Annotated in this window: 22 protein-coding genes and 1 pseudogene; 6 read left to right on the top strand and 17 right to left on the bottom strand. The window is 43.3% G+C overall.

Going from position 1 to position 46,258, the window contains the following annotated elements:
* Positions 1 to 121 precede the first annotated feature (121 nt).
* The 15 genes from QZ135_RS15560 to QZ135_RS15490 all read right to left on the bottom strand — a co-directional run bounded on the left by QZ135_RS15560 (position 122) and on the right by QZ135_RS15490 (position 29,370).
* Positions 122 to 4,147: a two-component regulator propeller domain-containing protein gene (locus QZ135_RS15560; RefSeq protein ID WP_294611170.1), complete on the bottom strand. Its 4,026-nt coding sequence runs from the start codon at positions 4,145 to 4,147 to the stop codon at positions 122 to 124.
* A 519-nt stretch (positions 4,148 to 4,666) separates the two neighbouring features.
* Positions 4,667 to 5,632 carry a glycoside hydrolase family 43 protein gene (locus QZ135_RS15555; protein WP_294611168.1) on the bottom strand — a complete coding sequence of 322 codons (966 nt, stop codon included), beginning with the start codon at positions 5,630 to 5,632 and terminating at the stop codon, positions 4,667 to 4,669.
* Positions 5,633 to 5,880: 248 nt separating this feature from the next.
* Positions 5,881 to 6,993 (bottom strand): glycoside hydrolase family 88 protein, encoded by a 1,113-nt coding sequence (locus QZ135_RS15550; RefSeq protein ID WP_294611166.1) that lies wholly within the window; start codon positions 6,991 to 6,993, stop codon positions 5,881 to 5,883.
* Between the two features lie 47 nt (positions 6,994 to 7,040).
* Positions 7,041 to 8,177, bottom strand: a complete 1,137-nt coding sequence (locus QZ135_RS15545; protein WP_294611163.1) for an aldose epimerase family protein — start codon at positions 8,175 to 8,177, stop codon at positions 7,041 to 7,043.
* A gap of 67 nt (positions 8,178 to 8,244) precedes the next feature.
* Positions 8,245 to 9,249, bottom strand: a complete 1,005-nt coding sequence (locus QZ135_RS15540) for a family 43 glycosylhydrolase (RefSeq protein WP_294611159.1) — start codon at positions 9,247 to 9,249, stop codon at positions 8,245 to 8,247.
* Between the two features lie 109 nt (positions 9,250 to 9,358).
* A complete protein-coding gene (locus tag QZ135_RS15535) occupies positions 9,359 to 11,413 on the bottom strand; it encodes a RagB/SusD family nutrient uptake outer membrane protein (RefSeq protein ID WP_294611156.1) in 2,055 nt (684 codons plus the stop codon).
* 22 nt (positions 11,414 to 11,435) lie between these two features.
* Complete coding sequence (locus QZ135_RS15530) at positions 11,436 to 14,684, bottom strand: SusC/RagA family TonB-linked outer membrane protein (protein WP_294611153.1); 3,249 nt, start codon at positions 14,682 to 14,684, stop codon at positions 11,436 to 11,438.
* A 192-nt stretch (positions 14,685 to 14,876) separates the two neighbouring features.
* Positions 14,877 to 17,354, bottom strand: coding sequence for a DUF4965 domain-containing protein (locus QZ135_RS15525; protein ID WP_294611151.1), 2,478 nt, complete (start codon positions 17,352 to 17,354; stop codon positions 14,877 to 14,879).
* Between the two features lie 764 nt (positions 17,355 to 18,118).
* Positions 18,119 to 18,964: an FAD:protein FMN transferase gene (locus QZ135_RS15520; protein ID WP_294611149.1), complete on the bottom strand. Its 846-nt coding sequence runs from the start codon at positions 18,962 to 18,964 to the stop codon at positions 18,119 to 18,121.
* A gap of 84 nt (positions 18,965 to 19,048) precedes the next feature.
* A complete protein-coding gene (locus QZ135_RS15515; RefSeq protein WP_294611147.1) occupies positions 19,049 to 20,389 on the bottom strand; it encodes a DUF1080 domain-containing protein in 1,341 nt (446 codons plus the stop codon).
* Between the two features lie 39 nt (positions 20,390 to 20,428).
* On the bottom strand, positions 20,429 to 21,847 hold the full coding sequence (locus QZ135_RS15510; protein WP_294611145.1) for a Gfo/Idh/MocA family oxidoreductase: 1,419 nt from the start codon (positions 21,845 to 21,847) through the stop codon (positions 20,429 to 20,431).
* A gap of 41 nt (positions 21,848 to 21,888) precedes the next feature.
* Complete coding sequence (locus tag QZ135_RS15505) at positions 21,889 to 22,137, bottom strand: hypothetical protein (protein ID WP_294611143.1); 249 nt, start codon at positions 22,135 to 22,137, stop codon at positions 21,889 to 21,891.
* On the bottom strand, positions 22,134 to 23,426 hold the full coding sequence (locus QZ135_RS15500) for a Gfo/Idh/MocA family oxidoreductase (RefSeq protein ID WP_294611142.1): 1,293 nt from the start codon (positions 23,424 to 23,426) through the stop codon (positions 22,134 to 22,136). Before QZ135_RS15500 ends, QZ135_RS15505 begins: the two co-directional genes overlap by 4 nt.
* A gap of 154 nt (positions 23,427 to 23,580) precedes the next feature.
* Positions 23,581 to 27,528 carry a hybrid sensor histidine kinase/response regulator transcription factor gene (locus tag QZ135_RS15495; RefSeq protein WP_294611141.1) on the bottom strand — a complete coding sequence of 1,316 codons (3,948 nt, stop codon included), beginning with the start codon at positions 27,526 to 27,528 and terminating at the stop codon, positions 23,581 to 23,583.
* A 24-nt stretch (positions 27,529 to 27,552) separates the two neighbouring features.
* Positions 27,553 to 29,370: a sugar-binding domain-containing protein gene (locus tag QZ135_RS15490; protein WP_294611140.1), complete on the bottom strand. Its 1,818-nt coding sequence runs from the start codon at positions 29,368 to 29,370 to the stop codon at positions 27,553 to 27,555.
* A 611-nt stretch (positions 29,371 to 29,981) separates the two neighbouring features.
* On the opposite strand from QZ135_RS15490, the pseudogene QZ135_RS15485 reads away from it, so the two are divergent.
* The 5 genes and pseudogenes from QZ135_RS15485 (at position 29,982) to QZ135_RS15460 (ending at position 43,604) form a co-directional block, all read left to right on the top strand.
* A pseudogene (locus QZ135_RS15485) lies at positions 29,982 to 32,863 on the top strand (two-component regulator propeller domain-containing protein).
* A gap of 155 nt (positions 32,864 to 33,018) precedes the next feature.
* On the top strand, positions 33,019 to 36,345 hold the full coding sequence (locus QZ135_RS15475; RefSeq protein ID WP_294611137.1) for a TonB-dependent receptor: 3,327 nt from the start codon (positions 33,019 to 33,021) through the stop codon (positions 36,343 to 36,345).
* A 23-nt stretch (positions 36,346 to 36,368) separates the two neighbouring features.
* Entirely contained in the window at positions 36,369 to 38,066 is a 1,698-nt protein-coding gene (locus QZ135_RS15470) for a RagB/SusD family nutrient uptake outer membrane protein (protein ID WP_294611136.1), read from the top strand.
* Between the two features lie 84 nt (positions 38,067 to 38,150).
* Positions 38,151 to 40,745 carry a glycosyl hydrolase 115 family protein gene (locus tag QZ135_RS15465; protein WP_294611135.1) on the top strand — a complete coding sequence of 865 codons (2,595 nt, stop codon included), beginning with the start codon at positions 38,151 to 38,153 and terminating at the stop codon, positions 40,743 to 40,745.
* Between the two features lie 15 nt (positions 40,746 to 40,760).
* Entirely contained in the window at positions 40,761 to 43,604 is a 2,844-nt protein-coding gene (locus QZ135_RS15460; RefSeq protein ID WP_294611134.1) for a glycoside hydrolase family 2 TIM barrel-domain containing protein, read from the top strand.
* A gap of 175 nt (positions 43,605 to 43,779) precedes the next feature.
* Here the strand turns inward: QZ135_RS15460 and QZ135_RS15455 are convergent, their stop codons facing one another.
* On the bottom strand, positions 43,780 to 44,148 hold the full coding sequence (locus QZ135_RS15455; protein ID WP_294611133.1) for a DUF3244 domain-containing protein: 369 nt from the start codon (positions 44,146 to 44,148) through the stop codon (positions 43,780 to 43,782).
* 149 nt (positions 44,149 to 44,297) lie between these two features.
* A complete protein-coding gene (locus QZ135_RS15450; protein ID WP_294611131.1) occupies positions 44,298 to 45,938 on the bottom strand; it encodes a hypothetical protein in 1,641 nt (546 codons plus the stop codon).
* Between the two features lie 217 nt (positions 45,939 to 46,155).
* On the opposite strand from QZ135_RS15450, the gene QZ135_RS15445 reads away from it, so the two are divergent.
* Positions 46,156 to 46,258, top strand: a 103-nt coding sequence (locus tag QZ135_RS15445) for an FAD-dependent oxidoreductase (protein WP_294611171.1), incomplete at its 3' end; no start/stop codon positions are given.

Below are 46,258 nucleotides of genomic sequence, written 5' to 3'. Positions count from 1 at the left end.
CTTATGCCAAGAGAGTAGATCCTTCGACTACGCTCAGGATGACAGATAGTACTGCTAATCACTAAACGCTAATCACTTTCACTCCTTTTTATACAGTTTTAAATTCCCCCAGCAGAATACCTTACCCTACAAAGTCTTTTGGAAGTACCCCGAATTGCTTCTGAAAACATTTTGAGAAATAAGAAGAAGAGTTGAATCCCACCATGTAGCAAATCTCATTGATGCGACTCTCACCTTCCTTCAACAACTGAGCGGCACGCTTCAGACGCTCCAAACGCAAATACTCGTTCGGAGTAAGGTCCAGCACCCCCTTCATCTTACGATAGAAGCTGGAACGGCTCATATTCAGACTATCCGCTATATCATCCATGCTGAACTCCTGGTTGGAAAGATTAGAGAGAATAATCTCATTCAGTTTCTTAATAAATTCCTCATCAGCCTTGGTCAGTGCCATTGTGTTGACCGCCACAAACGGAGATTTAGCGAAGTTCTGGCGGAGCTTTTCCCTGTTATTTATCAGATTGGAAACCACAGCCAGAAGATATTCCGGTGAGAATGGCTTCTCAATATACGAATCCGCCCCCAATTCCATACCTTCAATCTTAGATTGAATATTAGTCTTGGCAGTCAAAAGGATAATGGGAATATGGCTATAGCCTACCTCCGACTTTATGATTTTGCACAATTCAAAACCATCCATCAAAGGCATAACAACATCACTCACCACCAGATTCACAAAATTACTATCCAGAGCCTGCAAAGCCTCCCTACCATTGGTAGCAGTCAGCACTGTATATTCGGACGATAACTGGCGTTCGATGAAAGCAAGCATATCCGGATTATCTTCCACAACCAAAACCACATGCTTGCTTGTCCGTTGCTGCTTCCCTTCCTGCTTATCATCAGAAAAATGCTCACCGGATGTTCCTGTCTGCAACTCTACTTCCTTGCCCACCACATCCGAATCCAGTGAAATGGCCATATCCTGAATAATAGGAAGCGTCAGGCGGAAAACATTTGCATCTTCTCCCGGAAGCATAACCAGACTACCACGATGGAGTTCCGCCAACGAACGGGAAAGAGCCAGCCCTATGCCTGCACCTGTAGTTACTTTCCCCTCCTCTTTCTCGCTGAAACGGACAAAAGGCTGGAAAATCTCTTCCTTCATTTCATCGGGAATAATCACTCCGTCATTCTTAGTGGTGACATAGAACGCCTGGTTCTCCGCATCCACTTCCAACTTAATATGCACATAGGTATCGGCATACTTCATTCCATTATTCAGAAGGTTACTTATAATCTTGGTAAAAGCTTCGCGATTGACATGAGCACAGAAGTTCTCTTCCGGCATCTCTAACGTCAGGTCAAAACCTTTCTGACGGGAAAGGGAAGTGAACCGCATATAAGTCTCCCTAAGCACATTCGTAATATCACATTTGGCAAAGTTCAACCGATAGCCTTGGCTCTCCACTTTCCTGAAGTCCAGAAGCTGGTTGGTGAGGTTCAGCAACCGCTCCGTATTATGCTGCATAATATTCAGGTCTTCATGAGTTTCGGGGTCCAGATGTTTCTTCAGGATGATGTTCTCCAGAGGTCCCTTTATCAATGTCAGCGGAGTTCTGATTTCATGCGCCACATTCGTGAAGAAATCTATCTTGGCGTTATAAATCTCACGTTCCTTTTCCTGTTCAAACTTCTCCAGTTGGCGGCGGTGCTGCCTACTGCTGCGTTGCTTGAAATACCAGAAAGCATATACGGAGCAACCTATTATAAGTAATGCATAAATGCAGTAAGCCCAGATGGAGAAATAGAAAGGAGGAAGGATATGGATATACAGCAGATGTTCATCAGGATTCCATATCCCATCACTGTTAGAGGCTTTCACGCGGAACAGGTAATCGCCATATCCCAAGTTGGAATAGGTGACGATAGGGCTCTCTCCCACCGTTATCCAGTCTTTATCAAAGCCATCAAGCCTGTACATCAGTTTATTCATCTTCGGGAGCTGATAGCCGAGAGCGGCAATACGGAAGGAGAATGAATTTTGGTCGGACTTAAGCGTAATCCTGTCGGAGAAAGTAATGCTCTTTTCAAGAGGAGCATTGTTTTCTCCGGCACGAACTTCGCGATTGAACAACATAAAGTCCGTAATCACCACTGGCGGCAGGTTCTTATTTTCAGTAAATGTCTTGGGATTGAACACAACAAAACCATCGATGCTTCCCAAATAAATAGCACCAGCCTCATCCCTATAACCGGAACGGTAGTTGAATTGATCGCCAAGCAGCCCATTGGCTGTCGTGTACACCTTCACCTGCTTTGTGTTAGGGTTGAAACAGGCCAGTCCGCTGTTTGTCGTCAGCCAGAACAATCCGTCCACATCCTCTACAATCTGATAGACAACATCATTAGGCAGGCCATTGGACGAATCGTAACTGGTGAATGTTTCCGTATCAGGATGAAACAGGCAGAATCCTCCTCCTTGTGTGGTCAGCCAGATTTGCCGGTGAGAATCTTCAAAGATACTCAGCACCTTATCATAAGGAAGACTCTCCTTGTTATCCTCATTATGCACATAGTTCTTCCACCGTTTTTCATTGACGTTGTAGCAGTATGCACCATTGGCATAAGTTGCCAGCCACAGATTGCCTCCCGAGTCTTCTTTTATATCGTATACAAATTTGCCGGCCAGTTCCGTGATTCTGTCAAAATCATCAGTTTGTTCATTATACTTCAACAGCCCGAACATGGTTCCCAGATAAATATCACCTGTGACTGTCCTGTAAATGGCAAAGATGCTATTGTCTATCAACGAACGTGGAGAATCTGTTTTCTGATAAGTCTTCAGAATACTGCCTGTATTGGTATCTACTATCTTTAAGCCTTTGGAAAAAGTTCCCACCCATAGCTTGTCACCCACCATGCACAGCCCGTGGATGTTGGTAAATCCGGAACTGGGTGCAAAGAAAGAAAAGGTCTTTGTCTTCGGGTCGAAACGGTTCAGACCGCCGTCTTCGGTGCCAATCCACAGTATGCCTTTGTTGTCCTGGCAGAACTCGCGGACACGTTTGCCCTGCAAAGTGTTTTCTCCGTCCTTCGGGTAATACTTCTCAAAATAAGTATAGGGCTTCGGATAATAATCCACTCCACCGAAGTACGAACCCACCCAAATGCCACTTTCCTTGTCCTCACACAACGAATAGATTGCATTATCCGACAAAGAATAAGGATCATCTTTGGAGCTATGCAGATGCACATATTTATCCGTACGGAGATTGTAGATATAAACTCCCGACTCAGCTCCAATCCATAGTTCGCTGTCTGAGTTGACCAGTAAATCGCGGCAAAAGACCATCTCACCGGTTTCGTCCACCATCAGTAGATTACGCAGGTTGCCGGAAGTGAGGTTCAGCTCCTGCACACCCTGTCGTATAGAGCTAATATAAAGGCAATTGTAAGCTCCCGGCACAACATTCATCACCACATCGTCCTTGAAAACTTCATTGCTGTCCTTTGGCGAAAGATAAGGGTGAAGCGTCTTTAAATTGTCCTTTGAATAGAACAGGCCATTACCGTAGAAGCCTATCCAGATAGTTCCGCTATTATCGAAAGAGAAGCTATTTACGTTGGCTGAGAATTCATTCAGTATATAATTATGGAGTTTTTCCTTTTGGGCATCATAACAGAATAGTCCCTGTGTTTCAACAGCTACCCACACCCGCCCTTGCTTATCACCAGAAATGGCGGAAACAGTGCGCTCTATTTTCGTGTTTTCCTCGCTCAATCGGTCGAAGGGGACAAAAGTCTCTTTATCCGAGCAGTAGATGTACAGTCCTGCATCCGTGCCTACCCAAATATCCCCATCATTATCCTCGTAGAGGCAAGTCACAAAGTTATTCCCCAGACTGTGGCTGTCAGTCATGTCACGCTTGAAGTTCCGGAACGACAATCCGTCATACCGGCTCAGTCCCCCTTTAGTGCCAAACCACATAAATCCTTTCTTATCCTGCATGATTGCATTGACCGTGGTCTGTGACAGTCCGTCCTTGATACTAAGATTTCTGAAATAGTAATGTTCATTTGCCGCTTGTGCCCAGCAAACCATACAGCAAAGAAAACTAATGAGGGCTATGATTCTCTTGTCCATCCTTGTGTTTTTATAGATTCGTTGCCAAATATAGCTCTATTTGACGATAAACGATAAGAGAAGCATTTCAATAAATAAAAATATCGTCTCTTTCACAGTTATAAGCACAGCGAAAGTATGCCCGGAGAAAGCTCTACCCCTGTTTTTTACCCGGATTGCCTATACTTTGCCTATCCCATCGCAGGACTGAGCACACAACACTGCAGGACTGTGCACAGAACACTCCCGGACTGAGCATCGAAAACACCCGGATGTTTTACCCTAAAACATGGGGATGTTTTGACCCAAAACATGGGGGTGTTTTACCCTAAAACATCCGGATGTTTCAGGAGATAACATAGGGATGTTCTAATAGTTCAGTCCCGGACTCAAAGGTGCTAAGTCCGGGACGTAAAGGTGCTAAGTCCTACTTCGAAAGGTACAGCGGATACTTATGTAATGCAGACAAGTAGGTTGCCACCCGTCAGCGACTTCGAAAAAAGCGCCGTTTCATCGAAGTTTTTTCACTTTACACAGGCTTTATTTTACTAATTCAGGGGTTATATAGCCTTCACTGATTCTCATGCGGTCCACTCCATTGACATTCTCGAAGGAGACTTCTCCGATATACATGGCGCGCGGATGAATCTTTTCCTTGTCTTTATGGGCATGATAGACAATGCGGAGCTTGCCTGCCTTATCGGTAAACATGGCGCTATGCCCCACTCCCACCAGTTCGCCGGGCTTTTGCAACAAAGGATTTTCTTCATATTTGGTCCAGGTGCCCATCGGATTGGTAGCCGTGGCACAGCCCACTCCATAGAACGGACTCTCATAACTATTGGCGGAATAGGACATATAGTACAGCCCGTTGTGCTTAATGATAAATGAACCTTCGTTCACACGAGGCCAAACTTCTTCCCACTTCTGAGATACATGGAGGCAGGGACGCATCGTCTCTTTCTTGATAGTGACAAGGTCTTTTTCCAACTCTGCAATCCAAATATTGTTGCCGTCATTGAACCGCACGAAGGTAAGGTAAGGCGTGCCGTCATCATCGATGAACAGAGAGTTGTCAATGCACTTTTCATCCGTAATCATCGGCTCTTTCTTCTCTTGCACAAACGGTCCTGCGGGAGAATCGGCAATCGCCACACAGATGTGTTCGTCGGCCGAATAGTACATATAGAATTTCCCGTTCACAGCATAGATTTCGGGAGCCCAGAACCAACGGTCCGCCCAGGAGTCTTTCTTATTCAGGGCTATCCCTTCATACTTCCAGGTCAACAAGTCATTGGAAGTGTACACTTCAATTCCTTCGCCGGAATGGGTGCCATAAGCATAATATACTCCACCGTGCAGCATGATGAACGGGTCACCCAAAGGAACAAGTGTTTTCACTTCATTGGTGGAAGTGTTGTCGATATCCTTTTTGGAGGAGGCCGACTGACAGGAGCCAAGTGTTCCCAAGATTAACAAACAGATAAGAAACAGATTATTCTTCATATGATTCTATAAATTAATGCAAATCAGGAATTGGGTTATATTCATTTCGGTTCAGACATGAAGCAAATGACTAAGCAGTACTATCTGTCATCCTGAGCTTGTCGAAGGATCTCTTCTCTTGGGATAAGGCTGCGCTATACAGCAGGGGAATAGATTCTTCGACAAGCTCAGAATGACAGATAGTCTGCAAATCACTTCATTCAAAACTGAATGAGTAAATTCCAGCAACGAAGCTAATATATCACATTTTATTCGCTCAGCAATGCATAAGCACACCAAATAATGGGAGCTTGTCCGTGATAATCACCTGTAATGCGGGGACGATCCAGATAATACTGGTGGCTGTTCTTCTTGCCTGTACCGATGCAAACTTCCATTAAGTCGTTATTATCATCAAGATAGTTGCAAAGGCCCAACCATGCACGGCGGGCAATCGGTCCATATTCATCCTTGTCCAGCCATCCGTTCTTCACGCCCAAAATCATGGCATACGTAAACATTGCCGAACCGGAAGTTTCCGTCCAGCAATCCTTTTCGTCAATCAACTGGTTCCAGAGTCCGTCTTCATTCACATACTTCTTCAGGTTCTCCATCATCAACCGATATCCTTTGAGGATGCGCTGACGGTTAGGATCGTTTTCCGGAAGGTTGAAAAGCAATTCTGTCATGCCCACAGCCATCCAGCCATCGCCACGCCCCCAATAGAAGGGCACATCGGGCGCATGATAAAAGAGACCGTTCTCACGCTGAATCTCATCCAGATAAAGCACCATTTCCTTGGCAGCGCGGTTGATGTATTTTTTATCTCCCGTCACGTGATAGGCTTCGGCCTGTACGATGGTAATCATATACATATCATCAATCCAAAGGCGAGTCTGCCAGGAGTATCCCTTCTTGTGCCATTTGCGTTCTTCATCATTCGCTTTTTCAGGAAGAATCCATTGCGTATCGGCATACGGCAATCCGAGTTCTTTATAACGCTCGTCCTTCGTCATGCGATATAGTTTCAGAGGCAGACAACCGAACATATTCTGGTCTACATGAATCGGAGGAGGAAGCAAGTCTTTCTCCAGATGGAATAGCAACTCGAAACGTTCTCTCAACTTCTTGGTAAGCTCCTTGTCATTCGTCATTTCGGCGAACCGGAGTGCTCCATACCAGGTGCAGACTTCAGCATAATGTATGCCTCTGTCTCCATAAAGTTGGTGTTTGGTCTCCATCAAGCGACTACTTACTTTTTTCCCTACAATCTTGGGATTCGCCCTTACGGGGAAATTACTGAAATAGTCTTGTGCAGTGATGGTGCTTGCCATCAGGAACACAGCCACAAACAATAGATAAAAACGATAATCTCTCTTCATAATTCTTATAGTCTTTAAATGAATAATCAGGTTGTTCAGTTGTCTTGTCATTTTCTCACGGAGAATTTATAAATGCAATGGCTATCATATTTCTCACCCGGTTTCAAGAGTGCCGACGGCCACTCCGGTTTGTTAGGAGTATCGGGATACTTCTGAGTTTCCAGGCAAACGGAAGCGCGATGACCATATACGATACCTTTCTTTCCCTTCACCGTACCATCCAGGAAGTTACCGGCATAAATCTGAATACCCGGTTCGTTGGTATAGACATCAAGTACAATACCTGTCTCAGGAGATTCAAGAGTGGCACACTTTCGTGAAATATCCCCTTTCGTGTTGAGTACCCAGTTATGGTCGTAACCTTTGCCATACTTCAACTGTATGAAATCATTATTAATACGCGCTCCGATGGCTGTGGGTTTACGGAAATCCATATCCGTATTTTCCACAGGGGCAATCTCACCGGTTGTCATAAAGGTGCTGTCCACAGGAGTATATGCATCGGCATCGATAGTCAGCAAATAATCCGAATTATCCTTGGAGGGATCGCCGTCCAGGTTAAAGTAAGAGTGATTAGTCAGGTTGACAACCGTAGTACGGTCTGTTTCGGCACTATAACGGATATCAAGGGCGTCATCATCCGTTAATGAGAAAGTGACCTTGCAAGTCAGATTGCCCGGGAATCCTTCTTCCCCATCTTTCGACAGATAAGTCAGTTCCAGAACTTGCCCACTCAACTGCTGTGCATCGAACATCCGGAAATCAAATCCCTTGGAACCGCCATGCAAGCAATGACCGTAATTATTCTGTGGCAACTGATATTCCACACCGTCTAGGGTAATCTTACCCTGGTTAATACGATTGCCATAACGGCCGATGGTAGCACCAAAATTAGTAGGGAGGTTAACGTAATCCTGAATAGAATCGAATCCTAATACAACATCACGCATAACGCCATCTTTATCCGGTACCATCACCGATATAATACGTCCACCGAAGTTTGTAATGCAAACTTCCATACCATTTTTATTCTTTAGTACAAACAGGTCTGTCTGTTTGCCGTCCACTTCCATACGGAAATCAGCCGGATTCAAACCTGAAGCAGTATTTTCACTCACCTGCTTGCTTGTGCAGGCTGATGCCAATAGCATCACTCCTGCTAACAAAATCATAACTTTATTCATATCACTTATAATATTTATGCTTTACTTCTGCAATAAACTATAATCTCATAGTTACATTTCATAGTTGTTAGAATACTGGTTTACCTGACTCTATCGAGGGAGAAGCCCCCTTTACAGACGGCCAGCCATCTTTCCATTCAATCTTGTCCATCATCAAGACTCTTCCTTCGGGATTCTTGACGCTCACCGAATGATAGAAGACCCAATCGTCGCCGGCATTATCCGTCACAATCTCAGAATTATGGCCGGTGCCTACAAAAGCACTATTCTTATGAATCAGAACTTCATGTTTATTGTCGAGCATACTTCCGCCCTTTTTATCAACATAAGGTCCGAAAAGGTTTTTAGAACGTCCTACTACCGTTGTATATGTGCTGTTCAATCCTTCACAGCAAGTACCTATTGAAGCAAAAAAGTAGTAATAATCATCCTTCTTATGAATATAAGTGCCTTCGTAGGCTGTCCCTGCCACTTTTTGGGGGTTAGCACCTTCCTTGATGGAAAGTCCGTCATCTGACAGTCCGATAGCATATATACCCCGAAAACTTCCCCAAAAGAGATATTTTTGCCCCCCTTCCTCTATGTAGAAAGGATCGATAGAATTCTGTACATTGATTTCATTGCTACGGAACATTTTTCCATGATCCGTGAAAGGTCCTTCGGGCTTATCGGCAGTAGCGCATCCGATGCCGCAGGTCCACTCTCCTCCCCAAACGGACATGGAGTAATAAAGCACGTATTTATCGCCTATTTTATTAATGTCCGGAGCCCACAGACCTCCCTTTGCTTCAAAGTCGGGACGGGTCTGGTCAGTAAAAGCCGTACCCACATATTCCCAATCTACCAGATTTTTGGAACGGTGAATCGGCAGGTTACGGATATTCTCAGTAGCATATAAATAGAAATATCCATCATCCCCCTTAATAACGGAAGGATCCGGCAAACTATAGTTTATAACCGGATTATGATATACATTCTTCGATTGATCTTCCGGATTATCCTCCGTTTTGGATGATGACGAAGAACATGCTGCCAGACAGCATAATACTGATATTACAAATAACTCTTTCATATGATAAAAAAATGGAGGTATATTTCTCATAGCGACTCACTACGTTGGCTCTGTCACTTCAATATACCTCCAATATTCTTTTTTCGCTAACTAAAGCGAAAGTGATTGATTAAATCTGATCTTCATCAGCTACAGCTTCTTCCCAAGTATTCCATATAGGAGTAGCAGGGTCATATTCCGTATAGCCTACATTCTGCCACAGCTTGGCGTTTTTATTTGCCTCGATAGCATTATAAGGAATCGGCCAATAGATATTATGCTTACCCATAATGAAATTAATGTCCGTCTTAGTGGCATCCACACGAATCGTTTCTCCCTTGTTATACATACCTTTGCGTACACAACGTTGATACCAATAGCTACCGCCCTCCAAGTCTGTACCCGTTTGTTTGTCGAAGGTTTCCACATTATAGGTATTGCCCCATTCATCCGGTCTTCCGCTACGGGCCAGACAGAGAGATACACGGGTTAACTCTACATTACGCCACTCTTCATAGAAAAGCTCACGGCCACGTTCATCCATAATATCGCCGATAGTCACATTGCCGGTATAGAGTTCAGAACATTGTGCACGTTTTCTGATGATATTCAGGTCATCCTTGATAGTCGGATCACTCGGATTAATGTAGAACTTAGCTTCAGCACGAAGCAAGTAAGCTTCTGCCAAACGATAGAGATACCAGTCGGCAACACTACCATCGGTTGCACCTTCAAGACCATTGTTTTTAATCAAGCCTTGGTTGACTACATCATCCAGACAGAAGATGTAATGAGGCACATCAAACCAGCGTCGAATTGTATCGGAACACAACAATTGTCCCTTTTCGGTAACCAACACGGGATTTCCATCTTTATCTTTACCCCAAAAATCTCTATCGGAATGAAGCATAATGTTCTGTCCATAGAATTCAGAATCCACATTATTGCAACGCAAATCTTCCATATGCATCCAGTTTCCAGTCTCTGCACTATGCCGCAAATCTGTTTCATCCATCTTGCCATTCACAGCCCACAACCCATCTTGATAGAAAGTACTGGTACGGAAAGTTGCAATGCCACGACCCAAGCCACGCATATAATCATATTCCACACGGTATTTGCTATTAGTACGGTCAAGGTTATACAACGCTTGTTTACCGTCGGGCATCTTGATTCTATTATCAAAGAAGAAAGGATACATGATACGCATGCTCAACATCGGGATAAACGATTCGGCAGCCACACCACGATTAGGCATACCCATAATAACTTCCTTGTTAGCGGTAATCAGTTTATTCTCCGGACGATGTAAATCCCAAATCACATTACGTGTAATAGGCCATGAAGTAGGCTCACCACCTTCAAAGAAGGTACCGAAATTATTAGTCATCAATGAATAACCGGACTGGTCAATCAGAATATCCAACTGTTTCTTTGCATCCTCATATCTGCCAAGAGCCAGATATAGCTTGGAAAGCAACATACGGCAAGCTCCCTTATTCACCATACCTATGTATTGCATATCCTTCTGTTCGGGTACCCACTGAACTGCAAATTCCATATCAAGTGCCATCTTTTCCAAAATCGCATCTCTATGAGTAGAATGGTAACTCAATTTAGGAGATGATGCCAATTTGGTAAGTAAAGGCACATGCCCATACTGGAATACCAATGCATAATATCGATAGGCACGGTGGAAATAGGCACGACCAATATACTCTTTCTTCAACGTCTCATCCATAGGGACATCATCTATAAACGAAAGCAGTGTATTGGCATTTCGAATGCCTTCATACCCTTGTCTCCAAAAGAAATATATGCTATTTGTACGACCTAAGTTTTTTTCATCTGACTGATCGCTATTCGAACGCAACATATTATCTACATTATCAAGGAATCCTGATTTATCAGTCGCAGCAGGTACCATCAAATCAGAGAAAGTGTACTCTGTAGCCAACGCCATCATCTCACGAGAATCTTCACTCACATAGTTTCTCTTCAATTGACGATCGCAGATAGCCAATACAGACCTAAGACCATCTTCTGTAGTAAACACTTCACTAGGCTTGAACATGGCTTGCGGATCAGGTTCCAAAAAGCTCTCTTTACAACCGGTCAGCACCATTGAAGCTCCGGCCATCAGGATAAATCCCTTGCAAATATATTTTTGAATATAGTTTTTCATATTTATTCTTGAGTTAAAAGATTTAGAATGTTAAGTTAAGTCCCAGTGTCCAAATACGAGAGGCATAATTACCTGTTTCCGGGTCACCATAATATTCCCAGTCCTTAGAGCCCCACACGGCAGCATTTCGAACTGTAGCATACACCTTAACACGTTCAATATCCACTCTCTTAGTCCACTGTCTGGGCAATGTATAACCGATTGAAATGTTTTCCAAACGGACAAAAGAACGGTTATAAAGTCTGCGGGCTCCTCTGGCACCTTCAGGGCCTTGTGCTTCAATACGCGCATATTTATTGCTTGGATTATCTACTGTCCAATACTCTTTAGCTTCTTTATTCACTAAACGGTAAGTCATACCACCACCATCATCATCATTGTTCAGATACATACCTTCCAAACTCTTATGACCCATACGAGAGTAAATATTGATGGATAACGTCAAATCTTTCCACAAAGTAAAGTCATTACGTAATGCCCAGGTTACGGGAGCTGCAGTCTGTCCTTGGAATACTTTGTCATCATTATTATAAATAATCTTCGTCACATTTCCATCGGCATCATACTCATCGTTAGCCGGATTGTTCCATACCTTTGGATCACCCGGAACCTGACCATATTTCTTTGCTTCATCCACTTCATCTTTCTGCCAAATACCGGTTACTTTATAATCCCAAATGGCACTGATAGGTCTGTCAATAAACCAACCGTTACCCACGTAATCAGCTTCTTTTTTCCCAATCACATTGCCTGAAGCATCCAATATATCTTCATAATCACCATATAGATGTTTAATACGATTCTTATTATATGAAAGGCTGAATGTTGTGCTCCATTGGAAATTCTTATTATCAATGTTCAATGTATTTAAAGCGATTTCAAAACCATTGTTATCAACTTGTCCTAAGTTGGTCGTGATACTCTCAAAACCTGTAAAGTTAGGCAAGCGCTGTCCCATAATCATATCTTTAGTACTCATGCGGTAATATTCCAGCGTACCAGTTATGCGGTCATTCAAGAAACCGAAATCCAAAGCAAAGTTCCAAGACTGTGTCTTTTCCCATTGCAAATTCGGATTCTCCATACGTTGAGCCATCAAGTAGCGCATTAAGTATAAATCACCAGAAGATGTAATATACCCCTGCATCTTTCCACCACCCGGATAGAGGTTAGCAAGAGCTTCATAAGGATTAGCAAGTGAACGGTTACCATTCTTACCGAACGATACACGTAACTTACCAGTACTCATGATATGATTATATGGCTGGAAGAACTTTTCATTAGAGAAAGTCCAAGCCAAACCACCAGAAGGGAAGTAAGCGTAAGGATTAGAAGAACCGAAAGCAGAATAACCATCACGGCGCATAGTGAAAGTAGCCATATAGCGGTCATCATAAGAGTAGAATATACGTCCCATCAAACCGTCGGCAGTCTGATGTGTGTCGTTACTTTCAAACTTACTAACCGACTTGTCACCGTTTTGCGTATTGTGGAATCCAAGTACATCGGACGGTAAGATGTTACGAGCTTCGATACGGTCTTTCCAATATTGAAGTTCTTCCGCTTCCTGGGCCAAAGTCACGATAACATGATGCTTGTCGGCAAAAGTTTTATCCCAAGTGATAGTATTATTCAAAGACCAATCGAAACGTTTAGCTTGCTCACGGTTTGCTCCACGGTCATTCGGATTAGAGTTGGGCCGTTGGGCAGACATGAAATAACGATCGTGGAAATACTGCAAGCGCGGAGCTGCATTGAACGTATAAGTAATGCCGAACGGCAATTTCAATTTCGCATTGAAAATTGTATTGAATGTAGTATATCCTTTCTGCAATTCCAGGAACTGTTTCTCGTAATACCAGTTTGTCAGGTTATTGCGGTCATACTGGAACATCAAGGGGTCTTGTACATAATTACCCTCATCATCCTTAAACACTGCATAAGGGCTGTTCTCCATGAAACCGCCTTTATTCATACCGATTTCACCATCCGTACGGTCTTGGAAATTGATATTAGCACCGATTTCAAACCAATCTGTTACCTTTGCATTCAATTTAAAATTTGCACGAATAGCACGATAAGTATCGTCTACAAAAGCGCCCTCATTACGCAAGAAACCCAATGACATATAGTAATCAATCTTCTCACCAGCACCACTGATACTGGCATTATAATCCTGATTGAAGCCCAAACGGAATGCCTTATCCTGCCAGTCCATTACTTTACCAGATAAAAGATTATCCATCAAAGCTGTATTAGGTCTAAAACCCAAACGTCTTGCCCAAATGCTCAAATCAGATTCTCCTTCATCATTAGTAGTATAACCTCTCCATGCTTCCAAAGACACATCGTCAAGGTTGTTAGGATTGCGGAAGTAACCCGGCTTTGAAGTATATTCATTACCCGGTCTTGAATAAGCGGCATATTCACCGGTCTCTGCATTTACACCATATGTATTCTTTTCTTTCCAGTCTACAAAATGTTGCATATACTCGCCCGGAGTCTGCCATCTGTCGCGATAAGCAGCCTTTTGAGTCAATCCTACACTGGCTGTAAAGTTAATTGTCGGCTTGCCTTGCTTACCCTTTTTCGTTGAGATGATGACAACACCATTCGCAGCACGTGCACCATAAACAGCAGCAGCAGAAGCATCCTTCAACACGTCAATCTGCGCGATGTCATCCGGATTGATTTCAGAAAGCTCACCATAAAAGAACATTCCATCAAGAATGAGCAACGGATCATTGTGTCCGCCATCGGTATAAACCGAGCGCTGACCACGAATTTTCATTGAACCACCACCTTTAGCACCGGCATCACCTTCACCATAGCCTACAGTCAAACCCGGTGTACCACGCAAGATGTCTTGTACTGTTTTGGGGTTATCATTAGCAATCTTGTCGGGGCGCACTTGTACTACAGAACCCGTAAGGTCTTTCTTACGCATCGAACCGTAACCTACAACCACCACTTCTTCCAGCGCCTGAGCATCATCCTTCAACACAACCTTCAACGGTTCTCCTTTGTACGTCACTTCCTGAGTCACCATACCTATATAGGAAATTACCAAAGTAGCTCCCTTCGGCCCACTTATCGAGAAATTACCGTCAATATCGGTAATAGTTCCCGTAGAGGTTCCCTTTACCATTACATTCACACCTAACAAAGGTTCCTGGTTCACATCTGTTACGGAGCCCTTTATCGCGACATTCTGGGAATGTGCAGTAAGTGCGAACACACATAAAATTAAAAATAAGATTTTCCTAGACATGTTTTTATAGTTATATTAGATTAGAAATTTACGGAAACGCTGTTCCGCATTTATTTTTCACAATATGCTTTGCAGACATCCCCTGCAAGCAGATAAGATTAAATTAGAGTTGACTTTTATTTATACCATAGGCTTATTAATAGATTTAAAATTAACGAATTATCTTTTTCCGCGAGAGGTGATACTGCATACCTATTTGGCATGCAGTTTTTCTTCGAGCATCTTGATGAAATATCCACCCACCACCGAACGGGCTTGGAAGCCCCGTTGCTTCGGACTGTCGGTAAATACCCAATCGGACATCGGAATACGATCGGTTGTCTCATTCATAAAGCTATAAACCGGGTCGATAAAACTCTCGAAAGTAGTCCTATCATTAGCCATGGTGGCTGTCCACATAATCCAGTCGGTTTTAGTATATGTTTCACGGTTGTCGAGCGGCAGACCGTAACGGTTTTGCTTAGTCTGATAGTACGCTAATTCTGTTTCAGCCACCTTTTCAGGAAAAATCTGCCAGTTCATCAGCTTATCCCATACCAGATTGTACTTCTGGCTCCACGTGCCAGACTTGTCAAATGTCAGGCGATAGTGGTCACCATCATCCGCCATTTCCATCCATTGTGCAGCCATCTCTTTTGCTTTATTTGTATAGGTTTCGACAACCTCAGCCTTTCCCAGCATATCAGCCAGATAACCATAAGCAGCAACACCCAATATAGCCTTGATGGAAAGGTTGGCATTGTGGGCAAAATGTCCTGCAAAGTCATCGGTGCAGAGCTGGTTTTCCGGGTCCAGTCCATATTCTACCAAATAATCGGTCCAGGTAGTCAATGTATTCCAGTGACGGTTGGCATAATCCGCATTACCTTCCACGGCAGCAATGGCAGCAGTCACTATCAGCATATTACCGCTTTCTTCCACAGGCATATCGCCACCATAAGTCTGTCCGTTACCCTGCGGATAAGTACCGATATCATGGGCAGCAAAAGGTTTGGTCCATTTTCCACTTTCACTATAATAGAAGATGTGGTTGAGCAAGCCTTTGGCCAGTTCCGGATTATAAAGCAGGAATAAGGGAGACGAAGGATATGTGATATCTACCGTTCCGATAGAACCGTTACTGAAGTTTTCCTTAGAAAGGAACAGCAATTCACCGTTGGGAGCCTCCACAAGTTTATGGGCAGCTATAGACTGGCGATAAGCCAATGCACAGAGTTCAGCGTATTTACGGCCACCTGCTGCGGTAGCGTCTTCCATCAGTTTCTTATCAAAAGCGGCGCAATCCTTCATCAGTTTCCGATATTCGCCGTCAGCTTTCCGGAACTGGGATGCAATCGTCTCCTTCCCTGAACGATTCCAATAAGGACGCAGGTTTTCACCGAAATATTGGATGGAATAAATGTCATCGTATCCCAACATCAGGTATCCGTCAGCCTTCTTTGTTTCACCCAATGAACATACCAGAGCCAGCTTGTCATAACCATCGGTGGCCGGAGCTTCCAGTTTACCATTCAGGAAACTTCTGCGCAATGCTTTACCATCACCGATACCGGAAGTTGCGTTATCCTTCTTACCTGCCAGATAGAAATATCCCCAGTCAATCCGGACATCATCGCCCTTCTTTTTCAGGATTTCCTGATTCTGGCTTCCGGTACGCACCAAAAGCAGATCACCTTCTTCAAAACTATCGGCCGTAGATTTTTGATGAACAATATCAAGCGCCCACTGCGGAGAGGCTTCAAAATACAATTCCACATGGTGCTTCTTACCATCTCTGGAAGATACTTCATAAGAAAGATAATTGACCGGACGTGTCATCAAATCCAGGTTATCCATAAATAAAGGAGCCGTAAAGGTTAAGTTCAAATTAACCGGTCCGCAAACAAACTCATAATAAGTCTGCATGGCCTGTACATCTACCGAAATCTGTTCAGCAGTCTGTTCAAAGCAGTGATAATTCTCCTGCTCAACCAACAGACCAAAATCCAACAATGCATTTCCTACGCGATTGTAGCAATAGGCAGCTATCAGATTCTTTCCCTTTTTCAATGAAGCAGTTACTTCACCGGAAAGCTTCACTTGTGCATGCTTCTTGCAGGCATTTCCCGTATCCACCACTTTGATACCATTAATATAAATAATCACATCATCATCGTGTGAGTAGTCCAGATATACATTTTTACCAGTCATATCTTCAGGAAGGTCCATAGTCCGGCGCACCCATATATACTTCTCGCTCCACTGCGTCTTGGCAGTATGCTCATTTTCCATGGTTCCGAAAGCAGCTTTACCTTCTTTCCAACGGCTATCATCAAAGTTCAGATTCTGCCAGCCGTCAACCGGTTGTGTCACCGTATATTTTCCCACCCAGTCTTCCTGTTCGGAGTTGGGAACGATGGTGTTCAGTTCAAGCTCTTCCGTCCCCATGAAACGATAAGTTTGCCCATCCACCTTGGCCACGCCAATCAGAGGGAAATTCTTACCGGTCCAGTGTTTCACCGAGCCATCATATAAGTTATCCTGGAAAGCCCATGCGCTCGTATAAGGGTCAATGGTGACCAGCGGATAGGCAGGTGCACGCAGTTCGTTTTTCACATGCTGTTCGGGTTGCGGAGAAGTGCACGCAGTGAGAGCAACAAATCCTAACAATAGCGTCATCAGTCGTTTCATAATTCAAATGTTTTTCTTAGTTATTCATTATATTTCAGTACCTACTGTTGATATGGAAGCAATAAGGTTTTTATATAAGACATCTGCATAAAAACCAATAAGAAAAGTATGAAATGTGTTTTCATATAAATTACATGTTTTTATGGTGGAACAAAAGTAGAAAATTGGTAATATAACAGGTAAAAGAATACATCCAATGCATGGAATAATCGCGCCAAATACACCCTATTCACCGATCGTGACACAATAATTCCCTTTTCTGACACAATACTAAATTTTCGTAGAGGTATATCCCTTTTACTAGACCTTATCTTTCATTTACAACAAGAAGTCAACAAGTACAATTCCAAATAAAATGATAAATTAAGGTATACAAGAAGAAAGATTTCCCTATTTATATTGGGGATATTCCGAAAGCTTTCGGAACGTATTCGTAAAGCTTCAAGAACAAACAGTTCATATATAAACAATTACGAAGAATACAGTTCATCGCCTCCACCGTCTCTGTTAAGTGCTTAATCCGTAGGAAACTATCTGTGAATCCTGGCTGCAAAACCAACTGAATTCAGGGCTCACCCCTTCACAGAAACGCCATTATTTGTTTCAGGTAACTACGATGTGCCAAAAATAAAATCACTATACCTGTTATCAAGTGAAGATGGTGAAGCCAAGAGAAGAGTGTTTTTCTATATTCTTTCACCTGCTATCCCCATGGACAGGGAGGTATAGAGAATCAGGGAAGGATAATATTCGTAGAAGGAACATCAAAGGTCAAGAATCAAACGCGGATGGAACTCCGCTTCCAAAATGCTTCGCTGACGGGCGTCAGCTACAAATAAACTGGTAGACAACACCTCGCCCACAGCTCCATCTGCTGTGACGACTGCTACCTCTCTTTTCCCCTCTACCAGCTTTCCACTCCGAGGGTTGATGATATGTTTCCGTTCATGTGAATCGTTGCCTGAAGTTGTGAGGCATTCATCGTGAAGAAGCAGTTCCGGGTGCTCTTTCTGTGACGAGGCAGCTACTTGTCCGAAATCGACCTTCCACCCATCAGCCATAGGGTGATGCCCTAAAGCCAATACAGAGCTATTCCCCATATTAACCAATGCATCTTCCACTTCATAATGTTGCAACAAATGCCGCGTTTTTTCCAAAGCATAGCCTTTCAGGAAACCGGAAAGGTTGATAGTTACTCCGGACTGCAGGAAAAGAAGGGTACGTTCCTGAGGCAACAATTGAATAGTACGAATGGTATCGGGGGTGTGATGAGCCGAATGGATAGTAACATCGAAGCATCCGCCGGTCCGGGTATGGCAATCTACACAGAAAGTAAGCATATCATAAAGTTCACGGCTAACCGGTTGCGGGCATGTAGCGGCAGTACGGTTCAGTCTGGCCAGTTCACTGTCCGCATCGTAATAGTTGGCCATCTTTTCCAGACGACATAACATTTCATAAACAGCATTGACTACAAACATCAACGCATCTTCGCCCTGCCTGCCGCACAGCACAATATCAATGCGTGTATGCATGGACGGGAACCAGGCATAAAGCAGCCCACCATGAGCAGATGAGAACTTGTAAAGATGTTGAATTACATTCGGCATTTCTTAAGTTTGCGTTTCTTTGAGAAAACGAAAAGGCAAGCTACAAATACCTGCAACTTGCCCTTTTCGAAGACATAATAATAATTACAATTCTTTGATCTTTATATTCTTAAACCAAACTTCATCTCCATGATCCTGCAAAAGGATATTTCCGGACTCATGATTTCCGAAATTGGGCCAATCTCTGTACTTACTATAAGCAACCAGTGCATCCCACATTTCGTTCTGGCGTGTGTATTCAATGAGCTTCACACCGTTCAGCCAATGCTCTACATGATTGCCCTTCACAACAATCATAGCCGTATTGAAATCTTTCTTATTGAAAGGTTTGTCTGCCGGAGCAGGGATCAGATCGTAAAGCGAACCCAGTTTACGGTTGCCTTTCACGCCCAACTTAGCATCCGGGTGCTTGTCATCATCAAGAATCTGGAACTCGCAACCGATAGCAGAACCGGCTCCCTTGTTCATATCCGGGCTAACGAAGTATTTCACACCGCTATTGGCACCTTCGGTAATCTTAAAATCTACTTTCAGAATGAAGTTCTTATACTTTTTGGTTGTTACGATATCACCACCATTGGCAGACTCTGCACCGCCGCTCTTCATTACTTTCAGGATACCGTCTTCCATCTTCCAGCCCTTTTTAGGGAAAGAGTTCAACCGGGCTCCTCTCCAGCCCTCGGAAGTCTTGCCATCCCAAAGAAGAGCCCAACCTTCTTTAGCTTCGTTCGGAGAGATAGTGTTAGTGATTACATTTATTTCCGGTGCTTTTCGGGCAGTCTGGTAACGTTCTACGTCAGTAGTACAGATACGGATGTTTTTCCAGCTAACAGTCTTGCCTTCATCGGATGCATTACCGATGGCATGCACTTGCAGGGCAATAAAGCCGACAGGAGTCATATCGTCCCAAATGTTAGCACAGGGTACTCCGTTAATCCAGGTAGCGATAGAATTACCTACAGCCTCAATACGGGCCTTGTTCCACTCGTTGTTTTTGAAAGCTGTTTTAGCAGACGGATTCTGTGTCAAAGGATACAGCCAGTTACGGCGGGCCTCATCATAGATACCACCAGACCATGCACGCTTTGAAGGGTCTATTTCAAACTGATAGCCATGTACACGGCCATTCCGATAGTCTTTCTTGCTTTCACTACGTACTTGTACGCCAGAGTTCAATCCATCGTCTATCTTAAAATCAAATTCCAGGATAAAGTCACCATACGTTTTCCTGGTAGCCAGGAAGGTATTAGGGGTATTCATCTTTGAAACACCCACAATAGCGCCATCCACTACTTTGTATTCGGCCTTACCATTCAGTTTCTTCCAGCCGCTCAGATTCTTTCCATTGAAAAGAGGCTCCCAGTTCTGCGCCGAAACCACAGACGCACAAAACAGAAGCAAAAGCAATAAATAATTCTTCTTCATACTGATATTTCTTCTATTAATTATTTTAATATGATGTTATTACATTTTATAGAACTCATCCCATCCCTTACGTGGAGGCACCGAGGTCAACATCGCGTTGGCAAATGCATTATTCGTTATCTGCTTCGTGCGGGGATCAAAGAATAGTTGTGTATTGAGGCGTTGGGCCATTACTCCCAATGAGAACACCTGTCCCAAAACGCCGTTGATTTCAAACGGAGAACGGGTCTTTTCCTGTCCCATACAAGCCAGCAGGAAGTTTTCGAAGTGGTTGGACGGGCTCTTGGGGACTTCCGGCAACTTGCCCGCCATTTCTTTCGCTCTCTCCTCCGGGATGATGGAAAGTGTGCTGCCATGGGTTCCACCCTTGAAGGTCAGGTCCTTTGTATAAATAATCTTTCCGGGATTCAACTTGGCAGCAGGTGCGTCTCCCTGGTTGGTTGCAGGGATGTTAGGATCCAGCCCGGATACGCCATAACCGGCAGGGATAGGGGGAAGATTGTCCAGACCGTCATACCAGGTAATGTCAACCGGCGGCATACCCTTGCGCTGAGGGAAGCGGAACAGGATGGTGGAAGAGTAAGGGAAGAAATAATCATTGTGCCCGTTGGCATACTGCATCGTTATTTCATAAGGCAATCCCAGTTCCAGGAACTCATGAACCGTATCCAGGATATGTGCGCCCCAGTCGCCCAGGCAGCCCATGCCGAAGTCGTACCAGCAACGCCACTGGCCTAAATGGTAGTCTTTGTTATATTCATGGTAAGGAGTGACTCCCAGCCAGGAATCCCAATCCATATCCTTCGGCAATTGTTGTCCCGAAGGGAATTTATAGATATTCGTATCCCACTTGTGCCAGCGCCGGGGATTGTTCATATGTGCCGTCACAGCCGTCACATCCTTGATGATACCGGCATCCATCCATGCTTTGAACTGGAAGTAGTTAGCTTCAGAGTGCCCCTGATTACCCACCTGGGTAGCCAGGTCAGGACGTTTCAGCGCAGCCTGCATCAGCAGCTCCCCTTCATAGAAGGTACGCGCCAAAGGTTTTTCCACATACACATGCTTGCCTGATGCCAGAGCCAGCATACTGATGGGGAAATGGGAATGGTCGGGTGTTGCTATAGCTACAGCATCAAACTCATTCCCTGCTTTATCGAACATTTGTCGGAAATCGCGGAAGCGCTTTGCCTTGGGATACAGGTTCATCACTTTCTGAGTATGGGGAGCTCCCATATCAACGTCGCACAGGGCCACTACTTCGACCATACCGGTACGGGCAAAATCACCGATAATCTGTTCGCCACGGTTGCCAATGCCGATATAGGCAATCTTTACTTTATCTGTCACTTTTCTTTGCGAGGCAAAAGATGGAGCCCCCAGTATGTCACCGGCACCGAATGCCAGTCCGGCAGAAGCCATGGTCATGGTCTTCAAGAAATCTCTTCGTGTTGTCATATTCCAAATGGTATTAATTAAGTTACTGAATTCATTGATATTTATTCTCCGTTCTTTTTCTTCAAAAACAGGCTTCTTATCCCGTAAAACAAAATACGCAGAATAGTCCAAAAGACATAAAGCACGCACGAAAACGCGAGGACATAGAAGATAGAGGTCAGCATTTCCGAGAGAGGGGTCTTATAGGAGATTATCGCATACAGGTTTGCCAGATTACCGATAATGAAGCATGCCAGCAAGGTAAGCAATTCTATTTTCTTACGGCGGGCGGTAATGATTGTGTTTTTCATACGGATTCAGGTGTTTTAGCTTGATGGTTCAGATAGTTTATTTTATATTCATCAGGGAAATAAAGTACCCGCTCTTCCTGCAAAGCCCGGTCGCCCAACAAGCAAAGCATGCTTGCATAATAGCCCTCTTCGGCTATGCGCTCCGGCTGCTTGCGCGTTATGACGGCCTCAACAAAAGCTTCCAGCAATAAAGAAGTGCCGTCCGACTTGGGCCGTTCTCCCAAGATAAATTCTCCCTTGTTTTCATTGGCAGTTTCCGGTGCCCAGCTTGTACCGGCAAAGGGCAGGGAATCAAAGACCTTATTCTCCCAATCGTTAATCATCTGCAGGAAGCCGGGTGCAGGAGGCACACTCTCAAAATAATATTTACCCTTTTCAGGCTCCACCGTTCCCAGGCTGCCCATGATTTGTTCTTCCAAGCCATAGAACTTATTGGATATGACAGAATCGAATGTCATCTTCACTCCGTCATCAAATACATAGATACAGCTTACGTTGTCATATACTTCACGCCCGTCTTTCCAGTAAGTGATGGCTCCATGTCCCATCACCTTCTCGGGAAGCTTTTGCAAAGCCCAGCTTCCAATCTGGAGCTGGTGGCAAGCCAGTTCGGTCATCAATCCTTTGGAGTATTCGCGATACAGACGCCAGTTAATCTGACGTTCCAAATCGGCAGAAGGCACTTCACGCCTCCAGTCTCCGTTCCGGTTCCAGAAAGTGCGGATGGCACCTATTTCGCCAAATGTACCGGCATGAACCATCTCCATGGTCTTGATATATCGCGGGTCGAAAAGGCGCTGCTGACCGGTGAAGAATATCTTGCCCGTGCTGATATGCTTACTATAAATGCGGTAGCACTCTTCCATCGTAAAGCCTATCGTTTTCTCACAGAACACATGTTTGCCCGCATCAAAAGCATCCAGCACAATCCGGCAATGGGAATTAAGGGGAGTGGCTACCAATACTGCATCAATCATTTTATCCTCCAGTATCTTCCGGTAGTCTTTATAGACCTTTGCTTTGGGAGCCAGTTTCAACCCTTCGTCAATGGAAGGCTGGTAGATATCGCACAATGCCACGATATCCACTTTAGGATTCTGAATCAGGAAACTCATCAGGAAACGCCCCCGAGACCCGGGACCGATAATTGCCAGACGACATGTCTCGTTGGACGTTTCCACTACTTCCGAAAAAGCAGAAAGCCAAGGACTGGCTGACAATAGCACCCCGGTCCCAAGCACTCCCAGATTTTTCAGAAATTCTCTTCTGCTGATTAATGTATTTTTCATAATATGAACTTTAAAATAAAAACCGACTATATCCCTTCTCTTTTTCAAGACAGAATAGCCACATAAAATAACAGCCCAAAATTAGCAAAATTTTGAAGCACAGAGTATAAATATCCACTCAAACAATATAAAAATCGTTCCAAACTCCCCTATTTTACTTTATAAAGTCCTTAGGAAGAACGCCAAACTGCTTCTGGAAGCATTTGGAAAAGTAAGAAGGAGTATTGAAACCGATCATATAACAAACTTCATTTATCCGGCATTCTCCCTCTTTGAGCAATTGCACCGCTTTCTTTAAACGTTCCAGACGAATGTAATCGTTCGGAGTCATGTCTAATATACCTTTTATTTTCCGGTTAAGGCTCGAACGACTCATATTCAACTGTCCAGCCATATCATCCAGATTAAAATCAGGATTCTGCATATTTGCATCCACCACTTCTTTCAATGCCTTGAGGAAAGTCTCATCTGCTTTAGTCATTGCCATACTATTAGCCTGCACAAAAGGAGAATGAGCAAAAGCAACCCGCAATTTCTCCCGATTGCTCAGCAAATTAGAGATACACACCTTTAGGTACTCCACGGAGAATGGCTTCTCTATATAAACATCCGCCCCAAGCTTCATCCCTTCTATCTTTGCTTGAAGAGTGGTCTTGGCAGTCAGCAATATAATGGGTATATGGCTATGATCCAATTCAGATTTCAGGTGTTCACATAACTCCAATCCATCCATTTCGGGCATCATAATGTCCGAAATAACCAGATTGACCGTATGTTCTTCCAGTACTTTCAAGGCTTCCACTCCATTCAAGGCTGTCAGCATCTGATACTTAGCAGATAGTTGTTTCACAATGAACGACTGCATCTCCAAGCTATCTTCCACCACAAGCAGGGTATACCGGTTTTGCGGATTAGAATCTACTTCGGCTTCATTCTTTTCTACAGGTTCTTCGTATGTAACCTGCTCCTCCTGCCCCCTGGCGTGGGTATGCCTTATCGGAAGCGATAACAGGAATTGATTGCTTTCCATAGAATCCTTCATAGACAAGGTGCCTCCATGAAGTTCGGCAAGCGAACGTGCCAGAGGCAATCCGATGCCTGTGCCGGAAACAGAATGCAGCACACCGTCTTTACACTGAACAAATGGCTTGAATATCTCTTCGCGCATCTCTGCCGGAACAACATACCCGTCATTACATACCAAGAGATGCATCTGCTCACCTTCAACATATAGCTTGATACGGATATACGTTTCCGAATATTTCATGCCGTTCGTCATCAAATTACTGATAATCTTAGTGAGCCCCTCTTTATCGACTGAGGCATACAACTCCTCGGGAGAATCTATTGTAAACTCCAATCCACTTTGGCGGGCCAAAGGTTTAAAACGTTTATATGTTTTCTGTAAAATATCCGATGCATTACATTCCAAAAAATCCAGTTGGAATCCTTGTGTTTCTGTTTTCCGGAAATCGAGCAACTGGTTCACCAAGTCGAGCAGGCGGTTCGTGTTCAAGTTCATTATCTCCAGGTCATCTCTGATTTCATCAGAAACTGAGCCGGATGCCAAAACATTCTCTAACGGACTCTTTATCAACGTCAATGGCGTACGTATCTCATGAGCTACATTCGTAAAAAAATCTATTTTTGCCGTATAGAGTTCACGCTCTTTTTTCCGTTCAAACTTCTCCATCGCCAACCGGTGTTTCTGCTGGGTTCTTTTCTTTAAATACAACGCAGCAATGCCCAAAGAACATAAGATTAGCATGGTATAAACAACATATGCCCATACCGATAAATAAAAAGGAGGCCGGATACGCACATTAAGCACACGCTCCGTATCATTCCACTTCCCGTCACCGTTAGAACCCTTTATGCGCAATGTATAACTTCCGTAGGGTAAGTTAGAATAAGTTATCATAGAATTCCGCCCCAGCACATACCACTCATTATCAAAACCTTCCAATTTATACATCAGAAGATTCATTTCCGGCGCTTGATAGCTTAATGCAGCTACTTGAAAAGCAAAGGAATTCTGGTCTGCAGCAAGTTCTATCTTGTCGGAATAGGTGATGCTTTGTTGCAAAGGAGAACCCGGAGTATCAACAGAGAACCGCTTATTAAACAAATAAAAATCGGTAATCACCACCGGAGGAAGGAAAGTATTCTCGACAAAAGTCTCCGGATCGAATATGATAAACCCATTAATACTCCCCAGATAAATACGCCCTTTCTTATCACAGTATCCGGACTGGAAATTAAACTGGTCGCTCAGCAAACCATTGGCGCGGGTATATATATGCATGGCTTCGGTCCACGGATTAAAGCAGACCAGACCATAATTACTCGTAATCCACAGGTTTCCCCGTTTGTCTTCTACCATCTTATAGATGGTATTGTTCGGAAGGCCGTTCGAAGTGTCGTAACGCGTGAAATTATCCGTTTCAGGATTATAACGGCAAAAGCCTTTTCCCATCGTCATAAACCACAAGCGCTTTTTACTATCTTCATAAATAGAAATCACCTTGTTATAAGAGAGAGAAGTTGGATCTTTTTCATCCGAAAGGTAACTCTTCCATTGTTTGGTGTGCGTATTGTAACAAAATACGCCGTTTGAGAAAGTGGCAAACCACAGATTCCCATTAAAATCTTCCAGAATATTATAAATAAACAGAATGCCCAGTTGCGGGATATGGGTAAAATCATCGGAAGCACGGTTATATTTCAGCAAACCGGATGTCGTCCCTATCCATATGTCCCCCGTAGTTGTTTTGTAAACCGTAAAGACATCATTGGCAACCATAGAGTTCTCCTCTTTGCCTTTGGAATAATGCTTCACCTGTCCGGTGTGCAGATTCACCTTGTTCAGTCCTCCGGAGAAAGTACCTACCCACAAATCATCTCCATCCAGGCAGAGGGCATGAATATTCTTATAGATGGAAGGATGTTCAAATGGCACTATCTTTTCGGTCTCGGGATCAAAATTAAATAATCCCTTGTCTTCGGTGCCTATCCATAAAGTGCCGTCGTTACTCTCACAGATTTCACGCACCCGGCGGCCGAAATACTTAATATCATCTCTCGGATAGAATTTCTCAAAATAAGTCCACTGATATGGATAGTAATTCACACCACCAAAATAGGAACCCACCCACATGCCATTCTCCCTATCCCGATAAATCGAATAAATGGCATTGTCCGACAGGGCATAGGAATCATCCTGGTCGGGCACTGTCAGATGAGTGACATGGTCGTTGGTCAGATTGTATATGTACAACCCCGTTTCCGTACCTGCCCACAGTTCATCATCGGACTTAAACTGCAATGTACGTACATAGGCATTCAGAAGCTTACGGGATTTGCCATTCGTAAAGTTTATTTCGGTCAATCCGTTGAATGATGCTACATAGATGCAGTTATGCGGACCATTGACCTGGCAATTGATAATATCGTCTTTGAATATTTCATTTCCATCTGCATCCTTAAAAGGTTGCAGGGTTTCAAAACCAGCCTTTGCGGAATAAAGATTATCGCCATGCAATGCCAGCCAAAAAGTATCTCCATTCAGCCAAAAGCGAGTAACATTAGGCATTTCCGGTTCATGAAGGTAGTTCTGCAATTGTTGTTTACTGCTATTGTAACAGAATAATCCCTGATATTCGACTGATATCCAGATATTATTCTGTTCGTCACTCCTTATCATAGTCACGAAATCCCGAATTACCGTTCCCTTATCGCTTGCTTGATTGAACGAAGTAAAAGAATCCAATACCGGATTATAAATAAAGACGCCTCCGTCAGTACCGACCCAGATGTTCCCGTCAGTATCTTCATAGAGTGCCGTGATGAAGTTCCTCCCTAAATTGGAGTTCTCATTGTTATAGACACGGAAAGACAAACCATCATAACGGTTCAAACCGTCTTTAGTACCAAACCACATAAAGCCTTTCTTGTCCTGGAATATCTGATTCACCGAATTCTGCGAGAGGCCATTTTTAATGTCTACCGTCCTGAAATAATAGTGAACAGCATTATAAGCATAGGACGGCAATGCCGTCACTATGCATAGACAAAAGAAAAGCTTTATGAATGTTCGGTTCATAACTTCCTCCTTCTTTTCAAGAGTTTATTTCTTCAGTGAATTACAGATACGTGTATTTATCTCCTTAACGCGCTTTTCATCCAACTTTATCACCTTACGGTCATACGTAATCAGACCGTTCACCTCCACTTCCACATCAGTGGTTTGCGTATAAACTGCGGCTGAGAATCCTCTATCTATCATATTATATAGCATATCAGCATACTTCACATATTCGTCCGTAGCCTCTTTGGAAGAATTAAACTGAACATAACCCCAGTTGCGATTCGGTTCCCAAAGATGATCTTTCAGGACAAGGCCGATACCGCCATATTCACCCAGAACCGTTGCACGCTGAGCGTCATACAAGAACATCTCCGGTGCGGGATAATGATGAAGGTCGAGCATATCTCCACAAGTATAGTGGTTACCGCCACTTGCCGGATTCACCAGACGGGTCGGGTCATATTGTTTCGTCCATTCGGCTATTTCAACCGTCTTGAATTGTCCCCACGCCTCATTAAATGGTACCCAGGTACCGATGCAAGGATAAGAATAAAGACAATCCATTATCTCTTTCCATTCTTTGCGATAGTGAGCCTCAGATTCTGCGGTACGTTTCATCTCAGTGCCATCAAAATACTTGCGCATCTGCCATTGCGGATTGCGGTCTCCACTCGGCATATCCTGCCATACAATAATTCCAAGTTGGTCGCAATAGGTATACCAACGGGCAGGTTCCACCTTGATGTGCTTACGAATCATGTTGTAACCGAAGTCTTTCGTTTTCTGGATGTCATAGAGCAAGGCCTCGTCCGTAGGAGCTGTATATAATCCATCGGGCCACCATCCCTGGTCGAGCGGGCCAAACTGGAATACGGCTTCATTGTTCAGTTCCAAACGCATCACACCATTGGCATCCCGGCCGGTAGAATACTTACGCATAGCTGCATAGCTATCCACTTTATCTACAATCTTTCCATCACTCTTCAAAGTCACTTTCAATGTATATAGGAAAGGAGAATCAGGACTCCACAACTTAGCAGCTTTGGGCATGGTCACCTCTACAGCCTCTCCGTTAATACTTTTGCCTGTAGCTACCAACTGGCTACCGTCATACACGTTCACCTCTACAAAATCGGATGCAGAATTAGCATTCAGTTCAGCCTTTACCGTCAGCAAGTTGCGATCAATATCGGGAGTGATGCGAAGATTCTCAATATGTTTTCCGGCAACAGGTTCCAGCCATACAGTTTGCCAAATGCCGGTTACAGGAGTATACCAAATACCTTCCGGTCTGTTCACCTGTTTGCCACGGGGCTGAGGTCCTCTGTCCGTAGGGTCCCAAACCTTTACCACCAGGGTATTATTACCTTTGGCAGCCAAAGCAGGAGTTATATCGAAAGAGAATGGGGTAAACCCTCCGGTATGGCTTCCAACTTTAACGCCATTCACCCATACATCAGTTTTCCAATCGACAGCACCGAAATGCAACAGAACTTGTTTGCCTTTCCAAGCCGATGGGATATCGAAACTCCGTTGATAAATCACTTCCTGTTTCTCGTTCACCCTCTTTCCTACTCCGGACAGGGAAGATTCTATCGCAAAGGGAACAAGAATCTGACCTTCAAATTCGGTTGGTATAGCTTCACCTTTATTAATAATTGCATAATCCCACAAGCCATTCAGGTTCTTCCAGTCATTACGCTGCATAATTGGCCGCGGATACTCCGGTAAAACTTGAGACGGATTGATTTGTTCTGCCCAATTTGTCTTTATCTTGTCACCGACAGGTTTCCATTGAGCCGTACTTTCTAAAATAAAAAATGTTACTAAGAATAACGAGATGAATAATCTTTTCATGGTATCTAACTATTTTAATTGTTCGAAAGCAAAGTTAGCCACAAATCCATTTTCAAAGTAACGCAATTGACTCAATAAATGCAATAATCTTTCCATTTTTAGCGTGCTTATCAGAAAGATACCCCAAAAGTACAGAATAATGGAGCAATCAGGAATATTGCAGGGGAACCGCATCAAAAGTCTCCTTCATTTCTTTCTAATGAACAAAATGTGATAAGGTGATAGGGCGATAAAGTAAGTGTTTGAATTAAGTTCTCAGATCGCCACTTTTATATTTTTTCCCTGCGATAGCTAAGAAAAATCGCAGTGGACATTTATTCTTTCCACCGTGGGGAAAGTTTCTTTCCATCACGTAGAAAGTTTCTTTCCACCATGGTGGAAAGAAAAAACCTCCATGGTAGAAAGAATAAGCATTCGTAGGCAAAGGATTAAACCTTGGCAGGGAAAAACAATAAAAGTGCCTAAGAAAAGAGCTATGTGTTGTTAAGGGAGGAAAAAGAGTAAACCAAACGCATATTTATCTACCACAGGACGATGCATTTATCAGAGGAATCCTATTTAATTCCAAGATTTTCGTAATTTCGCCCAATGAAATCTAATAGCATGCAGTAATGAAAACACTTAAAGCAGCATTGACACTTCTGATAATAACCTTATCACTTCTTTCCGGACAGGCACAGCCCTGCTTCGATAATCTGGAATTCAAGCAATTCTCCACGCCGGAAGGATTACCTAACAGCATGGTTCACCAAGTCTATCAGGACAGAGATGGATATATCTGGATTGCTACATTCTATGGATTATTCCGTTACGACGGTTATGAAGTTCGCACTTATAAATCCAACCTTTACAACCCCGGACTTTTAGTTAATAATAATGTGCTTTGTGCAGAAGAAGATTATTCCCACCGTCTTTGGATTGGGACGCATGAAGGACTTTGCGTACTCGATAAGCAAACAGGCAAAATGAGGAAAATGAAGCTAGAGGGAATAAGCAAGCATCGTTTGAACGAAATTCACGTAACCAAAGATAATAAAGTTTATTTGGGATATATCCGTGGAATGGCTTATTATAATGCGGAACAAGATACATTAGAGCTGATGACAAGCAAGAATTGTAAAGGCGAAGTACCCGAACAAATCAATGTTCAGGCCATACTCGAAGATGAAAATGGCGATTTATTGATTGGTACATGGCAGGACGGGCTTTTCCACTACAATATAAAGGAAAACAAGTTTATACATTATCCTCCGTTGGATGAGAGCAACTCCATATTGGCTTTATTTCAAGACTCCAAAGGTGCATTATGGATAGGCACAAGTGGTTCCGGGCTGTATAAAGTAACCTTCTCATCTGATAAGAAGACATTATCTGTTGAAAAAGCCTATAAACACGATGCACTAAACACTCTATCCCTTTCTTCCGATTTTATTTATTCCATTCACGAAGACCTGCAAACTCATTCGCTATGGCTGGGTACACGGAATGGGGTCAGCATCATGGACTTGACTGATGAAGGGAAATTTATAAACTACAGAGAGTCAGGTTCAGAACACTATCTGCCTGTTCGTGAAGTGAACACCGTCTTTCGTGATAAAAACGGTCTGATGTGGATTGGGACAAAAGGCGCCGGAGTCTTTCATGTAAATACCCGCACACGTCCTTTCGAAGTATTTTATCCGCGTGGCAACGGGAAATCTTTTACGGATATTATCTCTACCCTGTATGTGGAAGAAAGCGGAGCTTCCTGGGTAGGCTTCGGATATGGAATTGATTATCAGTCGGAAGACGAGAAAGTAACCTTAATTCCCTCCAAACGCCCCTATCATATTTCTTACAGTCCATCTACCCAAGAGGTACTACTTGCTATCCATGATGGAGGGGTGATAGCTTGTCGGGATGGGAAGATTGTCCACCAATACAGGGCCTCGAATTGTGGTTTTATGCCTCACGATTTAGTCTATTGGGTACATGAAGACCGGAAAGGTAATTGGTGGTTAGGCACCTATAAGGGGCTTAGCGTGCGTTATCAGGATGGTCGCGAATACTGTTTCAATCAATTGCCCGATGCTGATAAATTACTTTCTAAAGAAATAACCAGCATAATGGAAGATAATGACGGCTCCCTGTGGCTGGCAACCAATAATAATGGTATCGTCCACGTCACCGGCAATATGGAACAGCCCGAATCTTTGCAATGCAAAAATTACTGTATTGAAAATGGTTTGTTACCGGTCAACACCCCACTTTGTTTTCTTTTGGACAAGAATGGAAAGGTCTGGGTGGGAACAGAAGGAAGCGGGCTTTGCCTGTATGACGCACAAAATGATTGCTTCCGTACTGTTCATCAGGAATATAATTTGCCGGGAGACATGGTTGGCAGTATGGAAGAGGACAATAGCGGAAACCTCTGGCTGGGCACTAATCAGGGATTGGTGAAGTTGACAATTAGCGGAGAAGAGAAAGGGCGGGTACGGATATTCACAGTGGCCGACGGATTAGCCGATAACTTCTTCAATCAGAATGCGTCTTTCTATCGTAACGGCACTTTCTATTTCGGTTGCAGCCGTGGCATCGTTACGTTCAACTCTAAAATAGCCGGAGAAAATCATTCCGACATTTCTTTATGCATTACGGATATATGGATAGACGGGAAATCATTGGAGCAGATGCCAGAAAGTGAAAGAAAAGAAATCAGCCCTTTCACCGCCGATTTTACAGAACAGCTCGTTATCCCTGCTGCATATTCTAATTTTACCATATGTTTTGCCTCCCTCACTTACAACCATCCCCAACAGAATAATTACGCCTACAGGCTGCAAGAGCTCGACACCGACTGGCATTATGTAGATGCTTCCAACCGCAATGCCTATTACTCCAAACTATCTCCGGGAGAGTACGTCTTTGAGCTACGCGCCACAAACGAGAATGGAGATTGGGGAGAAATACGGAAAATGGAAATAATCATCAAACCTCCTTTTTGGGCCACTTGGTGGGCATATCTTATCTATGCATTAATGTCCGCATCAGTCTTGGCATTGATATGGTGGGAAATACGCAGAAGACTGATGCTGCGCAACCGGAAATATCTGCAAAAAGGCGAAACAGACAAAGTGCATCACACAAATTCCAGTTCTTTACGAACATCGCTTCGGACGATGAGAAGTTCTTGCAGGATGCCATTGCTTGTGTGAACAGGCACTTGAGTGACACTGACTTTGACGTTCCCCAGTTTATCGATGAAATGGCGACAAGCCGCACCACCCTGCACAAGAAACTTAAATCACTGACAGGGCTGAATACAACAGGCTTTGTACGCAGCATCCGCCTGAAAGCCGCCTGCAACATCATGGATGGGAATAAGAATATACGTATCTCCGACCTGGCCTATCAGGTAGGTTTCAATGACCCCAAGTACTTTTCGATCTGTTTCAAGAAAGAATTTGGTATGCAACCAACAGAATACGCGATGAAAGCGGCAAAAAACGCATAACACTCCCCACTATGGATGAAGTTGAAACATGTTCTTAAAAGGTAGAAGGAACATGTTTCAACCTTACCGGACAATGCTTCACCTTCCAGAAACAGCCAACCGGTTACCTTTGTGACGTTAAAAACTTTAATGTCTAATTTTAAAAAGGTTGGCCTATGAAACTTATTTTCTATGGAAACAGAAAATCGCTGATAGCGATTATGATTTGCGCAGTGCTTCTTTCCGGCAGTCACGTGACGCATGCAGCTAATGAACCGGAATCGACTTACTCTTCTCAGCAAACCGGTAAAATTAAGGGAACTGTAACTGACACGAATGGAGAAACCGTCATCGGAGCCAGTATTGTATTGAAAGGTACTACCAATGGTACGATAACCGATATGGACGGTAATTTCACCCTCTCTGATGTTCCGGCCAATGGAACTATCCAGGTTAGTTTTATCGGATATAAAACACTGGAAGTACAAGTTAACGGACAGACTTCTTTTAACTTGACTTTATCGGAAGATGCCGAAACACTGGACGAAGTCGTAGTGGTGGGTTACGGCACAATGAAGAAATCGGATTTAACAGGTGCAGTAGGCTCCATTTCTTCCGAGAAACTTGCCGCCAGAGGTTCTACCCGCCTGGAAGACGCATTGCAGGGAGCAGTTCCGGGAGTCAATATTACTCAGTCCAATAGTCGTGCCGGCGGTGGATTTAATATACAGATACGCGGTCAAGCTTCCATCAACAAGCAGGCTTCCCCTCTTTATGTTATTGATGGCATTGTATGCTCATCTATGGATTTCCTGAACCCGGAAGATATAGAACGTGTGGATGTATTGAAAGATGCTTCATCTACCGCCATCTATGGCTCGCGTGCCTCCGCCGGTGTGATAATGATTACTACAAAAGGTGCCAAAGGAGCAGGAAAGCCTCAACGCGTATCTATATCGTACGACGGCTACTACGGTATTCGGAAAGTAGCGCGCATGCCTGATTTCATGAATGCCCAGGAGTTTATCGACTATCGTTTCGCACGCCACACTGTCCTGACTTCCGAGGTTTTTGACGGTTCCAGCCGTAAAGGAGTGGATGCAAATGGAGTTCCTCACTATGAAATCAAGCAGTCTGACTTAGAAACCACCTTCTTAAAACGCGATGGCGGAGCCAATTATAGGGATTCTAAGATTTATGAAATGATGATGTCCGGAACAGATGGCTACGATTGGACAGATCTTGTTACCAGAACCGGTTCACAACAGAATCATTATATCAGTGCAAACGGTGCTACTGAGAATCTTAATTACCGTTTAGGATTGGGGTACCAGGGAGAAGAAAATGTGTTCAAGCATAATAACTATTCCCGATTTAATATTAAAGGCGCTCTGGATGGAAAAATCTCAAAAGTGTTTGATGCCGGCTTCACGGTAAATATGGCTTATACGGTACAGGATGATTTCAGCACAAACAGTACATATTGCCCCTATGAGAATGCCTTTTATTTTAATCCTTTTGTAGCACCTTATGATGCAAATGGGAATATCATCAACAATCCCGGATCAAAAGATGCTTTTGAGTCTACGGGACAGTTTACTTCCACTATCAGTCCTTTAAATGACCTGGCAGATGAGAACTATACGAATCAGACACGCAAATTCCATGTTTTCGGTAATGTCTATTTGCGGGCTAATATTATGAACGGTTTGAAGTTCACAACTACTTTCTCACCTAATTTTTATCATGGACGGCAAGGTATGTTCAATGCAACCGGAGTGAACGACCGCAATCCGTCAGGATCAAATTATTATCAGATAAATGGTACGAACTCTGCAGAAGTAGAGACAACAGACCGCTTGGATTGGACCTGGGACAACCAGATTGACTTTAACAAAACAATAGGTAATCATACATTTGGCGTTATGGGGTTGTTCTCCATGTATCGTTCTGATAAAGAAATTTATACTCTGAAAGGATTCGGGATATCTGATGATATGCTCTCATTCCATGCAATGAATAAAGCCTCCGGTGATAAAGAGATTGGATCTTCTTATACGGAGTCTACATTGGTGTCCGGGGCTCTTCGTCTGAATTATTCTTATAAAGGTAAATATATGGCTACAGCTACGGCACGTACCGACGGCTCTTCGCGTTTTGCCAAAGATAAACGTTGGGGATGGTTCCCGTCTGTTGCTCTGGCCTGGCGCATGTCCGAAGAGAATTTTTTGAAAGATACGAATTGGCTAAATAATTTGAAACTACGTCTGTCTTATGGTGTTACGGGAAACAATAACGTAGGAGATTACGTAACAATTGCCACAGCTTCAGGTCCCAGTTATGTAGTATTGGATGGCTCGGAAGTGCAAGGCTATTATCCCAATGGGTTGGTCAATACAAAGCTCATCTGGGAGAAAGTGAAGGAATTTGATTTCGGTGTAGATTTCAGCGTATTTGACAGTCGCATCAACCTGACCACCGACTTCTATCACAGGTTATCCGACGGACAGATAATGGACCGCATTGTTCCCATTGAAACGGGGGAAACGAAAGCCACTTTTAATGTAGGCTCGGTTCGCAATACCGGTGTGGAACTGGGAGTCCAGTTCGGAGTTATCAGAAACCAGAATTTCACTTGGGATTTAAGCCTTAATTACTCCAGAAACTGGAACAAAATACTGGAACTCAGCAATGGAAAGGTAGATGAGGTAGCTTCCAACCGCTTTATCGGTGAGCCTTTGAATGTACTTCGTGATTATACTCACACCGATGTCATTACCGATAAGGGGGTAACCATGCATACAAAAGATGGAGATATCCACTACACTTTGCAGGAATTTTATGCCAAATATGGCAAGAATTATAAATGGTATGAAGGACAGGTAGCTGTGAACGACTGGAATAATGATGGTAAAATCACTGACGAAGATAAACAGATATATGGTTGCACAGATCCCAAATGGATGGGAAGCCTGAGTTCAAGCATGTATTACAAAGGTTTTGATTTTTCAGTAATGGTTTACACAAAGCAAGGCCAATGGTCACGCAGTTATTTCCATGATAAATACATGAAATGGTCTGACCGTGGCAACCAACATATGGCAATGGACTTCTATATTCCCAAAGGTACACCCACCATCGACCACACTACCGGTGATATAGTATATACTACTGAAACTCATTACGGCAAATATCCTTATCCTAACAATTCGGACACATCGGCCGGTGGTTACTTCTCAGATAAAGGCAGTGCAAAAGGAGAAGGATTCCAATATCAGAAGACTTCTTTTGTAAAAGTAAAAAACATTTGTGTGGGATATACATTCCCCAAAAAATGGATTACTAAAGCCGGCTTACAACATTTGCGCCTTTACGTCAATGTACTGAACCCGTTCTGTTTCACGGACTATGAAGGCTTTGACCCGGAATGGGCAGGTGCAAAACTGACCGATGGTGGACCTGCTTCAGTGACTTATCAAATAGGTGCGAACATCAAATTCTAATTTTTAAAGCAAAGATAAGTGATATGAAAAAGTTTATATATATAGCTATCCTGCTGGTTTGCTCCGCCTGGATAGTAAGTTGTGACAGTTTTTTAACTACGGATAATAAATCGAACGTGACGGACAAGGAATACTTCTCTACAAAATCGGGATTTGAATCCTTGGTATCCAATGCCTATGAAACTTTACGGGATATTTATGCCTCTTCCAGTTATACAACCTATTTCAACGCAGGTACGGACATGTATGCCGACGGACGCAACTATATTAATGACGAATTGCATGAATATGAAACTTTGAATCCGGAAAATAGCGTAATGAAGGAGCTTTATACAGCATGTTATAAAGGAATTCGTGCAGCTTACGCCGTGAAGCATTATGCCCAAGATGCAGAAATTGATGAAATATTACGTAATAAGCGCGTGGATGAAGCGCGCGTACTGGCTGCAAATTATTATTATATATTGGTTAATACCTTCGGCGGTGTACCTTTGATGAAAGAATACGTAGCCAATGCCCAGACAGGTTATCCAAAATCTGCTGCCAGTGACATATATGCCTATATCATTGAGGAACTGGAGAATGTAGTAGCTAACGGAGTACTCGAAAAGTCCACAGCACAGAATGGAGGAGGACGTGCAAGTATTGAATCAGCACGTGCATTACTGGCTAAAACCTATCTGGCAGCAGCCTGGGACCTGGATAAAAAAGAATATTTTTCTAAAGCAGCTCAAACTGCAGATGATGTAATTGCCAAACGTAGTCTGATTACTCCTTTTGCAAATCTATGGAGGGCAGATTATAGCGGAGATGACAATGAAGAATTTATCTGGGATGTAGAATATGATTATGCGACGGCAACCAATACAGTCAGTGGTGGACATCCCTGGAGTTCTTTCTATTGTAACCATATTGGCGGACAGGAAGATCACGGAAAAGGAAGTACGTCTGCCTTTATAGCAACCTTACATGCCTTGCAATGCTTTGAGAAAGGGGATGTACGCTATGAAGTAACATTCATGAAAGAACTTCCGGATATCGTCACTGCCTCAAACTATTGGTATTGGGATTGGTATAGAAATGGAGAAACTTTTATAGGCACTCCTTTGAAACGTTATTATCCGGCTTGGTATGAAACAGAAGAAGATATAGAGGCTTGGAAAGCCCTTGATCCTGAAAACCGGAAAAACACATGGATACTTCCTATGTCCGACCATACACGTGATCCTCAAGAGTATATGCCGGGAGAGATTGATTACGAAACATTTGTGACTTACTCTTATGGAGGAGCCCCATGTCGTAAATTTGACGATTCTAATACGGGAAGCTACTCCAATAAAACGGATTACCGTGACATACACATCATTACTCTATCAGAAGTTTATCTGATAGCAGCGGAAGCCTATTTAAAAGCGGGAGATAGTGAAAATGCTCTGGCACGCCTGAATGAAGTACGCCGCCGCGCACAACTAAATGCAGTCACTTCCATTGATGTGGACACTATACTTAAAGAACGTGCATGTGAATTATTTGGGCAGGGCTCCAGATGGATTGATTTAAGACGAACCCAAAAACTTGTGGAATATAACAATTTATATAATCCTCAGATAAAAGGGCGTGCCCAACAGGCGATAGGGCACAAATTACTGCGTCCAATCCCTCAGGCAGCTATTGATGCTAACGAGCTAATGAGTGCTGAAGACCAGAATCCGGGATATTAACAAGATAGGATATATAAAAGACGGGGATGCCCCCTTGCGTGGCATTCCTGTCATTAGAAAGTTTTAATTTAAACAAAATAACTGATGAATTGGAGATTTAAAAGGAAACGCCAGGTATTACTGGGAATAGCTATTGTGTGTATTAGTTCGCTTACAGGTATTAGAGCTGTTCATGCAGCCGAGAAACCTGAAACAGCAAACAATGAGTTTGTCTGGTTCAATGGGCAGCAAGCCATCACTTATTCCATATCCAAATCCGTATCTCCTGTAGTGACCGTTGCATTGGATATGTTTGCCGGTGATATGAAACAGGTAACAGGCATATCGCCACAAAAAGGTCCAGTAGAAACTTCAACCCTTCGTATCGTCCAATTGGACAAGGACAAAGCTGCAATAAAAAAACTACGGGAAGCAGGAGTTCCGGTAGACAGCCTTAGCGCTAAGAAAGATGCCTTTTTTATCAAAGTCACAGGCAATTCCAATAAAAGACAGTTACTGATAGCAGGAAGCGACGGACGTGGAACCGCCTATGGAATACTCGAACTTTCCCGTCTGGCAGGAGTATCCCCCTGGGTATGGTGGGGAGACGTGACACCAATGAAACAAGAAATGCTGACGGTTCCTGCCAATTACACCACCTTCCAGAGTCCGTCGGTGGAATACCGTGGAATCTTCTTGAATGATGAAGACTGGAGCTTGCAGCCTTGGAGCTGGAAAAATTATGAGCCGTCTGACATAAAAGGGCGTATTGGAGCACGTACTTATAAAGAGATTTTCAAATTGCTGATGCGTCTTCGTGCCAATGCAATCTGGCCGGGTATGCATGGGATTACCACTCCTTTCTACTTTGTGCCAGGAGCCAAAGAAGCAGCTGATAGTTGCGGCATTCTGATTGGTACTTCGCATTGCGAACCGATGATGCGCAATAATGTAGGTGAGTGGAAAGTAAACGAACGCGGAGATTATAATTATATTACCAACCGAGAAGGTGTCCAGTCCTACTGGATAGAGCGGCTAAAAGAGGCAGGACCTTATGAAAATTTCTACACCATGGGCATGAGAGGTATCCATGACAGTGGAATGGAAGGAGTCAAGACTCTTCAGGAAAAGACCGATGCCCTGCAACAGGTTATCAACGACCAGCGCAAGCTACTGTCTAAATATGTAAATAAAGATGTGGAAAAGATTCCTCAGGCTTTTGTCCCCTATAAAGAAGTACTTCAAATAATGGAGAATGGCTTGCAATTGCCGGATGACATCACATTGATATGGTGCGATGACAACTACGGCTATATGACCCGGCTGAGCGATGAGAAGCAGCAAAAGCGTAGCGGAGGTGCCGGAGTGTACTATCATCTCAGTTATTGGGGTCGCCCACACGACTACATGTGGCTATGTACTACCCAGCCGGGATTAATTTATAGCGAAATGAAACAGGCATACGATTGCAATGCCCGCCGCCTATGGGTGGTCAATGTGCACGACCTGAAACCGGTGGCATATGACTTGGAACTCTTTCTGGATATGGCATGGAATATCAACTCCGTATCTCCATCTACCCTTGTGGAGCATCAGAAGAACTGGCTTTGCCGCGAATTCGGTAAAGATGCAGGAGAAAAGCTACTGCCCGCCATGTTAGAATTTTATCGTTTGTGCGGCATCCGTAAACCGGAATTTATGGGTTGGAACCAAGTTGAACTTGACAAGAAGAAGTATATCAAAGGCTGGTCTCCGGTTAAAAATACAGATTTTAGCTTGACTGAATTCGGTGGAGAGTTGGACCGTTATCTGGAATCTTATGAAGCCATCAAAGAAATCTTATCGGAAGTGGAACCGATGATTCCCCGGGAACGCAAAGATGCTTTCTTTGCTCAAATCAAATATCCCGTGTTTGGTGCCGCAGCCATGAGCACAAAGATATTGGAAGCGCAAAGAGCACGCTGTATCTCTCCGGGAAGTTGTGACACGACTTTATGGACCCGCGAGAACCAATTAATGGCTGCCTGTGCCAAAAGCATCAAGGCTTATCAGGAAATCCGCAATCTGACGGACTACTACAACAATGAACTGGCGGGTGGCAAATGGAAATACTCCATGTGCCATAATCCACGGGATTTATATGTGTTCTATCCCCCCAAAGTCCCCGTATGGTTGACAGACAAAGAAATAGAAAAGTATGCTTCTTTGAAAAGGAAAAAATCGTTACCTTTGGCAGAAGCAGTTAAAGATAGTTGTATCGTTTCTAATGCTTGCGATTACACAAGAGCATCCAAAGACGTCATGACGATTCAATCATTGGGGCATAGTATGAATGCTGTTTCCGTACCAAAGGGAAAATCAATTACTTTTGAATTTGATTGCTTATGGGATGGAGAAGCGACACTGCGCACTGCCGTTATCCCTACACAACCGAATGATAAAGGAGATATTCGTTTCAGTGTCAGCATAGACGGTGAGAAGCCTCAGATATGTTCCTTTAAAGAAGGTTTCCGTACAGAAGCCTGGAAGCAAAATGTGCTTCGTGGACAAGCGGTTCGTGAAACCAATCATCGATTGGCAAAAGGAAAGCATACCTTATCCATCACAGCCTTGGATAACCATGTATTGATAGATCAATGGATGATTGATTTCAAGCCAGATAGAATGTTTTATGTATTTCCTGTTCAACCAGCATATTAATATAACATGAATTATATGAAAAGAATTATTGGATTATTCATTATTTTACTGTGCCTTTGTTCTGCAAAAGCTCAACAGACAGAAGTGAAATATCTCTCCGGCACAGGACCGGATAATACAGTGAAGTGGGATTTCTGGTGCTCATCAGGCATGAATTCCCAAAAGTGGAGCAAGATAGACGTTCCGTCTTGCTGGGAACAGCAAGGTTTTGGAGGCTATACCTATGGGCGCTATTATATTTATAAAGAGCGCGAAAATGAGAAGCAATATGATGCTTACAGAGAACATGATTTTTGCGATGAATACGGCATTTATCGTCACCGTTTTGACGTTCCGGATACTTGGAAAGGCAAGCAGATAAGTATTGTATTTGAAGGTGTCATGACCGATTCCGAAGTGAAAATCAACGATGTTATCGCTGGCCCCACTCATCAGGGAGCATTCTATCGTTTCTCTTATGATATCACAGACAAACTGAAATTCGGGAAAAAGAATTCAATGGAAGTAACGGTGAGAAAGCAATCGGCTGATAAATCAGTTAATGCAGCGGAACGCCGCGCTGACTGGTGGCTCTTCGGAGGTATCTACCGCCCCGTATATCTGACGGCGAAACCTCGCACACAAATAAACCATATAGCAGTGGATGCCCATGCAGATGGTACGTTGCGCACAGATGTTTATCTGAAAAACATTTCCGAAGGGCAACAAGTGGAACTGTCGCTTATTTCCTGTGCTTCACAGCTTCCCATAGGACGACAGATATGTGAACTTTCGACAGAAGAGAAACAGACACTCACCACACATTGGAACAATATCAGGACATGGGACCCTGAGCATCCCAACCTTTACCGGCTCACTATGCGTCTTCTTTCCACAACAGGAGATGTTGTACATGAGATAACGGAACGTATTGGATTCCGTACTATTGAATTCCGCCCTGAAGATGGCATATATCTGAACGGGACACGCCTTTTAGTGAAGGGGACTAACCGCCATTGCTTTGATTCAGAGACAGGTAGAACAATCAGTCGGGAACTCAGCCTGAAGGATGCTTTGCTCATTAAACAGATGAATATGAATGCCGTGCGTTCGCATTATCCTCCTGATACTCACTTTTTAGAAGCATGCGACTCCATAGGACTTCTTTATCTCAATGAATTGTGTGGTTGGCAGAATAGCTATAGTACTGAAATAGCCAAAAAGTTGTTGCCCGAAATGATATTTCGTGATGTAAACCATCCGTGCATCTTTATTTGGGCAAATGGTAACGAAGGAGGATGGAATGCCGCCATTGACAATCGTTTTGCCGACTACGACCCGCAAAAACGCCACGTCATTCATCCGTGGGCAGATTTCAATGGCTTTGATACACGCCACTACCCTAACAGTACGGATAACATGTATCGGTTGGAACGCGGACATAAGGTTTTCATGATGACGGAGTTTCTACATGGTCTCTACGATCGTGGACAGGGTGCAGGTCTCAAAGGGTTATGGTCAAAGTTCAAAGCAAACCCACTCTTTGCCGGTGGCTTCCTTTGGGCATATGTGGATGAAGCTATTCGCCGTACAGACACCGGACAAATGGATACTTATGGTCCTAATGCTCCCGATGGTATCGTGGGGGCAAATCGCGAAAAGGAAGGCAGCTTCTATACTGTTCGGGAGGTATGGTCGCCCATTCAAATAAATCCATTAAAAATAACTTCTTCCTTCAAAGGAGATTTTTACGTATCTAATGATTACTTATTCAGCAACTTAAGCGAATGCCGGATGAGGTGGAAGGTCATGCGTTTACCTATTCCACAGGTGTCCGACAGCCCAATCTGCTTAGCGGAAGGCAGCGTACTGCTACCTGCGATTCAGCCTGGTGAAAAGGGTACAGCCCACTTTGATCTGCCAGAGAAATTCTTCAATGGCGACGTTTTGGAATTGGAAGCCTACAGTGCAACGGGTGACACGGTATGTAACTGGGCGTTCCCTATCAAAAATAATCGTAAGTACTTTGCAGAATACAGGCACTTACAACCAGCAACAACAGCCGCCGCCAAATATCAAACAGACGACAGCAGTGTTACACTGATGGCGAATGGAGTAACAGCAACATTCAACAAAGCGAATGGTAATTTGGTGGAAGTAAAAAATGGTAGCAAGATAATACCATTGTCTGGCGGCCCTCTCCCGGTCGGAATGAAGATGCTTTTCAGCTCTGCTAACCTAAAAATGCAAGGTGACACTGCCACTTATACCGTAAAATATAAAGGTGCAGCCGACTCCATTGTCTGGAGAATGACGCCTGATGGATTGCTTGGAATGGATGCATTGGTACTGAATTACAGAGCAGAGAACAAGTTTGACGGCGCATACTTTGACCGTCCGGTTCATAATCTCGGTTTTTCATTCTCCTTTCCTGAAAAGAACGTCAGCGGGATGCGTTGGCTAGGCAAAGGGCCTTACCGGGTATGGAAGAACCGTATCGAAGGAACGAATTATGGCATTTGGCAAAAGGACTACAACAACACTGTGACGGGAGAATATTATAATCCGCTCATTTATCCGGAATTCAAAGGGTATCATGCTGGTCTCTATTGGGCGACACTCCAATCACAGACAACTCCGATGACGGTATATTCGGAAACTGATGGCATTTTCTTTCGTGTCTTCACTCCGGAAGAGCAGCGCGACCGCGAAAGTCGTGGAATATCGGTAAAGGAATATCCTGCCGGAGACATCTCGTTCTTATTTGAAATTCCTGCTGTCAACTCTCAAGGGACAGGAGGAGAAGCCTCTTATATTAAAATCAATAAAGGCGACGAGGGCTTCAGAATGAAACTCTGGTTCGATTTTCACTATCTATAAAGAAACAAGACGATGGGCATTCATCTCGCTTTTGCATAAAGGATTCACAGACGGTGGCTATTTTGATACTATAGCCACCGCTGTGAAGAATTGTACAATTTTAATGTCTAAAGGAAAATTGCACATGAAAAAGAGGAAAGATGCTCCTTAAAAGAACAGATAGAAAGAATATTTCTTATACAATTTCTACCGTATAAGATTCTCCCAAATTAGTTAAGGCAATTACAAGAGTATTACCGGTAAAAATGCCAGAATACACGATTTCACCGGATTCGGTATCTTTAACTACTAAATATTCGTCTTCGATAGGTGCCCCAAAGCAAATGTAGAGTTGATTGTCCTCAATATAGCCGGGAACTACGGGTAATATGGAACGAGTAGATGTTTCTCCTTTCAATAAATGAATATTGGCAGGCTTTCTGATTTTCTTCTCTTCTGTAGGAACAGACGAAGTTCCGTCAGTTATGACTGATGCATTTATAAATAACATAGTCGGCTGAAATAAGAACACACTTCCTAATAAAACCAATGATAATGCTTTCATGAATCCCACGCATTTTTATAAGATTAATAATAGGGCGAAGTTAGCCACATCAAAGCATAAAAGAGAATAAAATCGATAACATCTCTTTTTTATAAAAGTATGGATTTCAGCGCATTAAGGTGTTAAGCTATAACAATTACAACCATATCTTACTGGATATCAGACTTTTGTTTCATCCTATGTCTTCTTTGAACAATTATCTGCTTATTTACATTGCCAAAGCAGAGAGCAATTGTAAAATCATCCCAGCCGCAAAGCGAAAGACATAAGAATATGCAGTCATCTTCAGTATATTTAGGATAGGTTTGGCGTAAATGAGTAATATAGTCCTTATAGATATTCATAATGGTCAGGCGAAGTTGCTTCTGTTCATCTTCCAGCAAAATGCGCAGGTTCTGCTTTTTCGTGGTTTTCTCCTGGCGGCTCAGTTGCTCCACTTTTCGATAAATAGGAGTTTTCTTAAAGATGATATTGCATAATTCAGCCTTTTCATCGGCCAATCTTCTTATTTCACTCTCCTTTTGAGATATTTTTTCTTTATCTTGTTCTTGTCCCATGCGCAATGAAGCTATATGATATTGAGATTCTGCGATATCAGCCTTTAGTGAAGCCACATCCCGTTCGTGCTCCAATTGCATAATCCTTTTACGACGTTTTACCCGTTGAACATACCAAACAGCCAAAACAATCACAAGCAAACTAAGAGTAACGAGAAAGAGCCGTTGTCTCTCCATCTCTATCTTATCCTTATAGACTTTCATTTCTGCTTCGTGTTCATAAGCTTTCTGCTCTGTTTCAGAACTTTGCTTATGAAAATAAATAGAATCCATTACGCCAGAATAAGCCTCCGAATATTGCAATGCCTGTTGAAAGTCTTCTCCTACATCCATTACATCTTTCAAGCCATACAAAGCCAAAGCTCTTGTTTCCATCAACGTATCACTCAAAGCTTGCCTAAAATAATACTCTGCTGAGTCAAGACGTTCTTGGTTTAAGAATGCATATCCTACCACGATAGCGGCTTTCGAAGCCAATCTTTTACTAAAAGCTAAAGAACGCTTTCCATAAAAAAGTATAGAGTCCATATCTTCATAAGAACAGCTCAAGTTATGATAGATCATTGCAGCAATCACAGAGTCGTTCTTCTCCAAAGCAAGTCCTAATCCCCGCTTCATATGTTCAAGAGCAAGCCGGGTATCACCTTGCAACAAATAATTCCATCCTATACCATTAGCAACAGAAGCCAATCCTTCCTTGCAGTCACATCGCATAAAGCAGTCCTCAGCCTGCCGATATGCTTCAGTCGATTTTTCCGTCAGCACCTGATTAGAATAAAGATTACCCAAATCCTCATAAAGCATTCCTTTTATCCGCAATTCTTTCTTATCCGTCTCGCCAAGCTCTTTCAATGCTGCAAAGTAGTTTTCCATGGCCTCCACATACATATTCATCCGAAACAGCAAGCGCCCTTTATACATCAAAGCTTTCGCACGGTTCATACCATTACCATAGAAATGAATAGCTTCATTCAGCAAAGAATCGCATGGCAAGAGAGAAAGATAATTCTTATCTGTCGCTTCAGCTAAAAGCAACCCATAATACATTTGTTCGGATTTGGAAAGAGTATCGGGAGAAATGGATTGCAAAATCCGATAACTAATGTCGGGAGAAGAAGATATTAAAGTTTCGGCACGAAGCAACCGTTCGTCTTCTACTTTGTTCTTATGACAAGAAACAAGAATAAGAGAGAGACAAAGGGCAGATAGTAAGCTATTCAATCGGGTTAGCATAAAATAATTCTATTATTAGATGACAAAGAAAACAAAAAGAAAGAGATAGAGCAACAGATATATCAGAAAAGTTCAGACTTATCCATCGCATCATTTACAGCCCTGCTTTATGCATTCTCTATAGCCCACCTTAGCTTAAACAATGATAAGAAAGAGAAAAAATAAAGGAGTAGCTGTTTTTTTCGTAACTTTGCACAGTTTTAAATACATTGAATGAATGGAGTTTAAATACGACGTTATCGTGATTGGCGCCGGACATGCCGGCTGTGAAGCGGCCTTGGCGGCGGCAAGACTGGGGATGAGGACCATCGTCTTTACAG

The sequence above is a fragment of the uncultured Bacteroides sp. genome (genome assembly GCF_905207245.1).
Classification (GTDB): Bacteria; Bacteroidota; Bacteroidia; order Bacteroidales; family Bacteroidaceae; genus Bacteroides.
The sequence above is the reverse complement of the archived record's forward strand: the minus strand, read 5'-3'. Positions and strand labels throughout refer to the sequence as shown.

Excerpts from the sequence above, each read along its gene's own strand:
- QZ135_RS15560 (WP_294611170.1), bottom strand. The coding sequence starts at position 4,147 with ATGGACAAGAGAATCATAGCCCTCATTAGTTTTCTTTGCTGTATGGTT.
- QZ135_RS15555 (WP_294611168.1), bottom strand. The coding sequence starts at position 5,632 with ATGAAGAATAATCTGTTTCTTATCTGTTTGTTAATCTTGGGAACACTT.
- QZ135_RS15550 (WP_294611166.1), bottom strand. The coding sequence starts at position 6,993 with ATGAAGAGAGATTATCGTTTTTATCTATTGTTTGTGGCTGTGTTCCTG.
- QZ135_RS15545 (WP_294611163.1), bottom strand. The coding sequence starts at position 8,177 with ATGAATAAAGTTATGATTTTGTTAGCAGGAGTGATGCTATTGGCATCA.
- QZ135_RS15540 (WP_294611159.1), bottom strand. The coding sequence starts at position 9,249 with ATGAAAGAGTTATTTGTAATATCAGTATTATGCTGTCTGGCAGCATGT.
- QZ135_RS15535 (WP_294611156.1), bottom strand. The coding sequence starts at position 11,413 with ATGAAAAACTATATTCAAAAATATATTTGCAAGGGATTTATCCTGATG.
- QZ135_RS15530 (WP_294611153.1), bottom strand. The coding sequence starts at position 14,684 with ATGTCTAGGAAAATCTTATTTTTAATTTTATGTGTGTTCGCACTTACT.
- QZ135_RS15525 (WP_294611151.1), bottom strand. The coding sequence starts at position 17,354 with ATGAAACGACTGATGACGCTATTGTTAGGATTTGTTGCTCTCACTGCG.
- QZ135_RS15520 (WP_294611149.1), bottom strand. The coding sequence starts at position 18,964 with ATGCCGAATGTAATTCAACATCTTTACAAGTTCTCATCTGCTCATGGT.
- QZ135_RS15515 (WP_294611147.1), bottom strand. The coding sequence starts at position 20,389 with ATGAAGAAGAATTATTTATTGCTTTTGCTTCTGTTTTGTGCGTCTGTG.
- QZ135_RS15510 (WP_294611145.1), bottom strand. The coding sequence starts at position 21,847 with ATGACAACACGAAGAGATTTCTTGAAGACCATGACCATGGCTTCTGCC.
- QZ135_RS15505 (WP_294611143.1), bottom strand. The coding sequence starts at position 22,137 with ATGAAAAACACAATCATTACCGCCCGCCGTAAGAAAATAGAATTGCTT.
- QZ135_RS15500 (WP_294611142.1), bottom strand. The coding sequence starts at position 23,426 with ATGAAAAATACATTAATCAGCAGAAGAGAATTTCTGAAAAATCTGGGA.
- QZ135_RS15495 (WP_294611141.1), bottom strand. The coding sequence starts at position 27,528 with ATGAACCGAACATTCATAAAGCTTTTCTTTTGTCTATGCATAGTGACG.
- QZ135_RS15490 (WP_294611140.1), bottom strand. The coding sequence starts at position 29,370 with ATGAAAAGATTATTCATCTCGTTATTCTTAGTAACATTTTTTATTTTA.
- QZ135_RS15475 (WP_294611137.1), top strand. The coding sequence starts at position 33,019 with ATGAAACTTATTTTCTATGGAAACAGAAAATCGCTGATAGCGATTATG.
- QZ135_RS15470 (WP_294611136.1), top strand. The coding sequence starts at position 36,369 with ATGAAAAAGTTTATATATATAGCTATCCTGCTGGTTTGCTCCGCCTGG.
- QZ135_RS15465 (WP_294611135.1), top strand. The coding sequence starts at position 38,151 with ATGAATTGGAGATTTAAAAGGAAACGCCAGGTATTACTGGGAATAGCT.
- QZ135_RS15460 (WP_294611134.1), top strand. The coding sequence starts at position 40,761 with ATGAAAAGAATTATTGGATTATTCATTATTTTACTGTGCCTTTGTTCT.
- QZ135_RS15455 (WP_294611133.1), bottom strand. The coding sequence starts at position 44,148 with ATGAAAGCATTATCATTGGTTTTATTAGGAAGTGTGTTCTTATTTCAG.
- QZ135_RS15450 (WP_294611131.1), bottom strand. The coding sequence starts at position 45,938 with ATGCTAACCCGATTGAATAGCTTACTATCTGCCCTTTGTCTCTCTCTT.